Annotated in this window: 61 protein-coding genes, 2 tRNA genes and 1 pseudogene (1 of these 64 only partly in view); 32 read left to right on the top strand and 32 right to left on the bottom strand. The window is 55.7% G+C overall.

Annotated features, from left to right (window positions below; all coding sequences use genetic code 11):
• Nucleotides 1-162: the end of an MFS transporter gene (locus ABJN86_RS13215; RefSeq protein ID WP_348363660.1), read on the top strand. The gene continues 1,128 nt to the left of window position 1, outside the view; 162 of the gene's 1,290 nt are visible here — the last part of the coding sequence; its start codon lies beyond the left edge, outside the window; its stop codon occupies nt 160-162.
• Nucleotides 163-186: 24 nt separating this feature from the next.
• Here ABJN86_RS13215 and ABJN86_RS13210 read toward each other — a convergent pair whose 3' ends face one another.
• Entirely contained in the window at nt 187-438 is a 252-nt protein-coding gene (locus ABJN86_RS13210) for a hypothetical protein (protein WP_348363662.1), read from the bottom strand.
• Nucleotides 439-630: 192 nt separating this feature from the next.
• Nucleotides 631-1,338: a GntR family transcriptional regulator gene (locus tag ABJN86_RS13205; protein ID WP_348363664.1), complete on the bottom strand. Its 708-nt coding sequence runs from the start codon at nt 1,336-1,338 to the stop codon at nt 631-633.
• Between the two features lie 163 nt (nt 1,339-1,501).
• On the opposite strand from ABJN86_RS13205, the gene ABJN86_RS13200 reads away from it, so the two are divergent.
• The 7 genes from ABJN86_RS13200 to ABJN86_RS13170 all read left to right on the top strand — a co-directional run bounded on the left by ABJN86_RS13200 (nt 1,502) and on the right by ABJN86_RS13170 (nt 7,937).
• Entirely contained in the window at nt 1,502-2,521 is a 1,020-nt protein-coding gene (locus tag ABJN86_RS13200; protein WP_348363665.1) for a transporter substrate-binding domain-containing protein, read from the top strand.
• Nucleotides 2,522-2,580: 59 nt separating this feature from the next.
• The gene (locus ABJN86_RS13195) at nt 2,581-3,750 is read left to right on the top strand and encodes an ABC transporter permease subunit (RefSeq protein ID WP_348363666.1); all 1,170 of its coding nucleotides are present in this window, start codon (nt 2,581-2,583) and stop codon (nt 3,748-3,750) included.
• A 3-nt stretch (nt 3,751-3,753) separates the two neighbouring features.
• Nucleotides 3,754-4,824, top strand: coding sequence for an amino acid ABC transporter permease (locus ABJN86_RS13190; RefSeq protein ID WP_348363667.1), 1,071 nt, complete (start codon nt 3,754-3,756; stop codon nt 4,822-4,824).
• Between the two features lie 9 nt (nt 4,825-4,833).
• Nucleotides 4,834-5,577, top strand: a complete 744-nt coding sequence (locus ABJN86_RS13185; protein ID WP_348363668.1) for an amino acid ABC transporter ATP-binding protein — start codon at nt 4,834-4,836, stop codon at nt 5,575-5,577.
• A 2-nt stretch (nt 5,578-5,579) separates the two neighbouring features.
• Nucleotides 5,580-6,503, top strand: a complete 924-nt coding sequence (locus tag ABJN86_RS13180) for an aminotransferase class IV (RefSeq protein WP_348363669.1) — start codon at nt 5,580-5,582, stop codon at nt 6,501-6,503.
• The gene (gene proC / locus ABJN86_RS13175) at nt 6,496-7,332 is read left to right on the top strand and encodes a pyrroline-5-carboxylate reductase (RefSeq protein WP_348363670.1); all 837 of its coding nucleotides are present in this window, start codon (nt 6,496-6,498) and stop codon (nt 7,330-7,332) included. Before ABJN86_RS13180 ends, proC begins: the two co-directional genes overlap by 8 nt.
• A gap of 326 nt (nt 7,333-7,658) precedes the next feature.
• Complete coding sequence (locus ABJN86_RS13170) at nt 7,659-7,937, top strand: helix-turn-helix transcriptional regulator (protein WP_348363672.1); 279 nt, start codon at nt 7,659-7,661, stop codon at nt 7,935-7,937.
• A gap of 74 nt (nt 7,938-8,011) precedes the next feature.
• Here ABJN86_RS13170 and argF read toward each other — a convergent pair whose 3' ends face one another.
• Both argF and ABJN86_RS13160 read right to left on the bottom strand, forming a co-directional pair.
• Nucleotides 8,012-8,917, bottom strand: coding sequence for an ornithine carbamoyltransferase (gene argF / locus ABJN86_RS13165; protein ID WP_348363673.1), 906 nt, complete (start codon nt 8,915-8,917; stop codon nt 8,012-8,014).
• Entirely contained in the window at nt 8,914-10,092 is a 1,179-nt protein-coding gene (locus tag ABJN86_RS13160; RefSeq protein ID WP_348363674.1) for an aspartate aminotransferase family protein, read from the bottom strand. The genes argF and ABJN86_RS13160 overlap by 4 nt, the downstream gene beginning before the upstream one ends.
• A gap of 325 nt (nt 10,093-10,417) precedes the next feature.
• On the opposite strand from ABJN86_RS13160, the gene ABJN86_RS13155 reads away from it, so the two are divergent.
• From ABJN86_RS13155 to ABJN86_RS13140, 4 genes are all read left to right on the top strand, one after another.
• Nucleotides 10,418-10,960, top strand: coding sequence for a superoxide dismutase family protein (locus ABJN86_RS13155; RefSeq protein ID WP_348363675.1), 543 nt, complete (start codon nt 10,418-10,420; stop codon nt 10,958-10,960).
• Nucleotides 10,961-11,143: 183 nt separating this feature from the next.
• Entirely contained in the window at nt 11,144-11,722 is a 579-nt protein-coding gene (locus ABJN86_RS13150) for a GcrA family cell cycle regulator (RefSeq protein ID WP_348363676.1), read from the top strand.
• A 120-nt stretch (nt 11,723-11,842) separates the two neighbouring features.
• Nucleotides 11,843-12,526 carry a hypothetical protein gene (locus ABJN86_RS13145; protein WP_348377727.1) on the top strand — a complete coding sequence of 228 codons (684 nt, stop codon included), beginning with the start codon at nt 11,843-11,845 and terminating at the stop codon, nt 12,524-12,526.
• A gap of 205 nt (nt 12,527-12,731) precedes the next feature.
• Nucleotides 12,732-13,856 (top strand): hypothetical protein, encoded by a 1,125-nt coding sequence (locus ABJN86_RS13140; RefSeq protein WP_348363679.1) that lies wholly within the window; start codon nt 12,732-12,734, stop codon nt 13,854-13,856.
• Here the strand turns inward: ABJN86_RS13140 and ABJN86_RS13135 are convergent.
• Nucleotides 13,853-15,853 carry an AsmA family protein gene (locus ABJN86_RS13135; RefSeq protein WP_348363681.1) on the bottom strand — a complete coding sequence of 667 codons (2,001 nt, stop codon included), beginning with the start codon at nt 15,851-15,853 and terminating at the stop codon, nt 13,853-13,855. The genes ABJN86_RS13140 and ABJN86_RS13135 overlap by 4 nt on opposite strands.
• 231 nt (nt 15,854-16,084) lie before the next feature.
• Between ABJN86_RS13135 and ABJN86_RS13130 the strand changes: the two genes are divergently transcribed.
• Both ABJN86_RS13130 and ABJN86_RS13125 read left to right on the top strand, forming a co-directional pair.
• A complete protein-coding gene (locus tag ABJN86_RS13130; protein WP_348363683.1) occupies nt 16,085-16,390 on the top strand; it encodes a hypothetical protein in 306 nt (101 codons plus the stop codon).
• A gap of 65 nt (nt 16,391-16,455) precedes the next feature.
• Complete coding sequence (locus tag ABJN86_RS13125) at nt 16,456-16,791, top strand: hypothetical protein (protein ID WP_348363685.1); 336 nt, start codon at nt 16,456-16,458, stop codon at nt 16,789-16,791.
• Between the two features lie 35 nt (nt 16,792-16,826).
• On the opposite strand, the gene ABJN86_RS13120 is transcribed toward ABJN86_RS13125, so the two are convergent.
• Both ABJN86_RS13120 and ABJN86_RS13115 read right to left on the bottom strand, forming a co-directional pair.
• Nucleotides 16,827-16,961, bottom strand: a complete 135-nt coding sequence (locus ABJN86_RS13120) for a hypothetical protein (protein ID WP_348363686.1) — start codon at nt 16,959-16,961, stop codon at nt 16,827-16,829.
• 1,176 nt (nt 16,962-18,137) lie between these two features.
• A complete protein-coding gene (locus ABJN86_RS13115) occupies nt 18,138-18,545 on the bottom strand; it encodes a WYL domain-containing protein (RefSeq protein WP_348363691.1) in 408 nt (135 codons plus the stop codon).
• 136 nt (nt 18,546-18,681) lie between these two features.
• On the opposite strand from ABJN86_RS13115, the gene rimO reads away from it, so the two are divergent.
• Nucleotides 18,682-20,067 (top strand): 30S ribosomal protein S12 methylthiotransferase RimO, encoded by a 1,386-nt coding sequence (gene rimO, locus ABJN86_RS13110; RefSeq protein WP_348432272.1) that lies wholly within the window; start codon nt 18,682-18,684, stop codon nt 20,065-20,067.
• A 3-nt stretch (nt 20,068-20,070) separates the two neighbouring features.
• Nucleotides 20,071-20,826 carry an abortive infection family protein gene (locus ABJN86_RS13105; protein WP_348363695.1) on the top strand — a complete coding sequence of 252 codons (756 nt, stop codon included), beginning with the start codon at nt 20,071-20,073 and terminating at the stop codon, nt 20,824-20,826.
• A 426-nt stretch (nt 20,827-21,252) separates the two neighbouring features.
• Here ABJN86_RS13105 and ABJN86_RS13100 read toward each other — a convergent pair whose 3' ends face one another.
• Entirely contained in the window at nt 21,253-21,606 is a 354-nt protein-coding gene (locus ABJN86_RS13100; protein WP_348363696.1) for a YigZ family protein, read from the bottom strand.
• 87 nt (nt 21,607-21,693) lie between these two features.
• Between ABJN86_RS13100 and ABJN86_RS13095 the strand changes: the two genes are divergently transcribed.
• Nucleotides 21,694-21,864, top strand: coding sequence for a hypothetical protein (locus ABJN86_RS13095; protein WP_348363698.1), 171 nt, complete (start codon nt 21,694-21,696; stop codon nt 21,862-21,864).
• Nucleotide 21,865: 1 nt separating this feature from the next.
• Here the strand turns inward: ABJN86_RS13095 and ABJN86_RS13090 are convergent, their stop codons facing one another.
• The gene (locus ABJN86_RS13090) at nt 21,866-22,231 is read right to left on the bottom strand and encodes a diacylglycerol kinase (protein ID WP_348363700.1); all 366 of its coding nucleotides are present in this window, start codon (nt 22,229-22,231) and stop codon (nt 21,866-21,868) included.
• On the bottom strand, nt 22,228-22,944 hold the full coding sequence (locus ABJN86_RS13085; RefSeq protein WP_348363702.1) for a M48 family metallopeptidase: 717 nt from the start codon (nt 22,942-22,944) through the stop codon (nt 22,228-22,230). The genes ABJN86_RS13090 and ABJN86_RS13085 overlap by 4 nt, the downstream gene beginning before the upstream one ends.
• A 130-nt stretch (nt 22,945-23,074) precedes the next feature.
• Between ABJN86_RS13085 and ABJN86_RS13080 the strand changes: the two genes are divergently transcribed.
• A complete protein-coding gene (locus ABJN86_RS13080; RefSeq protein ID WP_348363704.1) occupies nt 23,075-23,311 on the top strand; it encodes a hypothetical protein in 237 nt (78 codons plus the stop codon).
• A complete protein-coding gene (locus ABJN86_RS13075; protein ID WP_348363705.1) occupies nt 23,308-24,414 on the top strand; it encodes a class II histone deacetylase in 1,107 nt (368 codons plus the stop codon). The genes ABJN86_RS13080 and ABJN86_RS13075 overlap by 4 nt, the downstream gene beginning before the upstream one ends.
• Nucleotides 24,415-24,437: 23 nt before the next feature.
• Here ABJN86_RS13075 and ABJN86_RS13070 read toward each other — a convergent pair whose 3' ends face one another.
• Genes ABJN86_RS13070 through ABJN86_RS13060 form a run of 3 tightly spaced genes read right to left on the bottom strand, consistent with a single transcriptional unit; the run spans nt 24,438 to nt 26,494 of the window.
• Nucleotides 24,438-25,328 (bottom strand): DMT family transporter, encoded by an 891-nt coding sequence (locus ABJN86_RS13070; protein ID WP_348363706.1) that lies wholly within the window; start codon nt 25,326-25,328, stop codon nt 24,438-24,440.
• A gap of 46 nt (nt 25,329-25,374) precedes the next feature.
• Nucleotides 25,375-26,280, bottom strand: a complete 906-nt coding sequence (locus tag ABJN86_RS13065; RefSeq protein WP_348363708.1) for a fatty acid desaturase — start codon at nt 26,278-26,280, stop codon at nt 25,375-25,377.
• A complete protein-coding gene (locus ABJN86_RS13060; protein ID WP_348363710.1) occupies nt 26,273-26,494 on the bottom strand; it encodes a DUF2061 domain-containing protein in 222 nt (73 codons plus the stop codon). The genes ABJN86_RS13065 and ABJN86_RS13060 overlap by 8 nt, the downstream gene beginning before the upstream one ends.
• 103 nt (nt 26,495-26,597) lie before the next feature.
• Here ABJN86_RS13060 and ABJN86_RS13055 point away from each other — a divergent pair, with 103 nt between their 5' ends.
• Nucleotides 26,598-27,458, top strand: a complete 861-nt coding sequence (locus ABJN86_RS13055; protein ID WP_348363712.1) for a helix-turn-helix transcriptional regulator — start codon at nt 26,598-26,600, stop codon at nt 27,456-27,458.
• A 33-nt stretch (nt 27,459-27,491) separates the two neighbouring features.
• On the opposite strand, the gene ABJN86_RS13050 is transcribed toward ABJN86_RS13055, so the two are convergent.
• From ABJN86_RS13050 to ABJN86_RS13030, 5 genes are all read right to left on the bottom strand, one after another.
• A complete protein-coding gene (locus tag ABJN86_RS13050; RefSeq protein WP_348363714.1) occupies nt 27,492-28,238 on the bottom strand; it encodes an SDR family oxidoreductase in 747 nt (248 codons plus the stop codon).
• Nucleotides 28,235-29,677 (bottom strand): carnitine 3-dehydrogenase, encoded by a 1,443-nt coding sequence (locus ABJN86_RS13045; protein WP_348363716.1) that lies wholly within the window; start codon nt 29,675-29,677, stop codon nt 28,235-28,237. The genes ABJN86_RS13050 and ABJN86_RS13045 overlap by 4 nt, the downstream gene beginning before the upstream one ends.
• Nucleotides 29,674-30,195 (bottom strand): lipocalin family protein, encoded by a 522-nt coding sequence (locus tag ABJN86_RS13040; protein WP_348363717.1) that lies wholly within the window; start codon nt 30,193-30,195, stop codon nt 29,674-29,676. The genes ABJN86_RS13045 and ABJN86_RS13040 overlap by 4 nt, the downstream gene beginning before the upstream one ends.
• On the bottom strand, nt 30,192-31,103 hold the full coding sequence (locus tag ABJN86_RS13035; protein ID WP_348363718.1) for a 3-keto-5-aminohexanoate cleavage protein: 912 nt from the start codon (nt 31,101-31,103) through the stop codon (nt 30,192-30,194). Before ABJN86_RS13035 ends, ABJN86_RS13040 begins: the two co-directional genes overlap by 4 nt.
• Nucleotides 31,104-31,192: 89 nt before the next feature.
• Entirely contained in the window at nt 31,193-32,233 is a 1,041-nt protein-coding gene (locus ABJN86_RS13030) for an aldo/keto reductase (RefSeq protein ID WP_348363720.1), read from the bottom strand.
• Nucleotides 32,234-32,394: 161 nt separating this feature from the next.
• On the opposite strand from ABJN86_RS13030, the gene ABJN86_RS13025 reads away from it, so the two are divergent.
• Nucleotides 32,395-32,988: a YceI family protein gene (locus tag ABJN86_RS13025; RefSeq protein ID WP_348363722.1), complete on the top strand. Its 594-nt coding sequence runs from the start codon at nt 32,395-32,397 to the stop codon at nt 32,986-32,988.
• On the opposite strand, the gene ABJN86_RS13020 is transcribed toward ABJN86_RS13025, so the two are convergent.
• Nucleotides 32,985-33,503 (bottom strand): hypothetical protein, encoded by a 519-nt coding sequence (locus tag ABJN86_RS13020; RefSeq protein ID WP_348363723.1) that lies wholly within the window; start codon nt 33,501-33,503, stop codon nt 32,985-32,987. The two genes, ABJN86_RS13025 and ABJN86_RS13020, sit on opposite strands and share 4 nt — an antisense overlap.
• Nucleotides 33,504-33,662: 159 nt before the next feature.
• Here ABJN86_RS13020 and ABJN86_RS13015 point away from each other — a divergent pair, with 159 nt between their 5' ends.
• On the top strand, nt 33,663-34,886 hold the full coding sequence (locus ABJN86_RS13015) for an MFS transporter (RefSeq protein ID WP_348363725.1): 1,224 nt from the start codon (nt 33,663-33,665) through the stop codon (nt 34,884-34,886).
• 63 nt (nt 34,887-34,949) lie between these two features.
• Complete coding sequence (metG, locus tag ABJN86_RS13010) at nt 34,950-36,686, top strand: methionine--tRNA ligase (RefSeq protein WP_348363796.1); 1,737 nt, start codon at nt 34,950-34,952, stop codon at nt 36,684-36,686.
• Here the strand turns inward: metG and ABJN86_RS13005 are convergent.
• The gene (locus tag ABJN86_RS13005; protein WP_348363727.1) at nt 36,683-37,111 is read right to left on the bottom strand and encodes a YqaA family protein; all 429 of its coding nucleotides are present in this window, start codon (nt 37,109-37,111) and stop codon (nt 36,683-36,685) included. The two genes, metG and ABJN86_RS13005, sit on opposite strands and share 4 nt — an antisense overlap.
• A complete protein-coding gene (locus tag ABJN86_RS13000; protein ID WP_348363729.1) occupies nt 37,108-38,154 on the bottom strand; it encodes an AbrB family transcriptional regulator in 1,047 nt (348 codons plus the stop codon). The genes ABJN86_RS13005 and ABJN86_RS13000 overlap by 4 nt, the downstream gene beginning before the upstream one ends.
• A 356-nt stretch (nt 38,155-38,510) precedes the next feature.
• Here ABJN86_RS13000 and ABJN86_RS12995 point away from each other — a divergent pair.
• Nucleotides 38,511-38,596, top strand: a tRNA-Leu gene (locus tag ABJN86_RS12995).
• A gap of 78 nt (nt 38,597-38,674) precedes the next feature.
• On the opposite strand, the gene ABJN86_RS12990 is transcribed toward ABJN86_RS12995, so the two are convergent.
• Nucleotides 38,675-38,989, bottom strand: a complete 315-nt coding sequence (locus ABJN86_RS12990; RefSeq protein ID WP_348363730.1) for a DUF6280 family protein — start codon at nt 38,987-38,989, stop codon at nt 38,675-38,677.
• Nucleotides 38,990-39,204: 215 nt separating this feature from the next.
• Here ABJN86_RS12990 and efp point away from each other — a divergent pair, with 215 nt between their 5' ends.
• Nucleotides 39,205-39,768, top strand: a complete 564-nt coding sequence (gene efp / locus ABJN86_RS12985; RefSeq protein ID WP_348363731.1) for an elongation factor P — start codon at nt 39,205-39,207, stop codon at nt 39,766-39,768.
• Here the strand turns inward: efp and ABJN86_RS12980 are convergent.
• Complete coding sequence (locus ABJN86_RS12980) at nt 39,765-40,622, bottom strand: alpha-1,2-fucosyltransferase (RefSeq protein WP_348363732.1); 858 nt, start codon at nt 40,620-40,622, stop codon at nt 39,765-39,767. The genes efp and ABJN86_RS12980 overlap by 4 nt on opposite strands.
• Before the next feature lie 88 nt (nt 40,623-40,710).
• Here ABJN86_RS12980 and ABJN86_RS12975 point away from each other — a divergent pair, with 88 nt between their 5' ends.
• Nucleotides 40,711-41,364 carry an FkbM family methyltransferase gene (locus ABJN86_RS12975; RefSeq protein ID WP_348363733.1) on the top strand — a complete coding sequence of 218 codons (654 nt, stop codon included), beginning with the start codon at nt 40,711-40,713 and terminating at the stop codon, nt 41,362-41,364.
• Here the strand turns inward: ABJN86_RS12975 and ABJN86_RS12970 are convergent.
• The 3 genes from ABJN86_RS12970 to putA are packed head-to-tail and all read right to left on the bottom strand — an operon-like array spanning nt 41,361 to nt 46,358.
• Entirely contained in the window at nt 41,361-42,242 is an 882-nt protein-coding gene (locus ABJN86_RS12970; protein ID WP_348363735.1) for a glycosyltransferase family 10, read from the bottom strand. The two genes, ABJN86_RS12975 and ABJN86_RS12970, sit on opposite strands and share 4 nt — an antisense overlap.
• The gene (locus ABJN86_RS12965; protein ID WP_348363737.1) at nt 42,239-42,979 is read right to left on the bottom strand and encodes a rhomboid family intramembrane serine protease; all 741 of its coding nucleotides are present in this window, start codon (nt 42,977-42,979) and stop codon (nt 42,239-42,241) included. Before ABJN86_RS12965 ends, ABJN86_RS12970 begins: the two co-directional genes overlap by 4 nt.
• Before the next feature lie 31 nt (nt 42,980-43,010).
• The gene (gene putA, locus ABJN86_RS12960; protein ID WP_348363739.1) at nt 43,011-46,358 is read right to left on the bottom strand and encodes a bifunctional proline dehydrogenase/L-glutamate gamma-semialdehyde dehydrogenase PutA; all 3,348 of its coding nucleotides are present in this window, start codon (nt 46,356-46,358) and stop codon (nt 43,011-43,013) included.
• Between the two features lie 121 nt (nt 46,359-46,479).
• Between putA and ABJN86_RS12955 the strand changes: the two genes are divergently transcribed.
• Both ABJN86_RS12955 and ABJN86_RS12950 read left to right on the top strand, forming a co-directional pair.
• Complete coding sequence (locus ABJN86_RS12955) at nt 46,480-46,935, top strand: Lrp/AsnC family transcriptional regulator (protein ID WP_348363741.1); 456 nt, start codon at nt 46,480-46,482, stop codon at nt 46,933-46,935.
• Nucleotides 46,936-47,000: 65 nt separating this feature from the next.
• Nucleotides 47,001-48,467 (top strand): cobyric acid synthase, encoded by a 1,467-nt coding sequence (locus ABJN86_RS12950; RefSeq protein WP_348363743.1) that lies wholly within the window; start codon nt 47,001-47,003, stop codon nt 48,465-48,467.
• A gap of 3 nt (nt 48,468-48,470) precedes the next feature.
• On the opposite strand, the gene ABJN86_RS12945 is transcribed toward ABJN86_RS12950, so the two are convergent.
• The 3 genes from ABJN86_RS12945 to ABJN86_RS12935 all read right to left on the bottom strand — a co-directional run bounded on the left by ABJN86_RS12945 (nt 48,471) and on the right by ABJN86_RS12935 (nt 51,639).
• Nucleotides 48,471-49,472: a hypothetical protein gene (locus ABJN86_RS12945; RefSeq protein ID WP_348363744.1), complete on the bottom strand. Its 1,002-nt coding sequence runs from the start codon at nt 49,470-49,472 to the stop codon at nt 48,471-48,473.
• Between the two features lie 71 nt (nt 49,473-49,543).
• A complete protein-coding gene (locus ABJN86_RS12940) occupies nt 49,544-50,911 on the bottom strand; it encodes a TolC family outer membrane protein (RefSeq protein WP_348363745.1) in 1,368 nt (455 codons plus the stop codon).
• A 74-nt stretch (nt 50,912-50,985) separates the two neighbouring features.
• Nucleotides 50,986-51,639, bottom strand: a complete 654-nt coding sequence (locus tag ABJN86_RS12935) for a protein-L-isoaspartate O-methyltransferase (protein ID WP_348363747.1) — start codon at nt 51,637-51,639, stop codon at nt 50,986-50,988.
• Between the two features lie 248 nt (nt 51,640-51,887).
• On the opposite strand from ABJN86_RS12935, the gene ABJN86_RS12930 reads away from it, so the two are divergent.
• Nucleotides 51,888-51,961, top strand: a tRNA-Cys gene (locus ABJN86_RS12930).
• Between the two features lie 30 nt (nt 51,962-51,991).
• On the opposite strand, the gene ABJN86_RS12925 is transcribed toward ABJN86_RS12930, so the two are convergent.
• Together ABJN86_RS12925 and ABJN86_RS12920 are read right to left on the bottom strand one after the other, a co-directional pair.
• Nucleotides 51,992-52,237: a hypothetical protein gene (locus ABJN86_RS12925; protein WP_348363749.1), complete on the bottom strand. Its 246-nt coding sequence runs from the start codon at nt 52,235-52,237 to the stop codon at nt 51,992-51,994.
• A 2-nt stretch (nt 52,238-52,239) separates the two neighbouring features.
• Nucleotides 52,240-52,422 (bottom strand): hypothetical protein, encoded by a 183-nt coding sequence (locus tag ABJN86_RS12920; protein WP_348363750.1) that lies wholly within the window; start codon nt 52,420-52,422, stop codon nt 52,240-52,242.
• Nucleotides 52,423-52,745: 323 nt separating this feature from the next.
• On the opposite strand from ABJN86_RS12920, the gene ABJN86_RS12915 reads away from it, so the two are divergent.
• Together ABJN86_RS12915 and ABJN86_RS12910 are read left to right on the top strand one after the other, a co-directional pair.
• Complete coding sequence (locus ABJN86_RS12915) at nt 52,746-53,006, top strand: hypothetical protein (RefSeq protein WP_348363799.1); 261 nt, start codon at nt 52,746-52,748, stop codon at nt 53,004-53,006.
• A gap of 10 nt (nt 53,007-53,016) precedes the next feature.
• Nucleotides 53,017-53,685, top strand: coding sequence for a nucleotidyl transferase AbiEii/AbiGii toxin family protein (locus ABJN86_RS12910; RefSeq protein ID WP_348363798.1), 669 nt, complete (start codon nt 53,017-53,019; stop codon nt 53,683-53,685).
• Between the two features lie 108 nt (nt 53,686-53,793).
• Here the strand turns inward: ABJN86_RS12910 and ABJN86_RS12905 are convergent, their stop codons facing one another.
• A complete protein-coding gene (locus ABJN86_RS12905; RefSeq protein WP_348363752.1) occupies nt 53,794-54,270 on the bottom strand; it encodes a hypothetical protein in 477 nt (158 codons plus the stop codon).
• Here ABJN86_RS12905 and ABJN86_RS12900 point away from each other — a divergent pair.
• Nucleotides 54,228-54,372: pseudogene (locus ABJN86_RS12900) on the top strand (IS3 family transposase); the annotation flags it as partial. The gene ABJN86_RS12905 and the pseudogene ABJN86_RS12900 sit on opposite strands and share 43 nt — an antisense overlap.

The raw sequence follows: 54,372 nt of genomic DNA, 5'->3' as shown, positions 1-54,372 counted from the left end.
CTAATACAGCAGTTGGGGGCGGCACTAGGGTTGGTCTTGATCGGAGCCATGGCCGATGTTTACTCCACGCCGGTTGCATGGATTTTTGGCGCGGGTTTTCTATGCATGGCAGCGATCCTAATTGGCGTACTTGCAATGCGGTTGGGGGCGATGCCGGAATAGCTAACATTCCTGCGCGGCGCTGCATTAGACAATACAGGCGGCCGTCGCCCCAGGGTAAAACCTTGGTAAAACCGTCGTAAAATCGTCAGTGTGGAGGTCGGCAAGCTCTACGCCACAGCCTTCCACTACCTGCATCATCAAGTCCCCGAAATTGGCGGGGCAGGTCAGTTGATTGCGAAATAAGCCTGTGTCCGCTTTGCGGACAAACCGGACGTAGCCGACCACGTCGCCAATAGACCGCTTTTCAAATGCTGCAATGGTAACGAAACGCATCATGAGCGGAAAGCAGACTTTCGCTGCGGGTGCACACGGCTAGCGAACAGAATTGATAGCAGCCCTTCTTGATACCGCGCTCAAATATGCTGTGGTCAGTCTGGTGGCATCACGGAGTCCAATTTTTATAGTGCCACCATCGTAGCCAAGGCCCAACCGCGAGAAAACCGTGATGACCTAAGAAACAGATTGGCCTTACATCGGCAGTTCCAGATAGCTGACTCGTATGAATTCTTGCATTCTATCATGAAGGACACGCGTGTGTTCATGTGCAAGTCTGTCTGCGGCCGCCTCATCTCCGGCTTCTATGGCATCGACCATCTGGTGGTGTGCTGGGCTCAACGGAAAAGCGCTCTGTTCACTGCGCACCGATGAATAGTGAAGGTGCAATAAGCGTCGGCCTTCGTCGAGCAGCCGCGCATATGCACGCGCGAGGTACGGATTTCCTCCTGCATCAGCAATTGTCATGTGGAAGACCTTGTTCGCCTCTGATAGCGCCAAAGGTTCTCCCTTTTGGCAAAGAACATCATAGATGTGCGCCGCCTCACGCATCTGTAAAACCTGATCAGACGTACGGTGTATTGCCGCCAGCCGCGTCGTGGCGCGTTGCAAATAATCAATGGCTTCGATGAAACGCGGCAGGGTACCGATATCGATAGGAGCAACGATCGTGGAGCGATTGGACAAGGTATGCACCAAGCCATCCGCCGCCAGTCGAACAATAGCCTCACGCACGGGAGAACGCGACATTTCAAACCTTTTCGAAAGGCTCGTTTCGTCCAATGCGGAGCCTGGAGCGAGCTTCAATTCAAGAATCTCATTGCGTAGATCTTCATAGACACGGCGTGCACCATCCCCCCGTCGCTTGATGGGGGCCACTTCGGCTTTGTCAATTTTGGCCATATTCATCGTCCTCGCATGCCTTTAAATCAAGCAGTTATGATTTTACCGGTCATTTTGCATAAAAATGTTTGACCTGTCGACTTTCTGTCGACTAGCCTCTTCAAAAATCATGTCGACAAAGTGTCGGCAAGGTAAATTGGAACAACCCAACATGGAGATGACAATGAAACAATTGATGTATGGTGCCCTCGCATTGGGACTTGCCGCAGGTGGTGCACAAGCACAGGAACAAAGTCGATTGGACACAACACTCGAACGTGGAAAACTGCTTTGCAGTGGTCACAACGGAAGCTTCTTGGGCTTTGCCGAAGTGAATGACCAAGGCGAGTGGACAGGCATGGACATTGATCTGTGCAAAGGCCTTGCAGCCTCCTTGTTTGGGCAGTCTGAAGGCAACCTTGAAATCGTACCGATCTCTTGGGCGCAACGCTGGCCTGCCCTGCAATCGGGCGACATCGATGTTGTGATCAAACTGTCTGGCTGGACACAAAGCCGCGATACCGAATTGAATTTGTCCTATTCTCAACCGTATTTCGTGGGTGCCTTCCACGTTATGACCCATGCGGATCTGGGCGCTGAAAGCGTTGCTGATCTTGACGGCGGTTCTATCTGTGTCTCCGCAGGCACCTCCACTGAACGTGTGCTGGCCTCGTACCTTGAAAACAATGAGATCGAGGCTGAGGTTGTTGTTTTTGAAAGCGGCGACGAGGTAAAAACCGCGTACTTCAACCAACGTTGCGATGGCCTGATCTTGTTCTCTCCGCCCCTCGCGGCAACCCGCGCGACTTCTGAAAACCCAGAAGATCATGTAATCTTGCCTGACGTTTTGGGGCTTGAGCCAGAAGGCATCATCGTCCCAGAGGGCGACCCTAAGTGGCTCGATGTGATGAACTGGATGCTCAGCTCCCTGTGGTTTGCCGAAATTAATGGAATTACGCAGGCGAACGTAGATGAGGTTCGAGCCGACCCAGGTTCCGCACAAGTCGAAAAATTCTTGGGTGTGACGCCGGGGTACGGTGAACGATTGGGGCTGTCCGATGACTGGGCGTACAACCTGATCAAAGAAGTCGGCAACTATGGTGAGATCTTTGATCGCAACATCGCCGAGCCGTACGCGCTTCCACGTGGGATGAACGAACTCTACACAAATGGCGGCGTCTTCTACCCGCTGACGATTGACTAACTTATCGCCATCTCAGGGGCTGCCCTGTGGCCCCTGAGAACACGCTTCGGAGAACGCTCATGTTTGCTGCATTAAAAGACAAATCGACCCGCGATAGCGCTGCGCAACTCGGCTTTGTTGGAATCTTCATTCTTCTAATCGTCGTCTTCGGCTTTACCGCACGCAGCAACCTTGAAGCGCAGGGAATGACGTCTGGTTTTGGCTTTTTAGAACGGGCGACGGGCTGGGGGATCAGCTTTTCATTGATCGATTTCAGCACTTCGGACACCTACCTCAAGGCGATCTGGGTGGGCATTCTCAATTCTCTATTTCTGGGTGTCATCGCACTCACACTTGCGACTGTTTTGGGTGTCGCGATCGGCGTTATGCGTGTCTCAGGGAACAAGATGGCGCAGTTGATTGCCACCACCTATGTCGAAATTTTCCGTAACCTTCCTTTGCTGCTTCAAGTCTTTTTCTGGTATGCGATCCTCACAACGCTGCCCCGCCCGCGTGACTTCGCGGATGCCACGGGCCCGATTTTCTTTACCGGACGCGGGGTTTATCTGCCCGGTTTGAACGTCACTGGGCTTTCGGTCTTTCTTGTCTTCGCAGCCCTAGTGGTCACTTTTGGGCTGTGGATCTGGTTGAAAAGCGCACGAAAGTTTGCACGTGTCTCCATGTCTCAGAAAAAAACACGTGCGCGAGGGATCTGGATCACGTGGTTGGTCCTGTCCGCTGGCTTGCTTTGGTGGGGCCGCATTCCAGACTCCTCTCTTGTCAGTCAACCTTTCCTCAAGGGACTGAATTTTCGCGAAGGTATTCGTATATCGCCGGAACTGATGGCCTGTATCGTCAGCATTTCTATCTATGGTGGCGCTTATATTGGTGAGATCGTGCGTGCTGGCTTTAACGCCGTTGGCAAAGGTCAGAGCGAAGCCGGTCACGCGCTTGGACTGTCGCAGTTTCAGACGTTTGTTTACATCCGCCTGCCCCTGGCGATCCGCGCTGTTTTGCCAACCCTGATCAATCAGTATGTCTGGCTGTTCAAATCAACAACAATCGGGATCGCCGTTGGATTCGTCGACTTCTTCATGGTGATTTCCACATCGATCAATCAATCAGGCCAGACGCTGGAACTGATTGCGATCTTGATGGGCGGCTTCCTTGTGATCAACTATTCTATGGCCTGGGTGCTTAATCGCGTGAATGACGCGATTAAGCTCAAGGGCAATCAGCTGAGGACTTGATCAATGGCTAAGACCTATCACCCACCATCGGTCATTGAGGCAATCCGTGCGGACTACTTTTCTACGCGTTTGAATTCAGTTGTAACTGTGACCTTTGCCACTTTCGTGGCTTGGGCCATCTGGCAATTGGTAAATTGGGGCCTGATCAACGCCACGTTCAGCGAAGAAAACAAAGATGCCTGCGGGCATGGTGCAGGAGGGGCCTGTTGGGCAGTTATCGATGCACGTTGGCGCTTGGTTCTCTTCGGCCTGTACCCGTTTGAGGAACAGTGGCGCTCAGGGATTGCCTGCGTTGCGATAGTGATCACGGGCATCTTGTCATGTGTGCCGTGGTTTTGGAACGCTCGTCGTTTGTCTGGCCTATGGGTTGGTGGGTTTTTGGTGTTCTACATCCTCATGCGCGGCGGCATTTTAGGTTTGACGCCTGTGTTTGAACAAAACTGGGGTGGCCTGTCGCTGACCATCTTCATCTTTGCGACCACCACCCTTTTAGGCATGCCGCTTGCCATCGTTTTTGCCTTGTTGCGCCGCTCTGAACTGCCATGGATCGCGCGCACCATGGGGGTTGTGATTGATACGATCCGCTCACTTCCGTTGCTATCGATCATGTTCACCTTTGCCATCGTCTTGCCCTTTGTCCTGCCTGGCTGGATGATTGGTGACAAATTGTATCGCGTGATTGTCGGTTACGCATTGTTCTTTGCGTGCTATCAGGCCGAGATCATTCGCGGCGGCATGCAGGCACTCTCCCCGGGACAAGAAGAAGCCGCCAAAGCACTTGGCATGGGGTATTGGCACCGCATTGGCTACATCGTTCTGCCGCAAGCATTTCGAAATGCCCTGCCGCCAACGATCAACCAGTTGGTGATCACGTTCAAAGAAACGTCCCTAGTGGTGATCATCGGCTTTTTCGAAATCCTCGCATCTGGCAATGCCGCCTATGGCAATGCGGACTGGAATTTCGCCCATGTCGAAGTCTACTGCTTTGTCGGTTTCATCTATTTCATCTTCGTTTTCGCCTTATCGCGCTATGGCGCGCATTTGGAACGCCGCATGGCTGTGGCCCAAAGATAGGAACGTCTAATGACTAATTCACACGCTGTTCGCATACAAAACATGGATAAATACTACGGGACCTTCCACGCTCTTAAAGGGATCGATCTATCGGTTGCTCAAGGTGAAAAGGTCGTCGTCTGCGGTCCATCCGGGTCAGGTAAATCGACGCTGATCCGGTGCATCAATCGCTTGGAGGAATATCACGCAGGCTCTATCAATGTCTTTGGCACTGAGCTGGATGACAACCTCGATAACATCGACGAAATCCGCCGCGAAACAGGCATGGTGTTTCAACACTTTAACCTGTTCCCTCATATGACCATCCTTGAAAACTGCACGCTCGCGCCAATGCTGGTGCGCAAACAATCGCGCGCTGAGGCGGAAGAGATTGCAATGGAATACCTGCACAAGGTCAAAATTCCTGAGCAGGCTGATAAGTTCCCTGGTCAACTGTCTGGCGGCCAACAACAACGCGTGGCCATCGCCCGTGCTCTGTGCATGAAGCCAAAAATCATGTTGTTTGACGAACCCACCTCCGCCCTAGACCCAGAAATGATTGCAGAGGTTTTGGACGTGATGGTGAAGCTTGCCGATGAAGGCATGACCATGATCTGCGTGACACACGAGATGGGCTTTGCCCGTCAAGTCGCGGACCGTGTTGTCTTCATGTCTGACGGCGAGGTTGTTGAACAAGCAGACCCTAAAACTTTCTTTAACGCGCCTCAGCAAGAGCGCACCAAGGCCTTCTTGGGCCAGATACTAGGACATTAAGTATGACGAAGACTGATAGCCACTCAACACATGATGCTGAGCAGGACGCACGCAACGACAACATCCTGATCTATGTGAACGGAGATTTGGTTCCCAAGGCTGAAGCTGTGGTTTCTGTGTATGACAGTGGTTTTATGCTTGGCGACGGCATGTGGGAAGGGATGCGCCTGTATAATGGAAAATGGGCCTTCTTTGATGAACACATGGACCGCCTGTTCAATTCCTTGAAGTCAGTGTCGATTGATATCGGCATGGGCCCAGACGACATTCTGGACATTTTGAACAAGACCGCAGAGGCCAATGGCATGACCTCTGATGCGCATTGCCGGTTGATGATCACCCGCGGGCGCAAAGCCAAGCCGTTTCAACATCCCGGCCTAAGCCGTTTTGGCCCAACGATCGTTGCGATTGTTGAACATTCCAAACCAGCGACCAGCTTGCTGGCCAAAGGTATCCGCTTGGCCACCGTTCCGCAGGTGCGCGGTTTGCCCATGAGCCAAGACGCGAAATACAACTCACATTCCAAGCTAAATTGTGTCATTGCGTGCCTGCAGGCCGAGCAAGCCGGCGCAGATGAGGCGCTCATGCTTGATCCGCATGGCTTTGTGAACACCACCAATGCGTGTAACTTTTTCATTGTGCGCCGCGGAGAGGTTTGGACCTCAACCGGAGACTACTGCATGAATGGGGTGACACGGCAAAAAGTGATCGACGTGTGCCGCGCCAACGACATTCCCGTACATGAGAAAAACTACTCGCTCTATGAGGCCTATGGCGCAGATGAGGCGTTTTTAACGGGTACATTTGGCGCACAAACGCCTGTGGCCGAAATCGATGGCAAGTCCATCGGCAATGGCGACCACACCATGACCAAACGTATTCGTGCACTGTACAAAACACTCGTCGAAGAAAATACGCATGGATAATATGAAACAACTCAACACGCGCGGCCTCGTTTTGATCGGGTGTGGCTTCATCGGCCAAGCTCTATTGGAAGGATGGCTCGTGGCTGGGTTATCTCCAGAGGCCGTCACCATTCAGGACCCAACCCCGTCTGATTGGCTGTCCTCGCAAAGCGGCATTCGGTTGAATACGTCTCTTCCGGAAAAGCCGGCCGTGGTCGTGATCGCGACCAAACCGCAAACCTTGGACGCGCTCCTTCCCGATCTTGCACAATTTTCCGGTGGCGACACGGTTGTAGTTTCAATCGCTGCCGGCGCCCCCATCGGCCTGTTCGAACAGCATTTGGGTACGCAGACACCGATCATCCGCGCAATGCCTAACCTACCTGCCTCCGTTGGGCTTGGGGCAACAGCGATGTTTGCAAATACGGCCAGCACGCCTTCAGATGTTGAGCTTGCAAAATCACTTTTCGACGCTGTCGGATTGTCAGTTCAACTTCCGCAAGAAGACTTGCTCCATGTTGTCACAGGTCTTTCTGGATCTGGTCCCGCATATGTCTTTGCAATGGCCGAGGCGATGACCGCAGCAGCAGCAGACTTGGGCCTTCCAATGGATCTCGCCAAAACGCTTGCTCTACAAACGGTGGCAGGCGCTGGAAAGATGCTCGCTGCACCAGGAGCCGATGCCAGCACGCTACGTGACGCAGTCACCTCCAAAGGCGGTACAACCGCCGCTGGTCTTGATCAAATGATTGGCAGTGACGCGTTGACGGACCTCATGAGCAACACCATAAATGCCGCGCAGTGCCGAAGCCAGGAACTCGCTGCAGCGAACACTACAAAATTGCGGTAACACTAGACTGAGATAAAGAGCTCTGCAAAATTGAGTGAACCTGCTTAAACGGACCACTTGCATCGATGTACATTGCTTTAACCGCACGGCTGGCCTTGGTTACGAAACTCGTTTCGCGGCTGCAGCGAAAAGGAAGCAACGACCGCACTAACTAGTCATGCTAAATGTCCGGTTTGGGCCGTGATTTCAGGATCAGTTTTGCCGGTTTCCCGAAAGCCGATTTTAGCTGCGATGCAGAAAAACGGTAAAATGGGCTCCAAGCAGCCATTCTCTCGCTTCTCGCATTGCTCCTAGAATGTCACAACCAAGCTTGATAGGTACGCCTCATGACTGATCTTGTAGAAATCAAAAGTGACCGCCTTAAAGCCATACGCAAAGGGCGCAAAATCGGGCGACCGAAGCTCGCCAAACTGTCCGGCCTTACGGAACGGAAATTAGCGAAGATTGAAGCAGAGGCCCTATCAATTCTGCCTCAAGCAACTATCGCCAAACTCTCCGACGCGCTTCAAGTGCCCGAGTTGACCCTAACGGGCGCTTTCCCACTCACGCAGGGCGATCTAAACCCAATTGAGAAGCCGCAATGCACGAGCGGGTGCTGCGGTTAAAACGGGCGATCTAAGGCCCCGCCTCTGGGTTAGCCCAATGGGCGTCCACATGACTGCGAACGCCCGCCAACAGTCTACCCTTCCAAGCACCACCGCATAACGGCCTTTTGCGCGTGCAAACGGTTCTCCGCCTCGTCAAACACGACCGAATTCGGCCCGTCCATCACCTCGGACGTGGCTTCCTCGTCGCGGTGCGCGGGCAGGCAGTGCATGAATAGTGCGTCCGGCTTGGCGTTATCCATCAAGTCCTTGTTAACCTGATAGCCACGCAATTGATTGTGGCGACGCTCGCGCGCGGATTGTGGGTCATGCATCGACACCCAAGTGTCCGTGACCACCAGATCAGCGCCCTCAACAGCTGCCTGCGGGTTGCGCTCGGTGGTGTAGAGCCCGTTCAAAGCTTCCTCAGGGTCCAAGGGTTGCGGGCCAGAGAACACCAGATCAAACTCGAACTGCTTGGCCGCATGCGCGAAGCTGGCAAACACGTTGTTACCGTCCCCAGCCCAGACAACCTTTTTGCCTTTGATCGGACCGTTGTGCTCCTCAAACGTCAGGATGTCGGCCATGATTTGGCAGGGGTGCGTGCGGTCGGTCAGCCCGTTGATCACTGGCACGGTGGCGTATTCAGCCATCTCCAAAAGCGTGTCTTCCTCAAAGGTGCGCATCATGATCAGATCCACATAACGCGACAACACGCGAGCAGTGTCAGCAATCGTCTCGCCGTGGCCCAACTGCATGTCAGAGCCGGATAAAACCATCGTCTGCCCGCCCATTTGGCGCACACCCACATCAAAGGACACGCGGGTCCGCGTCGACGGCTTCTCGAAGATCAGCGCGACCATGTGGTCCTTCAACGGCAGCTCTGCATCCAACGCGCCCTTGGGCTTTCCGGCACGCGCCAACTTGGTCGACAACGCCGTGTCAACAATCCGGCGCAGGTCGGCAGGGTCGGTTTTATGGATATCTAGAAAGTGGTTCACTCTTTGCCCTCCAAGGCTGTCGCGGCCCGATCCAAACGGTCCACGGCCTCCCTAATTTCTTCGTCGCTAATCGTCATGGCGGGCAGCAACCGGATAACATTATCCCCGCCCGGAACGGTCAAAACTTGCGCGCCGTAACCTGCGTTCACCACGTCCATATTTGGCACCACGCACTTCACGCCAATCATCAGGCCAGCGCCGCGCACCAGCTCGAAAATCGTCGGATGCGACGCCACCAACCCCTCAAGGCTTTGGCGTAGTAGGCCGGACTTGCGCGAGACCTCCGCCAAAAAGTCGTGATCCGCGACAATATCCATCACAGCACAACCCACGGCGCAGGCCAGCGGATTGCCCCCATAGGTGGAGCCATGGGTGCCAGCGGTCATCCCGCTCGCCGCGTCCTCTGTCGCCAAACATGCGCCCAAAGGGAAGCCGTTGCCGATGCCCTTGGCCACCGCCATAATGTCGGGGGTAATGCCCGACCATTCATGAGCGAACAGCTTGCCCGTCCGACCCACGCCACATTGAATTTCGTCCAAAACCAACAACGCGCCCGTGCTGTCACATAGGTCGCGCAAGCCTTTGAGGCAGGCGTCGGGCAGCGGGATGATCCCCCCCTCGCCCTGCACAGGCTCCACAATCACGGCGGCAATGGTGTCGTCCATTGCAGCTTGCAGCGCGTCATGGTCGCCCGCTGGCAGGTTGATGAACCCCTCAAGCAGTGGCCCAAATCCGGTGGTCAGCTTTTCGGCCCCCGCAGCCGAGATCGTCGCCAGCGTCCGCCCGTGGAACGAGCCGGTGAAGGTGATGATGTTCACCCGCTCCGGCTGGCCTTTGTCGTACCAGTACTTGCGCGCCATCTTGATCGCGCATTCCATCGCTTCCGCGCCGGAGTTGGTGAAAAACATCGTGTCGGCAAAGCTGGCGTCGCACAGCTTTTGCGCCAAGGCCTCTTGGTTGGGCATCTGGTACAGGTTCGACGTGTGCCATAGCTGGGAGGCCTGATCTTGCAGCACCTTGACCAAGGCGGGATGCGCGTGGCCAAGCCCCGTCACCGCGATGCCTGCGCCCATGTCTAGGTATCGCGTGCCGTCTCGCTCGATCAACCAGCTCCCTTCGCCAGTCTCAAAGCTCATTTTCGCCCGTGAATAGGTCGGCAGTACGGCAGGTATCATCGCGTTTGGTCCCTTTACGCAGAGGAATTCCAGATATGTTAGGAAGTTCCGTGGCAAGTCAATTTGGAATGAAGAATGAAGGTAGGTGGTGCGCAATGCGCACAGATGATCGGACGCTAGATTAGCGTCGGCGTCGCAATATGGTGATGTTTGCACGTTTGATCATGGCATAGCCTCTAAGGTGCCCACGCAGGTGTGTCTAGCTTTTTCTCTATTCTGAGGCCGTCAGGATGCCTGCGTCAAAATGGCCGAGTATTTTTATCGAATAAAGGAAGCCGAAGCCGTGTTTTCTGTGTGTACGTTCACTCAACATAGGAAATAATCCATGAAACACACAAACCGACTACGCGTCTGTGCCGCCATGATTGGCGCCCTTGGCCTTAGCACTCAAATCTCGTTGGCAGGCGGGCATATTTCTTCGGCGCAGGTCGCGTTGCACAACATTGATGGCACACAGGTCGGAGCCGCTGAAATCACTCAAAGCCCGCATGGGGTTTTGGTCCACCTCAAAGTCACAGATCTGCCCCCGGGCGCGAAGGGCGTGCATTTCCACAGCAAGGCCCATTGCGCGGCGGACACTGGCTTCAAGTCATCTCACGGCCACCACGGCGAGGCCAAAGGTGAACATGGGTTGCTCAATCCCATCGGTCCGGGCAAAGGCGATCTGGGCAATCTATATGTTGGGGAAAGCGGCGTCGGCGAATTGCAATTCTTCAAGCCCGGGGTCTTCTTGGATAAAGGCGATCAGCCGTTGTTGGACGAAGACGGCACCGCAATCGTCATCCACGCCAATGAGGACGATCAAATCACACAGCCCATTGGCGGCGCAGGTGTACGTATCGTTTGCGGCATCGTAAAGGCTGGCTAAGCCGCCAGCGCGTGGCCCCTTCTGGCCGCGCTACCCCAACTTTGCACGGATCCCTACAAACAAGCAGTGATCCCAACTTGTATCCCGACGCATTGGGCTCTAAATTGGGGGCAACTGGAAAAGAACACACCGCCCTTTCCATCAAAGTTGGGGCGGTTTGTCGTTTTGAAAAGGCTACACCGCATGTCATGGACCGATGATCGCGTCGAAGTGTTGAAGAAAATGTGGGGCGAAGGGAAATCCGCCTCGCAGATCGCTAAGGAACTCGGCGGCGTCACCCGTAACGCCGTCATCGGCAAGGTGCACCGCTTGGGACTGTCCAACCGCTCCGCCGGTGCTGGCTCCTCGAAAGCTGCGGCAACGCCAAAGCCCAAGGCCGCGCCCAAGGCCAAGCCTGCCGAAAAACCCAAGGCGGCCCCTGCCGCCGCTGCGACGCCTGAGCCAAAGCCTGCCGCTCCCGCGAACAAGCCAATGGTGCGCCCAAAGCTGATCGTGACCGCTGGCCAGCCACTGCCACCACAGCCGTCCGCCAATGAGATCAGCCCAGAGGCCTTGGCCTCCGTTCGCGAGGTCGAAAAGAAGGCAAAGAAGCTGTCCGTGATGGAGCTGACAGAGCGCACATGCAAATGGCCCGTAGGCGATCCTGCTACAGATGACTTCTGGTTCTGCGGCCTTCCAGCTCAGGCCGGAAAGCCCTATTGCGAGGCCCATGTGGGCGTAGCATTCCAGCCGATGTCCGCACGCCGCGACCGTCGCCGGTAATCAGAACACGGCCTTGCTAAAAGTGAATTTGCGCCATACCTTAACCGGTGTGGCGTTTATTTTTGCGCCCCCGTTATTTAGTCAATTTATAGGTGCGCCGTGGGTAACCAACGCTTTGTTATGACCAAATGGAAGGCCGATTGGGGCATCCAATTCTACATGCTTCAAAACCCCCTTTCCCCATCCTATGTGACCACATCTGAGCCCGAAAAAATTGGTGACATGAACGGCCCCGCCGGAAAGAAAATTCACGGCCATAAGCGATACAGCAGAAGTGGCCGTGGTTATGGGGCCTCCAGCATGAGACCCAGCCTAGGCGTCACTCGCAGATCCGGCCGCGAGGGCTTGGCGGAGGTTGCCTTGCGCGCTTCCTCTTTCGCCTACACCATGTCGATGCACACCGCGCTCTACCGCGAGGTCAAACAAATCAACAATCAGATCGCCAAAGGGATCAAAAAATACGGTGGCGTTTTGATCGTTGGCCGCGTCCACATGATGCAATATCCCAATCCAGACACTGGCATGCGTATGGCCTATATGAAGGATTGCTACTGTTCGGATGGGGGGGAGTCTGTTGACGCTGTATTCAAACGCGAAAGCCGCGAGCAGGCAACGATTGGCCCGCAGCGCGGCAGGGGTGGCCCGCCACGCGCCTTTATGAGCGCCTCGAAGTTCCCGACGCCCCCGTCGATCGGTGCGCCCCCCTACGGTCAGGTAGAAGAACGCTTCTTGATGTGGGCGGAACCCGCCAGCAACAGCAGACGGCAGCTCAAGGACATCCCCGCGGTGATGAGCGCCCGCTAAGCTAAAGGCCGCTATTTCCGCCTAGGTTCACAATCATCCCCGCAAGGCAATTCGCGTCGGCTCTATATTTCGCCGACCTGATACTTGTCGGGTTCTGAGGGGCACGCTAAGCAACTGTCAAAAGGCCTCACATTTGACGGTCTGTCCCCTACCAACGCCGGCTAGGTTACTTTTAAAGCCAGGTTACTTTTATAGGATGTCAATTTTGGCTACTTCAACACCACCCTCATCCAATGTACTTCCGCTGCAAGTCTTCTTGGGCATCTTAGTCGTCATTAGCGCCTGTGATGTGCTGACGCTTTCTATTCCGGCTGCGTTCACGCAAATTGATTTTCAGGGGACCCCCAACAATACGATTGGGTCGTTAATTGTGACGGGGTCTCAAATGGTGAGCCACTTTGGCCATCTCGCCTTGCTATGCCTTCCGCCCGTCGTGATTGCGGCTTTCTTACCCGTAAACGCCGCAAGGCCAGCCGCATTCGCGGTCAGTGCTTTCCTTCTTTTCGTGGCAGGCGCATCCGTCGTGCTCTCGGAGCTGGCAGCGCCAATCCTCACCCACATGCATACTAAGGTCTATCTGTTCTTATCATCAGGCCTCTCTTTGTTGTCGAGCATCGTGCCAATTTGCGCTGCTATTTGGATCTCAACAACATTCGGCACGCGCAACCTGACACGGTTCATCCTCGTCCTATCCGCAATAACTCTCGTCGTTCAGGCGCTTTTGGTTTGGGGCGTGTCGCCCCCCTACGCGGGTCATTACGCCTTTGCGCTGTATACATTTTCCTTCGCGGTGACCTTCAAGAACGCCCCCCATAGGCTGCGTCTTTGGGGCGGTCTGCTGGTGGCGGCTTGGCTTGCGCACGTTGTCCTCTTTTGGGGGCCAGATCTTCTTGCCGCATCTGCGATATCCCATGCGCCCAGCCGGTTTGAAACGTTCTTGAATGTGCTGACCCAAAGCCCACCAGCGCCGCAGTATAGAAACGTCACCATCCCGCTTCTGTTCGCAGCAATGCTCGTGTTCTCTAGCCACAGGGCAAAGCAAGCCACGCTGTGGTTCCCTGCCCTAGTGGGCGCAATCATTTTTACCTATGCAAGCATGACAAGCTTCAACATCTTCGTTTTTTCCCCGAAACAGGCACTCATCCAGATGAGGATGGGGGCTCTAGGCTTAGGCGCGGCCAGCCTGTCAGCGCTTTTGTGGTTGATGTTGCTCGTGGCCCCATTTGCTATGCTCTTCGCCTCCGTGCGGCTCTACCGAAATGTGCCAGTCACAAGGCCCTCCCCCAATATCGCGCATGATACGGACGAAGGGCCATTTGGGGGCGGCTAATTCCCACCCAACAATCCACGCAACGCATCTTTGGCTTTGTTCTCAAGGCCCTCTTTCAACGCGTCTTCGGCGCTTTGGCCCTGTTGTACGCTCACGCCCAGCTCGTCCTTAAGCTTGGCGGCGGCCTTGGCTTTCAGCTCGTCCTCCTTGGCTTTCGCTTTGGCCTTCAACTCATCTTCCTTGGCTTTCGCGGCGGCTTTTAGTTTTTCTTTTTGCGCCTCCAGCTCGGTGTCGATCAGCGCCTTCAGGTCAGGACGGAAGCGCACGTCGCTCCACGGCCCCTCAACGATCACCGGCACGCGAATGCCGCCTTCCAAACGCCCCGCCAAGGCAACTGGAACCAAGCGATACTTGAGGGTCTGCCCCCCCAAATCAACCACGCCGCTGCCCGTCGCCGTCATCAACTCCGCCGCAAAGTTCAGGTCCGAGTTGCTGAGCACCCCGCCATCGATCGTGTAGCTGGCGGTAATGTCGTCAAACACCGTCTTGGAACCGTCGCCCTGATAGGATGCATCGAGGTTTTTGATCATGCCAGCCACGTCCAGCCCCAGCAATTCGCCGCTGCCCACGTCCATGCGCCCGGACCCTGACAGCCCGTTCATGATCTCGTTCATCGTGTTGCCCACGCCCAAGAACTTGATCGACATGGACGCATCACCCACCAAGCGCTCAAACCCCGCAAAGTCGGTCAAAACCTTCTGCATCGACACGCCGCTGGCCTTCATGTCGCCGCCCACGGACAAGCCACCGCGGCCATTGACCACGAATTGCCCGGATACGGCACCGCCAAACACGCCAACTTTCGCCAGGTTCAAAACCAAGCGCGACCGGTCCAGCGTCCCCGCCATATCCGTGGCCGCCAATTGCAACGATCCCAGATCAAGCGAGTTCACCTTCAACGAGAACTCCCCGTTCACGCCCGACAAACCGGACACATCGATCCGCGCGTCCGACCAACCGCCCGCACCTGCGTTCGCCGCCCCGTCCCCTTCCGAGGTGTCCGTGCTCATGGCCGAGAAGTCGATGTCCCCGCCTGCCATGCGCGCCGTCACATAGGGCGTGTTCTTCAACGCCACATCCAAGTCGCCGGTGAAGCGATTGTGGTCCAAATCCAAGGTTGCTCCGCGCAGGAACATTTGGGCGTCGGTCATCGTCAGCTCGCCAGATACATTCACCTTTTGACCCAGCCCGATGGGGATCAACGGCGGGGTTTGGTCAATCATCGCGAACAACGCTGTCTGGTCGTTCACCGCACCGGTTAACGCGCCTTTGGCCTGCACGGGGTCTATCCCAGCGTTGCCCTTGAATGTGACCGTGTTGCCGCCAGCACTTGCGGTCAGATCCACGCCTTGCACGCCGCCATCCAGCATTTGCTGCACGCCGTTGATCGTGCCTGCAACCTTCACGGATTGCCCCTTGTAGATGCCAGACATGTCCACCTGACCGGTGCCGCTCAAATCCGCCAATCGCAGCGTCGCGTCCAAGGCGCTCAGCGCGTAGGATTGGCCCGCTTGGGCGTCCACAAACTCAACCGAGCCATTAGTGATCTGCGCCAAAGGCAAAGACACATCCGTCGCGCCTCCCTCATCGCCGTCGTCCTCGCCGCCAAGCTCAGAGAGGAACTCCCAGTTGGCTTGGCCGTCTTTGGATTTCTCCAGTCGGATCACAGGCGATTGGATATCAAAGGCCTCAACTACAATCTCGCCGCCCATCAACGCCGAGAAGCCCACGCCCATCTCCATCGAGGCGGCCTCCAGCATAGGCCCTTTGCCCGACCACTCCGCGTTGGAGATCGCGACGTCTTCCAGCTTCACGCCCAAGCGCGGGAATATCTGCGGCGAGACCTCCCCCGCAATGCTAAGCGCGCGGCCGGTGTTTTTCTCAAACTGGTCTTCGGCGATACGCGCGATCTTGTCGGTGGGGACCAAGAACAACCCCGCCACTATGATCACGGCAAAGATGATCAAGGTGATCACAATTCGAAAAATCCAACGCATGGGGCCTGCTCCTCTGATGGGCTTTTGCCCAAGTTAGGCCGTACACGAGCGGGCTACAACGTTTTAGCGCAGGCGGACGCATAACATCACTTCAAGCTACCAAATTGAAGGCCCTAGCCATGAACGAAAGTGGGGCAAATAAATTGTCGGCTGTCATCAAAATTGGTGACGCTCGGAATTTGGGCGCGGAGTAAATTAGGTCAATTACTCAAAACAAGGGGTTCTGGATCAATGAGAAAGTTAAGTTGGGGCTTGTTTGCCCTTCTAGCCATCAGTGCCTGCTCTGTTGAGGAAATCCCGATACTTGTGAAGGTTGCCACCTCGCCATTGCCAGACGGCAAAGTAACAATCGACGGCACCGACTACCGCGTTCGACGCGCAATCGCATTGAATGGCAGGTCAGCGGGCGAGGAAGTTTGGGCCATCGTCGTGAAAGGCAAGGCGTATTCTTGCGTAACCGCAACGGAAGCGGGCTGCGAGTTCACGTTGCACAGGGCCAAGAGGGAAGAAAGAAGAGAGCGCGATATGGGGTATTGAGTCTGACCAAGGATTCAGAGCTTTAAACAACAATAAATATATATTTCAAATAGATGAGTGAAAAAATGTACAAGCTTCAACTCGCCGCAATACTATCGACCTTCGCGCTTAGCGGCTGCGAATTTGCAATCCCAGGAAGCGTCTCAAAGACCGGAAAAACCGAGGAATTCGTACTTGCAGAAAAAGTCTACACCGCCGAGGAATTCGCGGAGAAGCTTTTCGGTGTCGAAACCCTGTCGAAGCCGCCACTCCGGTCTGAATTCGACCTCGACACGGCCTACTATCAGGTCAAGGTCCAGGGCAGTCCCGTAAGGTGCAAAACCACAACCACCGAGAGCTGTAAAAAAGCGGTCTTCGATTACGAAACCGCAATGCAACGCCAAAGTGGTATGGGGTATTGAGCGACCCTCGGCGCGTTACTCACAGATGTTCTCTTTTATGAAACAGTTTGACCCGATGCAGCCGTCTTCGCCGCCTCACACAGCGGCGCCTCGAACTCCGACTGCCCAAAGGCCGACGAGACACAGCCAAGCGAGACCGCCACCCCAATTCCCACAGTACCTAATCGCATGGCTTAAGCCCCCGAACATCTCTGTTTCATCCGACACTAAGCCTCATCCAACAACACCGAGAAGCCCGTATCAAAGCGTGGGAATATCTGTGGCGACACATCCCCCCAATGCTAAGCGCGCGGCCGGCATTCTTTTCAAACTGGTCTTCCGCGATGCGGGCGATCTTGTCGGTGGGGATCAAAAACAACCCCGCCACGACGATCACGGCAAGGATGATCAAGGTGATCACAATTCGAAAAACCCAACGCATGGGGCCTGTTCCTCTTATGGGCTTTTGCCCACGGTAGGCCCTCCGCGCGCAGACTACAGCGGTTTAGCGCGGGCGGAAGCTCTGGCGCAGGATCAAATTTTTATTTGGGACAAAACCGCAGCTTCGCCTTATCGCCCCAATGACTGCCACAAACATGGTGCTTCGGCACGGGAACCATTTAAACTCGCTCGCAACAGTTTGCACTGAAGATCGCTATGCCTAAAAGTTATTATTATGAGGTTCAGCCATCTTGAATGAAATCATATTGATCTTTTGCTCAAGCGTCATTTTTAGAGAAGCAAACGTAATCCCTTCCGAAGAAGAAATTTAACTTGTCAAAAAGCTAGTCACGCGTCTAAATTGTGGAAGGAAGACGGAGCAGCAAAAGGCCAAATTGCGCTCTTTTTTTCATGACTAGCTGCCTTGGACGGCACGTAGATGCGGAGGGTGTAGCTTTAGCTTCCTCCGCATCCACAAACACAACATCGAGTATTATCGACGGCTCATCAACTGAATTTTTACCACTTTTATGCACAAAAAATGGTTGACGAAAGTCTTTTGCAAGAGCTTCCGATTCCTTAAAAACGTGGTCTGTGTTAATACACAGAAAGTGGGGTTTTAAAAAATCAATAGAAATTGGTTGTTTATCGTCAAAAACTAGAACCTTGAGCTCCCTATCCACAGGCTTATCCACAACGGAATTTCGAAAGAAGTGTTTTTTGATAAAGGGTTAAAAAGCTTCACAACATTTCTCCAATCATAGAAATTTCTTCCAGTTATTGTGTCTTTCACTCAACCTCGCTCCGTTTCCACCCATACTTATTGTTTCGAAGATTGGCTGATTCTTCATTTCTACAATTTCCATTTCGCTCATTCAGATCAGGACCACACACTCAAAGGATAAAGTACTGTCACGAAAGAAACCCTACTCGCAGATATTCTTCTCAATAAAGCAATTCGACCCAATGCAGCCGTCCCAGCCTTCCAGCTTCACGGCCTGAGACTTCTCGCCGAACGCGCCGTCGATCAGCTCCACCGACTTCGTCTTATCCAGCCTGAAAATCCGCTTGGACGCATAATCCCGCCCCTTGGTGCAGCCGCGGGTTTGGTAGCCGTGCATATACAGCTTGCCGTTGTTGCCAATCGCCACTTGGTGCACATCCACAAGGCGCGGCGCGCATCCTTTGCTGGCGTCCTTGTCGTAGACCATCTCAACCACACGCCCCGTCTTCGCCGCCTCACACAGCGGCGCCTCAAACTTCGACTGCCCAAAGGCCGACGATGCGCAAGCAACCGCGACCACCAACCCAATTTCTACAACGCCCAACCGCATGGCTTAAGCCCCCTCGTATCTGTGTTTCATTCGACCCTAAGGCGGCGGGCGATGTTAGTCCCGCAAAAACGCCACAGTCCACAGCGACAAATGCAGCCACTTCCCCCTGACGCCCGAGCAGCGTATACGCCCCCTCATGGCTCAGAACCCTCCAAACCTCCGCCCCGACCTTGCCCCGAAGCTCAAGCTCTCGGAGGCCCCGCGCGACAACCAGCCCAAGATCGGCATGGTGTCCCTCGGATGCCCCAAAGCCTTGGTCGACAGCGAGCGCATCCTCACAAGGCTGCGGGCCGAGGGCTACGCCATCTCCCCCGACTACTCCGGCGCCGAAGCCGTGATCGTCAACACCTGCGGCTTCCTCGACAGCGCCAAGGCCGAATCCCTGGATGCCATCGGCGAGGCCCTCACGGAAAACGGCAAGGTCATCGTCACCGGTTGCCTCGGCGCGGAGGAAGACTACATCCGCGGCACCCACCCAAGCGTGCTCGCCGTCACGGGGCCGCACCAGTACGAACAAGTCCTCGACGCGGTCCACCAAGCCGTGCCGCCAAGCCCCGATCCCTTCATCGACCTCCTGCCAGCAACCGGCGTCTCCCTCACCCCGCGCCACTACAGCTACCTCAAGATCTCCGAGGGCTGTAACCACAAGTGCAAGTTCTGCATCATCCCCGACATGCGCGGCCGCCTCGCCTCCCGCCCGCAAAAGGCGGTGATCCGCGAGGCCGAGAAGCTGGTGGAGGCCGGCGTCAAGGAGCTCCTCGTCATCTCCCAAGACACCTCCGCTTACGGCACCGACTGGAAAGATCGCCCCTCCAAGGCGCCCATCCTCGATCTGGCCCGCGAGCTTGGCCAGCTTGGTGCGCAAAAGGACCTGTGGGTGCGGCTGCACTACGTCTACCCCTACCCGCATGTGCGCGAGCTGATCTCGCCCATGGCCGATCCCGCCAACGCCCTGCTGCCCTATATGGACATCCCCTTCCAGCACGCGCACCCCGATGTGCTCAAACGCATGGCCCGCCCTGCCGCCGCCGCGCGCACGCTGGACGAGATCACCGCATGGCGCGCGGAATGCCCCGACATCACCCTGCGCTCTACGTTTATCGTCGGCTATCCCGGCGAGACGGAGGCCGAGTTCCAAACCCTGCTGGACTGGCTGGACGAGGCGCAGTTGGACCGTGTCGGCTGCTTTCAATATGAAAACGTCGATGGGGCGCGCAGCAACGCCCTGCCCGATCACGTGGACGCCGAGGTCAAACAAGACCGCTGGAACCGCTTCATGGAGAAAGCCCAAGCCATATCCGAGGCCAAGCTGGCCGCCAAGGTCGGCACCACCATCCAAGTGATCGTGGACGAGGTGGACGCAGAGGCCGCCACTTGCCGCACCACATCAGACGCGCCCGAGATCGACGGGAACCTGTTCATCGACGAGGGGTTTGAGGGCTTGAAGGCTGGCGATATGATCAACGTGCTGGTGGATGAGGCTGGGGAGTATGATTTATGGGGGCGTTTAACGGCGGAGTAGCAAATGTTTGACGATAGTTTTTTAGATCGTGTCCATCGATTGCAAAATGGACTTGTTGCAGAGGCCACAGGTCAAAGCTTTAATGGAGGCGATGCAGAATACAAAAAACTACGCCAAGAAATCGCAGGGTCACCACTTGTAAAAGATCTGTCGCCAGATTTCCTACGGCGGTGCAGCGGATTGGAACAGTTCTGGGGATGGATCAAATATGAAAAAACCACATATGCTGAACGAAGAAATCTAATCTGGCAGGCCTTTGCCCCAATGATAGAAAGATTGGAGTTTGACGAGACAAATCCAATCGCAAAAATCACAACTGAGAAACTAAAAATACACGGGGAAGCGGACGTCCACGCGTTTTGGGACAAGGCAAACAACAGAGTTACAAATGATCCCGAAGGCGCTATCACCATGGCTCGTACGCTTCTTGAAGCAACGTGCAAAGCTATCCTGAATGATCTTAACATTGAGTATTCTAATAAAGATGACATCCCAAAACTCTGGGGAAAGTGTGCAAAGTCTCTGAACCTAAGCCCAAGTCAGCACCACGAAATAGTGTTCAAGACCATTCTTGGTAACTGTACTTCGATCGTCGCCAATATTTCATCACTTAGAAATAAACTTGGTGACGCACATGTCGACCAACCAAAACCGATCAAACCAAAGCCGCGACACGCTTCTCTCGCTGTAAATCTTGCAGGGACAATGGCGACCTTTGTGACGGAGACTTGGCAAGCTCAAAAGTCTCAGAACAGTTAACCAAGCTCTTTACACTGCCAATTCAGAACAATTGACTAAGTGAAAAACGCCTCCCGCCCGGCATCGCCGGGCAGCGCCCGGACCTCCCCCATGGGGAGGGCGCTTCGCACCCGCCCCGAGGTCCAAGCACTCCCCTAAATGCTCCACCCAGACCAGCACCCGTTCGGGGCTTCGCCTGTATTACGCCGACACTGTCTTCGACAGTTTCCAAGACGGCTTCAACCCTCCCCTAAACGGCCCTCACCAATCCTTAACGCTTCCCGCCGCACGCCCCATTAACCAGCCCAAATACCCACACCTTGCCCGACACGTTGCAGACGCATTGCATACCCGTCGCAGACACTCATTTCCCCAGTAAACACAGGCGTTAACCACGCCCAGCGCCCCCTTCAGGTCGCAGGCCCAAAACGCCCCCCGTTCGGCGCGTTAATCTCTCGCCTCGAAATACATCCGCACGCAGTCCTGCACCCGCCGGAACCGGTCCCCGCCCAGCTTCACCCCACCAAACCAGCGGGTGACCACGATAACCTCGCCCACCAGCTCCTCGCGCTCCAACATGCGCAGGATCACCATCCCCGCTCCGCTCTCGCCGTCGTCGTTCTTTACAGGTGTGCCGTCAGGCAGGATCACCGCCCATGTGTTATGCGTGGCCTTGGCGTATTTCTTGTTTCGGCACAGCGACTTAACAAACCCCGCTGCCTCCTGACGCGTGGTCACAGGTGCGCCAGATACCGCATATTTTGAGCCGCGATCGGTCAGGATATTTTCAAGCTGGATCATCCGCGCACCCTAGGTCAGAAGTTTTTTCGACGGAACCCCGTCGGGCAGTCGTTGAAAGGGAAATCGATAAGATACAGGACCCGCCCAATGACCAGCCTCAAGACGATCTCACTCGCGTCAGCCATCCTCATCACCGCGGCCACAGCCGTTCTGGCTCTTAGCCAACGCATTGAAGATCAACACTTAAATGTCTCGATCTGTGCTATCGGGCTGGACGCCGAAAACCCAAATTCACTCTATCCTGCCTGCCCAAAGTAGCTCAGTTTCCCGCAAGCAAAACCACCCAAGCCACCCCCGCAGAAAACGCCGTCAAAGCCACCCCAGCGCTGGCGGCGTCCTTGGCGTATTTGCCCAGCGGTTCATGCTCCAAACCGGATCGGTCAACAGCCGCCTCGACGCCTGTATTTAAAGCCTCTGCGGCCAATATCAGCAGGCCCAAGGCAAGGATCAAAGCACGTCCCTCGGCGCTCAATGGCACTGCAAAAGCAAGCCCTGCTGAACAAACGTTCAGAAAAATCCAAAACCGAAAACTCGGCTCACCTTTCCACGTGGCAACCACACCTTGCCACGACCAAAGACAGCGGTTTACAAACCGCTGCCATTCGCGTCTTGCAAACTCGTTCAAAGCTGAGAATTAACGCGGCGCACGGTCTCAATACGGCTCGCGTTGGGCGGATGCGTCCCCAGGAATTGATCGCCCGGATCAGGGATTCGATTAAAGAACTGCGCCCCCAGCACCGGATTATATCCTGACCGCTTGGCAATAACTGTGCCCAAGGCATCGGCTTCCAGCTCGTTATCCTTCGAATACGCCCTCGCGCCAACCGTGCCGCCCAACTGCTGACCAGCGTTCACATCCAAACCAACAGAGGCAGCGATGATGCCGCCGATAATGGCTCCACCAACCGCTGTTTGTCGCTGTTCCGACAAGTGGCGGGAGATATGGTGCGCCGCTTCATGCCCCATGACAAAGGCAATCTCGTCTTGGTTCCGCGCATCCGCGATCAAGGCGATGGTAAATCCAATGATCGGGCGCCCCGATCTATCCAATGTCTGAAATGCGTTTGGCGGCTGATTGGTTCGCTCATCCACAACGATCTTGAAGTCGCAATTCTGATCAGGAGTTCGCTGACGGCATTCACGTTCCGCAATAGGCTCCACGCGGCGAACCACGGCACGGAAATTGGCTACGGCATTGCGTGAAGATAGCTGTGGTGGCTCATTTTTCTTAGCCTTTACAGTTGGTTTTGGAGCTGGCTCAGAGGCCGGCGTGTTCGCCGTCTCAACCGTGCATGCTCCCAAGGCCGTGGCGGCTAACAAAGATAGCAATAAGCGCATCAATAAACCTCTTACATTTTTTATGAATGTAGCCGGACTGGCTCGGCGCGCCAAGCCCACAGATGAGCATTTGCAATTTCACGGCCTCCCACCCTACGGTGAGCGTAATGAAAACACCGCAGGAGACCCAATGTTCACAATCGAGCACGAGTTCGACGCCACCCTAGTCACTCTAATTGATGAAGGGGATCGTCACCTCCAAGGCGACGTCTCCATCAACGCGTTTGAGGATTGCATCACAGTTGAGCAGCTCGACCCACACACTGATCGCGTGAACAAGTTAACAATATCCATGCAGCAAATTCGCGACCTCGCGGCGGCATTGGACCTACCGGAGGGCAGCTATCGGCTGTCAGGCAAGCCATGAATAAGACCGGATTTTTCTGGGATGAGAAGTGCTTTTGGCACGCGGGCGGCGACTTCGCCTTCACCCTACCCCTTGGCGGACTGGTGCAGCCTCTAGCGGCTGGCGGGTTACCCGAAAACCCCGAAACCAAACGCCGATTGAAGAACCTTCTCGACGTCACTGGCTTGACCAAGGAGTTACACAACGCCTCGGCCCAACCCGTCAGCTGGGAGGATCTGTTGCGCGTTCATCCTGAAGCTTTTTTACAGAAGTTCAAAAATGCGTCAGATGCGGGTGGCGGGTCGCTGGGATTGCGCACCCCCTTTGCGCAAGGCGGATTTGAGATTGCCACCCAATCGGCTGGCCTCGCCAAGGAGGCGCTGTTTTCGGTTCTGCAAGGGGAGATGATCAACTCCTACGCTTTGTCACGCCCACCTGGCCACCATTGCTTGCCAGACTTCCCCAACGGGTTCTGCTTACTGGCCAATATCGGCATAGCGGTTGAGGCGGCGTTGGCGCACCATTTAACCGACCGTGTGGCCATCATCGATTGGGATGTGCACCACGGGAACGGCACGGAAGCCGTCTTCTATGACCGTGATGACGTGCTGACCATATCCCTGCACCAAGAACGCAACTACCCGATGGATACAGGTGACGCGGAAGATCGTGGCGTTGGCGCAGGCGAAGGCTTCAACATGAATATCCCGCTGCCCCCCGGTGGTGGTCACGCTCTCTACATTGAGGCAATGGAGCGTTTGGTTCTGCCCGCCCTGTCTGACTTCCAACCAGACGTCATTATCGTGGCCTGCGGATACGACGCCGCCGCAATTGATCCACTATCGCGCATGTTGGCCACCGCCGAGACGTTTCGCGCCATGACCGAAATGGTGATGGACGCAGCGGCCGATCTTTGCGGCGACCGATTGGTTCTGGTCCATGAAGGTGGCTATTCAGAGGTTTATGTCCCCTTTTGCGGCCACAGCGTTTTGCAGCAAATGTCCGGCAGCTCAATCACCGCGCCCGACCCTATGGCCGACACGTTGAACCTTCGTCAACCATCCGAGCGTTTGATGCGAATGCACAGTGAATTCATCACCGAATTGGAAGACCTTTTCCGGTGAATTACACATAGGCCAACGCAACCCTAGAGGACGGAAACGAGCACCAAAATACTGAGCACGATCAACGCGATACCCGCCAGCTCCTTGCGGGTACTCCGTTCTTTGAAGATGAAGTAGGAGGCGATGAAGGTGAAAACCAGCTCCACCTGCCCAACGGCCTTCACATAGGCCGCGGTTTGCAGGGCAAAAGCCACGAACCACCCGAAAGACCCAAGCATCGACGTCACACCGACAAGTGACGACACCCGCCATGTTGCGACCACACGGCTGATCTCGCCTTTGTCGCGCCACGCCAACCAAATGGCCATGATCAGCGTCTGATATGCCGTCACCATCGCCAAAGTCACCCCCGCGCGCACAAACACGTCAGGGTTGTCAATTTGCAAAGCGGCACCGCGATAACCAACCGCAGACACGCCGAACAATAGTCCCGATCCCAAGCCGAAGCCTGCCGCCTTATTCAAAAAACGCGCGCCACCTTTGGGCGGCTCCGAGAGCAACAGCACACCAGCAAAGCCGATCACAATAGCGATAACGCCCAATCGCGATATCCCCTCGCCCAACACCAGCAGCCCGATCAGGGCAGTCAGCATCACTTCGGTTTTCTTGAACACGATCCCGACCGCAAAATTCCGCTCCGCAAACAATGCGACCACGCAGGCCGTGGCGAGTATCTGAGCAACCCCACCGGTCATGGCGTAGGCCCAAAAAGTGCCGCTGAGAGATGGAAAGGTGGTCTGCGTCGCAGTCAGATACGCCCAGATACCAATTGCCACCAGCGGGCTGGAAAACAAGAAACGAGAGAAGGTAGCACCCCCTGTCGACAACTTCGTCGACTTCAGGTGCTTTTGCAGCATGAACCGCAGGTTTTGCATGAAGGCAGCAAACACTGAGACATAAATCCAAAGGGCCAAAGGTCTCTCCGTTTTCCACCTGCCGCGTGTCTACACCCCTGCGGGCTTAGCCGTCCAGCGTCTCCTTGGAACGGTGCCAAAGAGGATGCGCTACGGGGTCTTTAGGCATAAGAAAATGGCGCGCAAAGATCGTGTTGTAGGAACTGTACAAATACCCCTCATTGCACGCTAAATACCTGTCCCGTTGATTGCGAAAAGTCGCTGGAAGATCATACCAAGGAACGTCTGGGTGCATGTGATGTACAGCGTGCAAGTTGTTGTTCAGGAACAGTAATGACAAAGGCCCGCGATCCTCGATGATCACTGTGCGTGCTCGGGATTGGTCATGGGCCCGATGCTCCAGAAACGTTCTGACCTTAAGAACTGACAACGCAAGATAGACCGACATCAGATAGGCCCAAAGCGGCATCGCCGATTGCAACACGACCCAAATCAAAACGGCGGAAGTCGCAAGATGCACACCCCAGCTCGCAGCAATATCACGGTCGATCTGTTTGGCATCGGTCTTCATGAAAGACCATTGCCCCAAGACAGGACCCAAAAGCATCCGCCCCGCCAAGGTATTGTTAAAAAGACAAACCCTCTTTGCCCAATTGGGCAATGCCAGCCAGTTGTCCTCGGTCCGAAAATTGCTCTCGGGATCATCATAGGGGTCGGTCAAATTCGCATCACGGTGATGCGCCAAATGGGTGTCGCGAAAACGGCCATAGGGGATTGCCAAGTTTAAAGAGGCGCAGACCAGCGTCTCGTTCAACCATTGCCACCGCGTCGGGTGCCCGTGAAGGACTTCGTGCTGCAATGATGATTGCTGAGCAATTGCCAAAGCCGACAAAATGATGCCTACCACCAACGACCAACCCGACACCCAAAACAATGCGCCCCCCCAGATGACGTAGGTTGTCACCAGCAAGATCATCGTAGGCCATTCAATGTTGGCTTGCGGTCTACGCATCCTCGCGGCCCTCTCGCAGGGTTCCCCATGTGATCCGCGCCCAAACCCGTTCATAAATTACATAACTCACAAGTCCGATCGTAGAATTCGCAAGCGCCATGCCGCTTCCTAATGACAGCGATCCCGTCGAAGCGTAGCCCACGCCAATCATCGACACGAACCCTACAAGGGTCCAAATCACGGCCTTCACTATGCTGCGTTGCTTGCTTTCCATGGACCAATCCTGAGGTGCGTATCTGATTTAAACCTCTTATCGGGCAAGCCTGCCATTTGGCGTATGGTTCACATTTTTCTGCAATCGTGACATATAACTACATATGTTGATAAATATGGACAAACGAGATCGTGCGGAGCTGTTTCGAACACGGATCGCGACCGCAATGGACGCTAAAGGGGCCAGCCAAAGCGCCCTAGCACGGGAGATTGGCGTCGATCGCTCAACGGTCTCACAACTCTTGAAAGCGGAGACCGCGCGCCTGCCCAACGCCCAAGTGGTGGCGGAATGCGCGCGGGTGCTCGGCGTGTCCGCCGATTGGCTTCTAGGCCTGACCGAACGCCCTGAATTGGCCACAGATCTATTGGCCTCCGCGCTCACATTTACCAAAGCCCCCCGTGCCTTGGTGGATGAGCAGATCTTCAGTTGGCACCAAGAAGCGCAAGGCTATAAAATCCGCCACGTCCCCGCTGGGCTGCCTGACATGCTCAAGACCCACGAGATGCTGGAATGGGAATATACCCCCCATTTGGGGCGTACCACTGCACAGGCCATTGGGGCATCCGAGGACAAGTTGACGTGGATGCGGGCCTCTGGGTCTGACTATGAAATCGCAGTCCCTTTGCATGAACTGCACGCCATGGCGGAAGGCTGCGGATACTACGCAGGATTGCCGCCCGAGGTCCGTCGTGGACAGATCGAGCGGTTGCTGAAGCTTCATGATCAACTTTACCCGACCTTGCGACTGCATGCCTTCGATGCGCGGAAATTATACTCTGCGCCGGTGACCATTTTCGGGCCAATGCTTGCGGTGATTTATCTAGGTCGCAACTACCTAGCATTCCGCGACAAGGAACGCGTACAGGCCATCACAGAGCATTTCGACGGGTTGGTAAGAGAGGCCGAAATGTCGTCACGCGACATACCAAAACTGCTACACAACCTCATGGGAACAATGGATTAGATAGATTATGGCGCTACTCATTTCAGGCCCGAATTAAACTTTGGGATCAGGGTTTTCCGTATGCCCGTCAACGGCGATCACCTGCCCAGACACCAACCGCGCCGCGTCTGATCCAAGGAATACTGCCATATTCGCGATATCCTCCGCCTCAACAAAGCGGCGCATGGAGGTGCCTGACGCATAGCCATCATAAACCTGATCGCGGGTCATGCCTTTGGCCTCCGCCTCGCGTGACAACACGCCTTCCATGCGCGGCCCCTCTACAGCACCTGGACAGATTGCATTGGCACGAATGCCGTGCGGCCCCAGCTCCATCGCCAGTGTTTTCATCAACCCGATGATCCCCCATTTCGCCGCCGAGTACGGGGCGCGGTTGGGGTAGCCGTAGATACCTGCGGTGGAGGACGTCAGGATAATGGACCCACCGCATTGGCGTTTCATCATCGGCGCCGCATATTTCGCCGCAAGAAACGCCCCCTCCAGATTAACCGAAACGCAGCGCTGCCAATCGGCTAATTCCACATCCTCAATCGCAGCAGTGGGCCCCGCGATGCCCGCATTGGCGCACAGCACATCCAGCCCGCCCCACTCTGCCTCGACGGCATTGAACAGCTCGGCCATTCCTACCTCATCGCTGGCATCCACCGCCGTGGCGTTCCACTCAGCGGGCACCGTGGAGACATCTAAATCCGTGACCCAGACCTGCGCGCCTATAGCCGCGAAGGCCTGCCCCATCGCGAGCCCGATGCCGGACCCCCCCGCTGTTATCAAAGCCCTCATCTTTTGCCGACCGCAGCGCCCGCCCCTTCAGGAGCCGCAAGCGCCGCATGGGCCGCCGTGATCTCACCAAGCTTTGCCGCTATCTCGGCCGAGGGCTCAGACGCGCGGCGGGTCTCTAGGGAGACATGGATCAACATATGCTCGCCCGTGGCCAGCAATCTGTCGCCATCATACATGCGGTGGAACAGGTGCATCTTCTTGCCCTGTCCCTGCATAACTTGGGTATCCACATGAATACGCGTGCCCGCATGGACCTCGTCGATGTGGCGAATATGGGTTTCCGCCGTGAAGTAGCTACCGCCAGACGCGATGTACTCCGCGTCGCATCCGATCATCTCCATGAAGCGATCCGTCGCATCGCCGAAGGCCTGCAGATACCGCGCCTCGTTCATGTGGCCGTTGTAATCCGTCCAATCGAGGGGCACCGCGCGTTGCACGGTCAGGATTGGGGCCGAAATATCACCGAGCGCCGGCTTGGCAGGCTCCGCACGGTTCAACACCGCGCCTGCGCCAAAATCTTGCGCCTTGAGTGCGCGCATCATCGACACGAGATTGTTGTCACGAATACGTTCTAGCTCGCGAATGCTATGCATCCCCGATTGCGCGTCGGATTGGCTGGCGATTTGCTCGACCAGCTCATCGGTCAGCTCTGGCACATCCATCAGCTTGGTCCACGGCCACGACAGACAAGGGCCAAACTGCTCAATAAAGTGCCTCATGCCAGCCTCGCCACCCGCAATGCGGTAGGTCTCAAACATGCCCATCTGCGCCCAACGCAAGCCAAAGCCCATGCGGATGGCCTCGTCAATTTCCTCGGTGGTCGCAACACCGTCTTTGACCAACCACAGGGCTTCGCGCCACACGGCCTCTAGGAAGCGGTCCGCAATATGAGCGTCGATTTCTTTGCGCACATGAAGGGGGAAGCAGCCGATGGAAGTCAGGATGTCCTTGGTTTTCTGGATCATGCCCGCGTCATTGGCAGGGCTTGGCACCACCTCGATCAGCGGCAACAGGTAGACGGGATTGAACGGATGGGTCACCAAGATCTGCATGGGGCGCGCGGCACCCTCTTGCAACTGCGACGGCTTGAAACCCGAGGTGGACGACCCAATCACTGCATCCTCGCGACATGCAGCTTGTACGCTGGCGAAGACCTTGTGCTTGATTTCCAAACGCTCTGGCACGCTTTCTTGGATCCAATCGGCGGGGCCAACCGTATCCGCCAAATCTGCGTGGAAGCTTAGCGTACCTTCATCAGGCATCGCCCCATCGGATAGGCCCGGCAAGGAGCGGCGGGCGTTGGCCAAGACCTCGTTAATCTTGCGTTCAGCCTCTGGGTCAGGGTCGAACACCCGCACGTCCCAGCCCATAAGCAAGAACCGCGCGGCCCAACCGCCGCCAATGACGCCACCACCGAGGATTGCTGCTGTTTTAGTCATCGCGACACCTTCCTGACCTTTGCCAGATCATACCCATTGAACTCCAATATTTCCCGCGCGGCCTTCAGGCGGTCCGAGCGCAGGGTCTTCGTACGGTTAAGGATCATGCCAAAGCGCCCTGATGGTGTCCCCAAAACCGCTGTGCGGTGGTCCTCGTCAACCCAGATTACCCAGATCGGGTCTGTACCCTCTTGGGTTAAGCGGCCAAACTGGCCGATCGCCAGCAATGGCCACTCAGCACCCTCTGCATCTGCCGCCAAGGGGGAAATCGCGGCTTGGGGGATGTAGCGGTATCCACCCGCCTCTGCGCGGAACGTCACGCGACTGATGGCCACTTCGCGTGGGGTCTGCTCGAAGCTTTCAATGACAACCCAATCGCCGGCAAAACGTTTGGCATCAAACCGAATGGACGAGGTGATGGCAACATTCGTGTCGCGAAACCCGTCCGGCACAAAGGCAGGTTGCGGCTCACAAGCCGCGAGAGCCACGAGCCCCAAAGCCGCAAACCAACGCCTCACCCGCGTGGAGCCTGCTTCACAAGCCCCAGCTTTTCACGCACCGCGTCTGGGCCGATGATCTTCGCGCCCAAGCGTTCGGTGATCTCAATCGCACGGCCAACAAGGGCCTCGTTAGTCGCCAAGACGCCGCGGTCCAGCATCAGGTTGTCTTCCAGCCCGACGCGCACATTGCCGCCTGCCAGAATGCTAGCCGCCGCGATTGGCATCTGATTGCGACCCAAACCGAAGGCCGAGAACGTCCAATCCTCAGGAATATTGTTCACCATCGCCATGAAGGTGTTCAGGTCATCCGGCGCGCCCCATGGGACGCCCATACAAAGCTGCACCAAGGCTGGACCCTCGAGCACGCCGTCTTTGACCAACTGCTTGGCGTACCAAAGATGGCCAGTATCAAAGGCCTCAATCTCTGGCTTTACGCCCAATTTGGTCATCATCGTGCCCATAGCCGTCAACATGCCCGGCGTGTTGGTCATGACGTAATCGGCCTCGGCGAAGTTCATCGTGCCGCAATCCAGCGTGCAAATTTCAGGCAGGCATTCCGCGACATGGGCCACGCGCTCCTCGGCGCTGACCATATCGGTGCCGGCCACTGTCGGCAAAGGAGCTGTCGTCGGGCCGAAAACCATGTCCCCGCCCATGCCTGCGGTGAGGTTCAACACCACGTCAATCTCGGCATCGCGCACGCGATCAGTCAGTTCACGGTAAAGTTTCAAATCGCGTGACGGCACGCCAGTTTCAGGGTCACGAACATGGCAATGCACCACTGCCGCACCGGCCTTGGCGGCGGCAATCGCGCTATCGGCGATCTCTTTAGGAGAGCGCGGGACATGTGGACTTTTATCTTGCGTCGAGCCTGATCCGGTGACGGCACAGGTGATAAAGACTTCGCGGTTCATTTCTAATGGCATATCAACGCTCCCTTTTGACGTAAGGGCGCAGCTTTCGACCCGCCGCGCAAGATGGTTTTCGACTTCTAAGCGTTTATTGGCGACAAGCTTTAGTAGGGCATCGGGACGGTTTTATGGGCGGCAGTGATATCGTCCAGCACCTCTTGGCCCAGCACCAAATCCTTGCCTGCGATAATATGGTTCAGTTGCTCCATTGTGGTGGCCCCAACAATCGGAATAACGCGGAACGGGCGCTGGCAGCACCAAGCCAGCGACATATGGACGGGGTCCAAGCCATGTTTCGCCGCAATATCAAGGTAGACCTGCGCTGCTTCGCGCACACGAGGCGACTCGCGCCCACCAACGGTTTTGTTGATCGACTTACGCGAGCCTTCCGGCACCGCGCCCCCTTGGTATTTTCCGGTCAGGAAACCAACGGCCAAAGGCGAGAAGGCCAGCAAGGAGACCTCCTCATTGTGAGACAGCTCTGCCAGATCGGTGTCGAACAAACGGCACAGCAAAGAATATTCATTCTGGATGGTTTCCATGCGCGGCGCGCCCAAACGCTCCGCGATTTGTAGCCACATCATAGTGCCCCAAGCGCTCTCGTTACTGGTACCGATGTGGCGAAGCTTGCCCTCCTTCACCATGTCGTGCAGCGTGCTTAGAATTTCCTCCATATGCGCCACGGTCGCCGCGCGATCTTGGTCGGTAGGATCATACGCCCAGTTTTTTCGGAACATGTAGCTGCCACGGTTGGGCCAATGCAGCTGGTAGAGGTCAATCATATCCGTCTTCATCCGCTTGAGAGAGCCTTCAACCCCCTCACGGATCGTCTTGGCGGTGATTTCCTCACCGTCGCGAATGTAGTTACCTTTGCCCGCCACCTTTGTGGCCAAGATCACCTCGTCACGTCGGCCGGTTTTGGCAAACCAATTGCCGATAATTTCCTCGGTTTTGCCTGCGTTTTCCTTGTTCATCGGGTTCACCGGATAGGCCTCCGCCGTGTCGATGAAGTTGATGCCAGCGTCCAAGGCGGCCTCAATTTGCGCGTGCCCTTCGTCTTGCGACGTCTGCGTGCCCCATGTCATTGAGCCCAAGCAATATTGGGAAACCATCAGGTCGGTGCGGCCAAGGCGAACTGTTTTCATCAAATAACCCTCTGTCGTGGTTTGCAGCAATGTAAAGAGGCAGCCTACTTACCTACGGCAGCGTGGCAACCTCAAAAACGCCGCACAGAACTGTGAAGTTGAATTGCATGCCGCTCGTAGAAAAAATGTGTAGGGTCAACCCAGTTAGATTAGGTTCCTAAATGCCCCACTTAAACCGCCGCGAAATTTTCGCATCTCTTGCTTTGATGCCCCTAGCTCGTGCGGCTTGGGCGAAGCCGGTGAGATACGACTTACAAGCTGACCGATCCACCGTCGGGTTTGTCTACCAATTGAGCGGGCAAGACGCCAAGGGCAGCATGCCCGTGACACGTGCTTCGGTTGAGATCGACTTTGACGCACTGGTGAATTCCACCATTGACGTCGAAGTTAACGTACGGCGGGCGAAGGCGGGACTTATATTTGCAACCGAGGCCCTGAAATCCGCATCCGTTCTGGATGCCAAAACCCACCCCACCATCCGCTTTCGGTCCACCGAAATTCGCCTAAACGGTCGGGGCAGCCTGTCCGATGGAGCCGAAATAGACGGGCTTTTGACGATCAAAGGCACAACCAAACCAGTCACATTAAACGCAGCCCTCTTTAGACAAAACGGCACCCAAGCTGGCGACCTCAGCCAGTTGAGCTTTCGAGCGAATGGGCGCGTTAGCCGCGCGACCTTCGGGGCCACGGGCTACAAGGATTTAGTTGCGGATACGATTGATCTAGACATCATCGCCCGTGTGAAACGGCGCTAAAGGGAGTTTGGGTCGATCAGCGTCAGAACGCTTTGATTCAACTCGCGAAACGGGCGGATGTAGCAGGTCACGACGGCCCAACCGCGCTCCATATCCGTTAGAAATGACGTGAAGGAATGTGGCGACGCCGTCGGCATATTGCGCACCTTTTGCGCCATAGCTTGGTGACTTTCATCATCGTTCCATCCACGGTTTGACGTCCCGCCAATCCGGCCCAGCGCCAAGAAATCCGCCCCTGCCCCTTTGGAGCGCGGCAATATATGATCCACATCCTGCCCGTCAGACGTGCGCGGCATCACCGCGTCAAAGGCGGCGCGGTAGCTGGTATAGGCAGGGTTCACATAAACCGTAGCCCACTTTTTGCGAGACAAAACAAACGCATTGGACAGCCCGCGCCCGCCGATTTTGTAAATAGAGACCTCGGGCTGCTTCATATCTGCGGCATCGATGGCAGGCGCAGGCCACAACACGCCCTGTTGGCGCATCATCGCGCCGTATTGTTTTGCGGTGATCATGTCCAACCTCGCCCGAAATAAAATAACTAATTCCCTTAGTATTTAGCAAACTCATCCCACATTCCAGAAATTTTCCGTCCCAACGACACCTTCTGACGCAAACGCGATAGCGTACCGCATGACTTCAGGGGAACATGAGGGATCGCAAAGGATAGCCCCATGCGCCTGTTGATTTCCTTCGCGGCCCTGTTTCTATCGGTCGTTTTGTTGCAATTGTCCTCCGGCGGGGTTGGCCCGCTGGACGCATTGTCTGGCCTGACGCTCAATTTCACCAAAGGCGAAGTAGGCTTGCTTGGCTCGGCCCATTTCATAGGTTTTTTTATTGGCTGCTGGTGGGCGCCGCGCGCTATGGGGTCGGTTGGCCATTCCCGTGCTTTTGCCGCGTTCACCGCCACAGGGGCCATCGGGCTACTGGCGCATATGTTGATCGTAAACCCCTATGCATGGGCGGTAATGCGCATCGCCTCTGGGTTGTGCATAGCGGGGTGCTACACGGTGATCGAGGCATGGTTGCACTCCAAAGTTACCAACGAGACCCGCGGCCGTGCCATGGGCACCTACCGCTCGGTGGATATGGGCGCGTCGTTGATTGCCCAGTTGATGATCGGCGTATTGGAGCCTGCGTCCTACGTCTCTTACAACCTACTAGCGCTGCTATGTTGCGCCTCCATTCTACCGTTGACGCTGACCACCGCCCGCCCGCCAGAGACCCCAACCGCACCACGGCTGCGCCCTATGCTGGCGTTCGCCCGCTCGCCACTTGCGGCCGTTGGGGTGGTCGTTGCAGGGCTCAACAGTGCGGCGTTCCGGATGGTTGGGCCTGTTTATGGTCAAGACGTAGGGTTGCGAGCAGACCAGATCGGTATTTTCCTTGCCGCCTTCGTGGCGGGTGGGGCCTTGGCGCAAATCCCGTCGGGTTGGCTCGCCGATAAATACGACCGACGCTGGGTTTTAATCTGGCTCTCTGTGGCCTCTGTCGCGACCAGCCTTTTCACCGTCATGTCTGCAACCGGAGGCACCACTTTGGTGTTGTTGGGCGCTGCGGCCTTTGGTTTTACCACCTTCCCAATCTTCTCTGTGGCGTCCGCGCACGCACATGACTTCGCCACCTCGGACGAGCGGGTGGAGTTATCCGCTGCGTTGATGTTCTTCTACGCGGTGGGCGCCATAGCCTCGCCGCTTGGCGCATCAAAGCTGATGGAGGCCTACGGTCCAGAGGCCCTGTTTGTCCTGATGGCACTCGCGCATGTGGCCCTCGTCGTTTTCGGGTTGAGCCGCCTAAAAGTTCGCGCAACACCGGAAAAACGCACAGCATATGTTTACGCGCCGCGCACCTCATTCACCATCGGCAGGCTGCTTAGACGCCACCGCGACCGCAAATAGGGCCGTCTTTTGCGCATTCCGGCACTGGCAGGAGGCGCAGGCTTGGGCTAAACCAGCGCAACACTGGCCAAGGACGACCACATGACCCGTATCCTCATCACCTCCGCTATTCCGTATATCAACGGGATTAAGCACCTCGGGAACCTCGTAGGCTCGCAGCTCCCTGCGGATCTATACGCGCGCTACAACCGTGCGCGTGGGGCAGAAGTCATGTTTATTTGCGCCACTGATGAGCACGGCACGCCTGCCGAATTGGCCGCCTCGAAAGCTGGCAAGCCTGTGGATGAGTTCTGCGCCGAAATGCACGGCGTTCAGGCTGACATCGCCAATCGGTTTGGCCTGTCGTTTGACCACTTTGGCAGATCCTCCAGCGCGCAGAACCAAAAGCTGACGCAGCATTTTGCAGGGCGTTTGAAATCCGAAGGTTTCATTGAGGAAGTCTCCGAGAAGCAGGTCTACTCCAACGCTGATGGCCGCTTCCTGCCGGACCGCTACATCGAGGGCACCTGCCCCAACTGCGGCTACGACAGTGCACGCGGCGACCAATGCGAAAACTGCACCAAGCAGCTGGACCCCACGGATTTGATCGACCCACGCTCCGCCATCTCAGGGTCTACCGATTTGGAAGTGCGTGAAACCAAGCACCTATATCTGCGCCAGTCCAAGTTGAAGGATAAGCTCGACGCTTGGATTACCTCTAAAGGTGACTGGCCGATTTTGACGACCTCCATCGCAAAGAAGTGGCTGCATGACGGCGATGGTCTGCGCGACCGTGGGATCACCCGCGATCTGAACTGGGGCGTCCCCGTCAAAGACGGCGACAACGACTGGCCGGGCATGGAAGGCAAGGTCTTCTACGTGTGGTTCGACGCGCCAATTGAATACATCGCCGCAACCAAGGAATGGGCCGACGCGCGCGGGCTGGATGACGACGCATGGGAAAGCTGGTGGCGCACCGATAAGGGTGCTGACGACGTTAAATACGTCCAGTTCATGGGCAAGGATAACGTGCCGTTCCACACGCTCAGCTTCCCCGCCACGATCATGGGTTCGGGCGAGCCTTGGAAGCTGGTCGACTACATCAAGTCGTTCAACTACCTGAACTATGACGGCGGCCAGTTCTCGACATCCAAAGGGCGCGGCGTCTTCATGGACCAAGCGCTGGACATCCTGCCCGCCGACTACTGGCGTTGGTGGTTGTTGAGCCACGCGCCGGAGACGTCTGACAGCGAATTCACGTGGGAAAACTTCCAGTCCTCGGTGAACAAAGACTTGGCGGATGTGCTTGGCAACTTCGTCTCGCGCGTCACCAAATTCTGTAACTCCAAGTTCAGCCCAGCGGTGCCAGATGGCGGCACTTACGGCGAACGTGAGACCGCGCTGATCTCTGACCTCACCACCAAAATTCGCGCCTATGAGGGGCATATGGCCGCCATGGACGTGCGCAAATCAGCGGCCGAGCTGCGCGCAATCTGGACCGCCGGCAACGAGTACCTGCAAGAGGTGGCCCCGTGGTCGACCTTCAAGACAGACCCAGAGCAAGCCGCAGCCCAAATCCGTTTGGCGTTGAACCTGATCCGCGTCTACGCAGTGCTATCCGCACCATTCATCCCAACGGCTTCGGCCCAAATGCTAGCGGGTATGAACACGTTGAACATGGACTGGCCGGACGACGTGGAAGCCGCCCTTGGCAAGCTGCCAGTGGGCCATGAATTCACCGTGCCAGAGGTTCTATTTGCCAAGATCACCGACGATCAACGCGAGGAATGGGCCGAAAAGTTCTCGGGCACGCGCGACTAGATCCAAGCAAGCGCTACCATGGCCAGCACAAGGTAGCGCCCGAACTTGGCAATCGTGACCAGCAGCAAAAACGGCCCGATAGGCTCGCGCATGACACCCGCCACAACCGTGAGCGGGTCCCCTATGAGCGGCAGCCAGCTTCCCAGCAATGACCACCGCCCATAGCGGCGATACCATCCTTGCGCGCGGGACAATTGCGCCTGTGAGACGGGGAACCAGCGTCGATCTTGGAACCGCAGCAAGTGACGCCCCAAGGCCCAATTGATCACCGCGCCCAGCACATTCCCGATGGTCGCAACCGCAAGGAGTGCAGCAAGGGGGTGCTTTCCTGCCAGCATCAAGCCCACAAGAACGGCCTCGGACTGCAGGGGCAAAATCGTCGCAGCAATCAAGGCGGAGGCGAACAGCCCAAAGTAGCCTATCACTCCTTGCCCCTTGCCCGCGTCGCCATGATCGGGATCAGGATGCTGAGAACTAACAAGCGTCCCACGTGACAGGCCGCCACAAAACCGGGGTTGGCCCCCAATACGGCGCCGATAACTATCATCGTCTCTAACCCGCCCGGCGCGAAGGCCACCAAGACATGTGCAAGGGGCATATCCAAGAACATCGCCACAGGAACGGAGAATGCTACCGCAAGCAGGGTAGTTAGAACCGTGATCATCACCCCGCCACCGGCAAAACTGATCAATTGCTTGCCGCTGGTATCGGAGAACCGCGACCCGATGAGCGTGCCCATCAGGATAAGGCAAGCCATGGTAATTTTAGGCTCCAACACCCCTGGAGCGAGGTCAGACAGATGCGCCACGGACGACACGAGCATCGCGCCGATCAAAAGCGGTGCGGGGACGCGAAGGCGCTCCAACACCCAACCGGTCGCAAGTGACAACACGACCAACACGGCCACATAGCCAACGCCCAAAACCTCGCCCATGGGGGTCATGGCTTGCGACATATCCAAGCCCATCATCGCCGCCAGCGCAGGCACTGTCAGCGTCAACAGCAAGACGCGCACGGATTGGGCCACTGTTACACGGGTAAGGTTGACGCCGTAGGTCTCGCCTAAAGCAATCACAAAACTCAAATGCCCCGGCGCGGAAGCCAGAACAGCGCTTAGGCGGTCGTAGCCAAGCAGGCGACTTAGCATTAGGCGGCTTAACACCATGGCCAATACCAGCATCACCGCTAAAGCCAGAAAGGCCAGCGGCCAGCGCAACATGGCCGCGGCAGCCTCTGCGTTCACGCCTGATCCGATGCCTATCCCGATAAACAAAAATGCAATGTCACGTAGGAAGGGTGTAATTCCAAGACGCAGGCCAAATACTGACAAAATCGACACCAGAATTGCAGGGCCAGTCAGCATATAAAGGGGAAGGTGAAGCAGATACCCCAAGGCCGCCCCCGCAACCCCGATCCCTAAAGACCAGACGGAGTTCCACAAGGCAGGCAAAGTTGGAGGCGTGAGCATGGTCCGTAAGTACCACTGCGACATACAGAAGTAGAGAGGTTGGCGTGCGAAAACTTTCAACTCTTGCACAAAATACTATCTGCCGGCATTTGATCTGGCTCCGTGGTTATCCAAGCGAAGCCACGGAACGCCGTTTCCTGAAGATAAAGAAATCAGCGCAGAAAGCGTCCTTTGATCTTTAAGCTCCCGAAACGCCCCGCTATGGTCGCGCTACCTTGCGTGGTGGAGTGGTCGACACATGAGATTTATTATCCTTGAGTCTGTTTGATAGACGACATACCAAACAAGACGCTGCGTAGATAAGACTGTTTCTGGCCCGAAAGGCTCAGAGATGAATTTAGAAGAAAACGCCAGATGCGGGCGTGGTGGAATGGTAGACACACCAGACTTAAAATCTGTTGGGCGTATGCCCGTGGGGGTTCGAGTCCCCCCGCCCGCACCATTTTTATTTTTTATGTGAATTCCACATAAAAAACGCGCCCCGATGGGACGCGTTCAAAACTCTTACAAGATACCAACCTTATGCAGCTTCGGCTTGGTTCCGACGTTCGCTTTCCTCGCGAGACAGAGCGACAGAGGTGCGCACACCATTGCCGACGAATTCCATCAGGCCAGAAACAACACGCTCGTTAGGGTCGATGCCAGCGCAGCTAAGCACTTCGCGACCATCGCGAGAGCGTGCCCAGCGAGCGATTTGCTCGGGGCCATTCCCATATTTTTTGTCATCCGCAATCGCATCATCGAGTGCAGCCAGTACAACAGCCGCAAACAATTTGCGCGCGCGTTGACCTTGTTCAAAGTTGAAAGCGTTGCCATCAACGAAATCAGCAGCCATTTCGTTTCCTTTGTTTTTGCTCTTGTATCTTTGGGCGTAGAGGGGTTGTGACAGATACTGTCCGATTCGTCATTGCATTTATGGAATACCAGTTATGCGCTCAACGCATATCCAAGGATAACCCTTAACTGTATCTAGTCTTCTTGCCTCCCTATTCCTCCCAAGATATAGGTTCGATCCGAACCCAATCAACCTTTTGCCAAGGAAGTGACACAATGCCTAAGATTAACGGAAACGAAATCCGCGGTGGCAATGTATTGGAACACAATGGTGGCCTATGGGTCGCCGTAAAGGTGGACCATGTAAAGCCCGGCAAAGGCGGCGCTTTTGCCCAAGTCGAGATGAAAAACCTGCGGAATGGCTCGAAATTGAACGAACGCTTCCGCAGCGCCGACAAAGTAGAGAAAATTCGTCTGGAGCAAAAAGACCAACAGTTCTTATACGAGACTGACGGCATGCTGACCTTCATGGACACAGAAACCTACGAACAAATCGAACTTCCTGCCGACCTGCTGGGCGACCGCCGCCCCTACCTGCAAGACGGTATGATCGCTGTCGTGGAATTTCACGAGGCCGAGGCGCTTAACGCATCCCTGCCCCAAAAGGTAACCTGCAAAGTTGTGGAAACCGAGCCTGTCATCAAAGGCCAAACCGCATCCAAAAGCTTCAAGCCGGCTGTTCTGGACAACGGTGAGCGCATCATGGTGCCGCCATTTGTGGGTGTGGATGAAGACATCATCGTTGACACCGAGTCCATGGAATACTCAGAGCGGGCTTAAACCGCGATCCAGCGCTCCGGCAGAATATCCGGATTCGCCATCTTAGGATCAATAAACCACTTCGCAGGCCCGACCACACGCGCGTCCGGCCTGCGATCCAGCCAACCGCCCCACCACGAAAATGTGGAATTGGCGATCACATGATCCTGACAACATGACATGAGCCGCAAGTCCTCGTAGTGCTTGTCGGGGCCGTTGTGTCCAACAGCCGTCACATCATAGGGAAGCGACAAGTTTTGACGCACCCAATCTGGATCGTCCGAGAACACGAACACCTTCAATTCACGGCCACCCTCTGACAGCCGCTCAAGCGCGCGCAAGTAATACGCCTCGTCGCAGGTCGCATAAGTGGCGCTCCCCTTAGTGGTCCCTAGGTAATCCCCGCGCCGCATGTGCAGCGACACACTATGGCCTGCGCTCGCGATGCGGTCGGCAAACTCGGCGTTCTGCGCATCGGGAGCGGTGACAATGCGAAGCTCATCACCCAATTGCTCCAACACATCTGCAAAGTAACGCTCTGATTGGAAGTACCCGTGCAGGTAACTGTTGTCGGGCGCATTGGCGATAGCCGCTTGGTATGCCAACCCACGCTCCCGAACGAACTTTGGATCCCGCCCGAAAGCCCGCCACAGTGCATAACTGATACGCCGGTCCTTGGCGGGAGGAAGCTCGGACGCCTCCCCAATGCGGGCCTTGATGTTGAAGTGATCCAAGGCAAATGCCCAATGCGAACCGGGAGGAGCTAGGCGCGCATCAAGCACAAGCTCGCGGCCCAAACGGGTCGAAACAGCCCGTGCGGCGGCGTATTGAAACAACTGATTACCTAAACCACCAAAAATTCTGCTGTAGATCATTCAGTTCCCCAATGGGCCAAGGCTTGCCCCGCACCGCAACGTTTGTCATATCTGTCGGCATAACTACCCTAATTGCAGGCTAACCTGAATGCGTATTTCACTCAAAATCTGGCTACGCCTTCGGCGCGAACCTTGGCGCAGAGCAGCCTACACCGCCTACCGTCAATGGAAGCGCGACAAGATGGAGGCAAAGCGGTACAATTTCGATCAATTGGGCCCGGACAGCATCGTATTCGATGTGGGTGGTTTTGAGGGAAACTGGGCACAGGATATTTTTGATCGCTATGGCTCTACCGTGCATGTGTTTGAGCCCCATCCCACATTCGCGGCCGCGCTACAGGACCGATTTAAAAACCAGCCTAAAATCATCGTTCACGACTTCGCCCTTGGAAGCGAAAACGGCACGTTGCACCTATCTGATGACGGCGACGCCTCTTCCGCAGTTAACGATGTGGCAGGGGCCGTGTCAGGCCAAGTTAAATCAGTGTCCGCCTTCATGGCAAATTTTGAATCTTCAAGCATCGACCTGATTAAAATCAACATCGAAGGCGGCGAATATGATCTCCTTCCCGCACTTGCCACGTCGGATGATCTGAAGCGATTTGGGATCGTTCAAGTTCAGTTCCATCAGTTCAAAGAAAGCGACGGCGCGCTGCGCGACTCTGTTCGCGAGAACCTGGCGTCCAGCCATCGCGAGGCTTGGTGCTACCCCTTCGTTTGGGAAGAATGGCACCGCTCTTAGGAGTAACCCAATCGCTTGTCTTGCTGCACAGTGCGCGCCGCGCGGCCAAGATAGTCGGCATAATGTTTTGCGCGCTCGGCATTCTCTTGGATCGCAGTTTCTCGTGCGGCAAAACCTTCGATACTGACCCGCTGTAATGCGTCACATATCTCCGCTTGAGATTTGCAAATGATCATACCATCGGGGTTAAAATACTCCGCGATATTCGGGCAGCCCCAATAAATCGGAACCGTCCGGCAAAGGGCTGCGTCCACGATCTTTTCGGTAAAGTAATCGCCTTCCCGAATGTTCTCAATCACGACGGAATAGCGATATGGGGCCAACCCATCTTGCTTCAGCTCAAACGGTTTGTATCCCCGCCCCATCACGTCGACATCCAGCCCTTCGTCACGAACATGGTCCACGATTTCATGACGCAACCTGTGTCCCTCCAAGTCCCGCTTGGCGGAGGCAATTAGAGACGTCATATGAGACTTCTCAGTTCCGATCGATGCGATGTCATCGATGAAGGTAAACCCAAACACGAAATGCAACGCATTTGGGGCCTTAGCCAAGAGCCGTTGGTTCTTGGTCAATATGCGGTGGAACCGCCAGTGCAACCTACCCGCGCTATTCAGATGGTGCGCATGGACTGCGTCTGGCTCCACGATCATCACTGACACCTTCGCCCGAACTCCAAACCAAGGCAGGTAAAACATTGGCTTACGGGGGAATGTTATAAGATGATCGTCTGGCCGCAAGTTCGCCACTGTGCCTTGCGCAAGTCGCTCAGGACGGCCCAATGGCCAAATTAAGTCGTCTAAAGATACTTTGGCTATCCCAAAGGTCGGCCAGCGGCCGTAGGGAACCACAGCAAAGGCCGTATCAGCTTCGTTCATTTCCGTCTCTTCACCACAGGTAGGGTCGAGCCGTATATCGCATCTGGATGCGGCGGATGGCCCTCGGTTTTCCGCCAGTATGCGGCGCCCCCGCGCTTAAGCCACAAGGGCAAGCACAGCAATAGCCCAACTACAAAGCCACCCGCGTGGGCCCAATAGGCGACCCCTGCCCCATCAGCGCCAAGGCTTGCCACCCCGTTGAAGAGTTGCAGAGCAAACCAAACCCCCAGCATGACCCAAGCCGGCAGGGAAAAAACCTTGAAGAAGATAATGAAAATCAACACGATATCGACCTTCGCACGAGGAAAGAGCAACAGGTAGCCCCCCATGATCCCAGCAATTGCGCCAGATGCGCCGACAACCGGAATTGCGCTATCGGGGGCCGCGAGCAGTTGACCAAAGTCAGCGGCAACTCCTGCTGCCAAATAGAACAGGGCAAAACCGAAATGGCCCATTTGGTCTTCCAAATTGTCGCCAAATATCCACAAAAACAGCATGTTGCCTGCAAGGTGCATCAAGCCCCCATGCAAGAACATTGAAGTGAACAACGTATAGGTCTCAACTCCCGCGCTGATCTCAACCGGTTGCATCCCCCATGTTTGAAAGAACACACCGATCGCAGCGGCATCGTTGAACAATGGCCAGTAGCTGGCAAATATCCCGATGTTCAGCGCGATAAGCGCGTAGGTCACATAGGGGGTGCGTTCGGAGGGGTTGTGATCACGAAATGGAAACATGCGCCAACGCTGACGGATTGGGCGTGGAGGGTCAAGCGCCCACCTCCGCCAACAATGCCGCGTTGCCTCCCGACGCGGTGGTATCGATGCAAACATGTCGCTCTGCCAGCGTATCGCATGGACGCGGGGTCTCCGTTAACAGCTGCAAGATAGCCCCTGAACGCGTCGCGAGCGTTTGACGTATGGCACGCGCCGTATCCTCGTCGCCCCACCAGATCACACCGGAGATATCCGTCGCGGTCTCCACCTCCTCAATTGATCCTTCCCGCGCGTCACCACCCGCTTGCCTCACGGCTTCTATCTGGGCAGCATGGTCAGGCCCCAAGCATAGGAACGGAGGGCGTGCCTTGGTTGTCAGACGGTTGGTCTCCCCAGTTGGGCCAGGCATGTCGCACACCTCAGGCATGTCACCCGCACCGTTGCTTTGGGTGAACTTGCCTACATACAACGGCCCCCCCGCTTTGGGCCCCGTACCTGACAGCCCTTCGCCGCCAAACGGTTGCGACCCAACAACCGCGCCGATTTGGTTACGGTTCACATAGACGTTGCCCGCGTGAACACGGTCCACAACTGACTGGACGCGGTCATCAATCCGGGTGTGCAGCCCAAAAGTCAGCCCGTAGCCTGTTGCATTGATCTGGTCGATCACCTTGCCCAACTCATGCGACCTGAAGGTTGCGACATGCAGCACGGGGCCGAAAACCTCTTCCTTCATCTGCTCGATACCATCCACGCGCAGCAAGGTTGGAGCAATGAAATTACCAGACGCGGGCACATCAATGGTATGCAGCAAGCGGCCTTCTACGCGGGCCACTTCGACGTATTGGGCTATCTTGTCACCTGCGGTTTCATCGATGATTGGCCCCACATCCGTGGCCACATCCCAAGGGTCGCCCATACGAAGCGCATTCATCGCGCCCTTCAGCATCTCAATCAGCCCATCCGCCACGTCCTCTTGCACATACAAGCAGCGCAACGCCGAGCATCGCTGCCCCGCCGACTGAAACGCCGAGGCCACGACGTCGCGCGTCACCTGTTCTGGCAAGGCCGTGCTGTCAACGATCATAGCATTCAGCCCGCCCGTCTCTGCAATCAAGGGCGCGTAGGCATTGCCGTTTGTGGCCAAGTTTTGATGAATACGCATCGCCGTCGCGGTGGAGCCGGTGAAACACACCCCGTCCACATTGGGCTGCGCAGTCAATGCCGCACCAACGTCGCCCCCACCGGGCAACAACTGCAAAGCGGTCAGGGGAACACCAGCCTCATGCAACAAGGACGTGGCGAAATGCGCAATCAGTGGCGTCTGCTCGGCAGGTTTTGCCAGAACCGCATTGCCCGCAGCAAGTGCTGCAGCGATTTGACCGGTGAAAATGGCCAGTGGGAAGTTCCAAGGTGAGATGCACACAAAACGTCCCCGCGCCGCGCCTGTTAGCTTGAAGGCCTCGCCCGCATAGAAGCGCAAAAAGTCGACCGCCTCGCGCAGCTCGCCGACGCAATCAGGCATCGTTTTACCCGCCTCACGTGCCAGCAATGCAAAGACTTGCCCCGTATGAGCTTCAAACAGGTCAGCTGCCTTGAGCAATACTGTCGCACGCGTTGCGGCGTCCGCCTGCCAAGGCTGGGCCGCATGCACGGCATTCACCGCATCTTCACCATTGGCCAACTGTACGCGTCCTACTTTGTCGTCAGGATTAGACGGCGACTTAATTTCGACCCGCTCCGCCCCTTTAAGGGTGACCGCGCACAGTGGCCCTGCATCAGAATGAAGATCATAGAACTCTGTGCGCGACACATTGATTGCGGCCATGTCGGTCGGGTCAGTCCAGTCCCATCCCTTAGAGTTCTCGCGCTGCGGAAAGATGTCCGAGGGCAATGTAACGGCAGGAAAGCTCAGGCCTTCCAACTCTGAAAACGGGTCTGAGGCGACCTCCTCGGCGGGGACATTTTCATCCACGATTTGGTTCACAAAAGAGCTGTTGGCCCCGTTTTCCAGCAAACGACGCACCAAATAGGCAAGCAGGTCGCGATGCGCCCCAACAGGGGCATAGATACGACAGCGCGTCTGCTCGCCCTGCAACACGATGTCATGAAGGCGCTCGCCCATGCCGTGAAGACGTTGAAATTCAAACGCATCGCGGTCAGACGCCATATCAAGGATTGCAGCGACCGTATGCGCATTATGCGTGGCAAATTGCGGGTAAATTCGATCCGTCAGGCCCAGCAATTTGCGGGCGTTGGCGATATAGGACACATCCGTGGCCTGTTTGTGGGTGAACACTGGGTAGCCGTCCAAGCCCATGACTTGCGCCCGCTTGATTTCCGTATCCCAATACGCCCCCTTCACAAGGCGCACCATGATGCGACGATCCAGCGATGAGGCGAGTGCGTAAAGCCAGTCAATGACGAAGCCCGCACGCGGCCCATACGCCTGAACCACAACGCCAAACCCGTCCCAGCCTGCAAGTTCGGCATCATCCAAAGTTGCTTCGATCACGTCCAGTGAGATGTCCAAGCGGTCGGCTTCTTCCGCGTCGATGTTCAGTCCCACACCGCCATTGGCAGCTAGACGGCACAGGTCTCGCAAACGAGGCAGCAATATTTCCATGACCCCGTCTCTTTGCGGCGCCTCGTACCGAGCATAGAGCGCGGAGAGTTTGACCGAGATACCGGGGTTGGAGCGAATGTCATCCTGTGTTGCGGCCTTTGCGATGGCCGTTATCGCGTCCGCATAGGCGTGGTAGTAGCTGAGCGCATCTGCATCGGTGCGCGCCGCCTCGCCCAGCATGTCGTAGGAATAGGTGTAGCCCTCGGCCTCCTCCGTTTGCGCGCGAGACATGGCATTTTCAATGGTCTCACCCAGAACGAACTGACGCCCCATCTCTTTCATCGCGCGGGAAACGGCGGTGCGAATAACCGGCTCTCCAAGACGTTTCACCATGCCGCGGATTTGGCCTGCAATGCCTGTGGCCTCTTCCTCAAGCACCTTGCCGGTCAACATCAACGCCCAAGTCGACGCATTCACCAATGAGGACGCGGAGTGCCCTAAGTGACGACCCCAATCTGACGGCGCGATTTTGTCCTCAATCAGCGCATCCATCGTCTCCGCATCGGGCACCCGCAACAGGGCCTCGGCTAGACACATCAGCGCGACCCCTTCGTCGGTCGACAGCCCATACTCGGCCAGAAACACTTCCATCAAACCAGGTTTTGCGGACTCGCGAATTTGCGTAACCAATTGCGCCGCCGAGGCCGCGATGCGCCCCCTATCAACATCCGAAAGGCCCGCGGTCGCGATCAACCTATTGAGGAACTCACGCTCATCAGGCAGTATGTGGGCGCGCATGTCTTGGCGCAGGTCATTCAACGTTGCATTGGTCATATCAACGGCCTCTATCTGGTCAGGAATATAGACAAGCTTAAACTCCCCGTTGCAAAATTTTCTCCGGTAGATCACATATAAGACTCAATACTTCCCGCAAATTTGAAAAATGGCAGGTCAAATGACTGACGACCTTGACACATATGACACCGCGATACTGAAAGCCGTATCCGCCAATGGGCGCATCACCGTGACCGACCTTGCGGAAATAATCAACCTTTCCAAGTCGCCCACGCAGACCCGCCTGCGCCGTCTGGAAAAGGACGGATACATTCGCGGCTACACCGCCCAACTGAATCCCGTGAAGTTAGGCCTGGCGCATATTGCCTTCGTTGAAGTGAAGCTAGACGACACGCGTGAACTGGCCTTGCGGGCCTTCAATGAGGCCGTGCTCGCGACCCCTGAAATCGAGCAATGCCATATGATTGCAGGAAAATTCGACTACCTCATGAAAGTACGCACAACTGACATGCGCAGTTACCGCCGTATTTTGGGAGAGCAGGTCAGCGCCCTGCCCCATGTGGCCCACACTTCCACACATGTGGTCATGGAAGCCGTCAAAGAGGACGCTTTGTAGCACCGCCCCCTTTACTTCCTTGCCCTTTCGCGGCACCTCGGTTGCGTTAGCGAAGTGGAGCGACAATGACCAAAGCGATCATGATACAAGGAGCCGGTTCCAACGTCGGTAAGTCCATGCTCGTCGCGGGCCTTTGCCGCGTGTTTGCCCGTCGCGGCATAGCCGTTCGTCCCTTTAAGCCGCAAAACATGTCCAACAATGCCGCCGTCACATCCGATGATGGGGAGATCGGCCGCGCGCAAGCCTTGCAAGCCCTAGCCTGCAACGTCGCCCCGCACACCGACATGAACCCCGTGCTGTTGAAGCCGGAAAGCGATGTCGGCGCGCAAGTCATCGTCCACGGCAAGCGCTATGCCACCTTGAAGGCCCGCGACTACACCAAAGCCAAGCCCGAGCTTTTGTCCAAGACGCTGGAGAGTTTTCACCGCCTTTGCGAAGCCGTCGACCTGATCGTAATTGAGGGCGCGGGCAGCCCCGCCGAGATTAACCTACGCAAGGGCGACATCGCCAACATGGGCTTTGCGGAGGCCGCCAATGTGCCTGTGGTCCTAGTGGGTGACATTGATCGCGGCGGCGTGATTGCGCAAATCGTGGGAACACATAGCGTGCTGCCAGATGAAGACCGCGACCGGATCAAAGCCTTTATGATCAACAAGTTCAGAGGCGACGTCACCCTGTTCGATGATGGCATGGTTGAAATCACAAAGCGCACGGATTGGGCACCGCTGGGCGTATTGCCTTGGTTTAACGACGCGTGGCAACTGCCCGCCGAGGATGTGATGGACATCTCCTCCACCTCCCGCAAGGGCGATGTTGTGAAGATCGCCATGCCAAAGCTGTCGCGCATAGCCAACTTCGACGACCTTGATCCGCTGGCGATGGAGCCAGGGGTTTCCGTCGAGATCATAGAGCCGGGCCGCCCGCTGCCCGCCGACGCCGATCTGGTTTTGATCCCCGGTTCGAAATCCACTATTGGCGATTTAGCCTTTTTGCGTGCGCAGGGTTGGGACATCGACCTGATGGCGCATGTTCGGCGTGGCGGGCACGTGCTGGGGATTTGTGGCGGCTATCAAATGCTGGGTCGGATCGTGTCTGACCCCGACGGCATCGAAGGTTCTCCGACCTCGGTTGAGGGCTTGGGGCTACTGGACATTCAAACCATCATGGCACCGCAAAAACGGCTGGCGGAGGTTGAGGGCATCCATCTGGCGACAGCTGCGCCCTTGGCAGGCTACGAGATACACATCGGCGTTACAGACGGTCCTGACACCGCGCGACCATGGCTGCAAATAGACGGTGCGCCTGCGGGTGCCACATCAGCTGATGGAAAGGTCGAGGGATGCTACGTCCATGGATTATTCACATCTGACGCTTTCCGTCGCGCCTACCTGCAAAAGCTTGGAGGCACATCGCATGTGCAAGATTATAGTGCATCCGTAGAGACCGCTTTGGAAGCACTGGCGGATCATCTAGAGGAACATCTGGATATTGAGACGCTGTACCAACTCGCGGCGACAGTGGACGCTAGCTAAGCCTTACTCAAATTCCCGCGTCAGAAGCGCACGATGAATTTCACGGCGTACAAGTTTGCGAACGTTGCGCGTTATGCGCTCCCCCAAATCGCCAGACAGCTCTTGACGAACGATCTCCGCGACCAAATCGCGTAACGCGTCTTCGTCGATGAAATTGCTGTCATCAAGATTTGACAGATCGAAATCATCTTCAGCTGGCTCTTGTTCCTCATCCATTACAGTGGCCGCCGCAACGGAGGCGAACTCCGCTTCTTCAGTCATCGGCTCAGCTGTTTCATTGGGCTGAATTTGATCCTGTTCGGCATCAACTATAACATCGTCCACTTCGGCTTCGGCTTCGGCTTCGGCTTCGGCTTCGGCTTCGGCTTCGGACACCGCCTCTATTTCATCGTGCTCGACAATCTCTTCAGCGACGCCCAATTCTGTATCGTTTTGAGGCTCATCCACCCATTCTTCCGCTGCATCAGCTTTCGCGGCGTCTTCAGAACCTTCGTCGGATGCAACCGTGACTTCCCATTCATCAGCGGGGGCCGCTTCTTCCGCCTCATCGCTCTGCCCGTCATCCGGTGTCTCGGCTTCCGGCTTGGAATGACCATGGCGAATGAAGTCAATCACTGGGGCGCTTTCTACCGGCACCTCGTCTTCGTAATACTCATCGTCGTCCAAGGCAGCCCAGTCAGCTTCATCGGCTTGTGCTGAACTGTCTTCATCATCAGATGACTCGTCCAAAATGGTGCTGCGTAGGTTCGACATGTCGGTGTGGCGAAACTCTGGGACCGAATCCTCTGCGCCCGAATCCTCTGCGCCCGAATTCACCCGAAGAGCGGAGGTCAAAACCAGCGCATCAGCGACCTTCGGCTCGCCTTTAGGGGTGTCCTCATCCTTGGGCTCCGGAGCCTCAGGTGCATTGCTGGCTTGACGATCCTCAGAATTCGTATCCGATACGAGTCTACGAATGGAGGACAGAACATCTTCCACATCTACATTGGTTACCGGATCAGACATACGCTCAGCCCCTACACTTTTCAGGCAAGATACCCGTCGCATGGCAGCCTGACAACCGATCGTTAGATTAGTTAGTTCTTTTGGTACCGTTGCAAGATGCGGTCCAACTTCTTACCAGCCTTCGAAGTGGGGACTGGTGCACCTGAGGCAGCTTTATAGTAGTCGGATGGATCGTAGCGCTCGACATTGAGCTTCAAATTGTCCGCGGTCAGCAGGCCCATCGACGCCAAGACGCTATAAGCTGCTGAATACACCTGTGTTTGAGCGACCACAAAGTTCGTGCGCGCATCGGATAAGTCTTGCTCCGCATCCAACGCATCTAGCGTTGTACGCGCGCCAAGCTTGGCCTCTTCTCGCACGCCATCAAAGGCCGTTTGTGCGGCGCTAATTTGACGCTCGGTCGATGCGACCTGTGCGCGAGCCACGGCCAGTTGCGCCCAACTATTGCCGACACCTTGCTCTACAGAAAGCACTTGTTGATTCAATTGGGCCTTAGACGCGTGAACCTGTGCAAGCGCCTGCCTTACCAACGCAGAGAGCTGCCCGCCCTGATAAATTGGCACATTCAAAGACAACCCAATGCTGGCGCTATCGGAGGTGCCGCCGAAATCTGAGTGTGAGACACCGCTGGTTGCAGACAAACTTGGTCGCGTTCGCGCTTTGGTTGACGCGTAACTAAGTTCGTTTGCTTTGATCTCATGTTGGATCTGTTCGATTTCGGGGCTCATCTGCCGCGCAGTTGTCTTAGCTGCCACCAAGTTAGCGGGTAATCTTGGCAGGTCAGAGATACTCTCCAGCTTCGACGGTGTGCGACCAACCGCAATTTTGTATAATTCACGTGTAATTTCCAATTGCCCCTGGGCGTCGGCCAACTCGCCACGCCCAAAGGCCAGTCTCGCTTCCGCTTGGGCGACATCTGTGCGGGTCACCTCACCCACCTCAAACCGGTCCCGGGCAGCCCGTAGCTCTTGCGTGATCAACCTCAGGTTACTTTGGCGCACTTCAAGGACACGTTGGTCGCGCAAAACTTGCACATATGCGTTCACTGCCTGCAAAAGCACGGCTTGTTCTTGTTGAACCAATTGACTGCGCACGGCCAGAACCGCTTCCTTGGCAGACTCAACGCTCAATTTTGAACGCCCAGCATCCCAAAGCAACACTTCTGCGGTCAGACCAACCGTTGCAGTCAGCGTATCCCCAACCGAAGACGTATGATTTTGAGTTAAGGAAGCACTGCCATTCACTTGAGGACGCAGCGCAGAAAGCGCGATTGCGACCCCTTCGTCTTGCGCGCGAAGCAACGCTCGACTTTGTTCTAACAAATTGGAATTATTGTAGGCCGCCGTCAAAGCGCTCGTGAGTGTTTCTGCCGAGGCTAGAAGCGGTGAAAAACTCAGTGTCAGGCCTAAGATTGCGCTATTCAGGAAACGCCGCGACATATCAGTCCACCTATTTGTGAAAAATCTCGTAAAACCTCAAGAGCAGGGCGACAAACACCCTACTTAACAGCAACTTAAAGCTCAAAAGCCGTTTCAGCTACGAAGCCAGGCAGCAAAGGGGCACCAGCGTTGAATGCAAGACTCCAACTGACCTTCCCGCCAATTTTGCGCCCCAACCGAGCTTCACCCAGAGCATTCTGCGTGAAAATCGCCAGAATGCGACCACCTTCTTTGAGTTGATTTATAATCTCATCGGGAATGACCGTCACGCCGCCTTCAATGCATATCACGTCGTAGGGACCCGACTTTGCGGCACCTTGAGCAAGCGCCCCGGTCACCACAACGGCGTTGTCCACGTTTTGCTCGGCTAAGGCCAGTTCAGCATCGCGTGCCAAATCTTCGTCTTCCTCAACGGCGACTACGGCATCAGCCATATGCGCGAAAATTGCGGACGAATATCCAAGGCCACACCCGATATCCAGCACCACATCCGAGCGTTGAATATCAAGCGCGTCCAGCATCTTAGCAAAGGTGCGTGGTTCAAGGACCACTCGCCCCCCACCAAGATCTACGTTCTCACCGACGTAGGCCACGTTGCGCATACTCTGCGGCACGAACGCTTCGCGCTGCACGGCAAGCATGGCTTCAATGATAGGGAACTTGGTCACATCCGACGGGCGCACTTGCGTGTCGACCATCATTGTACGGTTTGCAGCATTATCAAGCATACTAAACTCATTAGTCTAGTTTCAGTTGAAACAGGTTTGACACAGATTATGGGACACAGCAACGCTGAAGTAAGGCAACTCGCAAATCCCTGCCAAAAATCGCATTGACCAGCGGTGTTCAGCCAACGACGTTCAACCTGAAGATGCGCACAAGGCTTGCTCTTACACCGGCAACGATTGCAATAATGGGCTCTCCTAAGCCCTTGCGTGACCAATTCGCTTGGTCTAGAGAACCCGCACACCGTTGAGGCGAGTTGGCGGAGTGGTTACGCAGCGGATTGCAAATCCGTGAACACCGGTTCGATTCCGGTACTCGCCTCCAATAAAATCAATGGGTTATGATTTTTTTTGCTCATTGGATATCACCTCTGGTATCAGTTTCACTTTTTGTTGTCGCTTTGTTCGATTGCTTGCTTCGTTTCATTGCGGCTTCGCTTGCACGCATCTTTTGACGGGCCATTCCTGCATATTTGATAATCATCGCTTTCGAGCTATGGCCGCTATAGCTAGCAATTTGATCGTCCGTACAACCTGCTGCAGCTAATTCCATCACACCGCGGTATCGCAGGGCGTGCTGATCATGAGCTTCAACGCCCAATCTTACGCGCTCCGCATACATAAGGCGACCATTTCGACGTCGGGGAACATGCTATGTTTGATGTTGATCGACGTGATGTTGCCGCTGTTATCGGTGTTGACGAAGAGAACGCCGCAGCGATCCCAGAAGTTCTTGCCGTCTTTTTCGCCGGATTTGACGTTCAGTTTCAGTGTTTGAGTAGCCATTTGTTGATCCTCACTTTGAGTGTTTCGATGAACATGACCAAAGCTGGCACAAAGGGGCTGTCAGCGAGAAACTTGCCTCGCGAGGAATGCGCTGGCGCAGGGGAATTTTCTTGTTGAAGCGGGGTTTGTCCCGCGTCTGGCACGGCTGCCCGCTTATGTTCAGCAACCAGAAACACGGCGTTGGGGATCTGAATTTGCCAAGCGGAACCTGACCTGAGTACCGTTCAAGCCAAAATGCTTCAAAGACGCACCAAGCGCGCATCCTTATTGCAAAATTAGGGAAAAACAGCTAATTATGAGGAACAGAAAAGGAGAAAGCAGAAATGTCCGTCGTGGCTTCCAAGATTTTGGGAACTGTGAACGCACCCTATGGTGCGAACCTTTCTGCACATCAACTCGCCGCCTGCATTTCCAGCCTCGAGACAATGAAAGAGGCTTTCGGGCCAGTTTTTTCTTTCTTTACAGAGGTTAAGCCAAGCCTTCAATCTGATTTCATTCAAGAAATGGGCATTGAAGACGGTGCGAAAACTGTCGCGACCTACCTGCAAACACAATGCGCGAACCCCATTTCATTCGCCGCATAAGCGCACTCATATGAACACTCCCTCTCCGAGTCGTTGGAGCGACCTTTTTGACATTGCCGTATCGATTATCGAGCAAGCAAACAAAGACACGACCATCATTGATCGATGGACTTTGGGCGGGGGCACCGCCCTTATGTTGCAGATCGATCATCGCGAAAGCCATGACATCGACTTGTTTGTGGGCGACCCGCAACTGATGCCATTTTTGAACCCAGAGACGCAGGATTTCACACTGTCGTTGCATCCAAGCAGCTATACTTCAGACGGCACCCAGTCGCTCAAGATCGTTTTTGACGAGGTTGGCGAGATTGATGTCATTTGCAGCGGATGGCTCACCGACGATTTTGCGACCACTCACGAAGTCAACGGGCAACAGATTTTGCTCGAAACCCCCAGCGAAATCATCGCCAAAAAGGTATTCCACAGAGGGTGGAACCTACAGCCGCGTGATATGTTCGATATTGCAGCCGTGCGCCAAGTTTACGGCGATGAGTATGTAATCAATGCCCTTTCAGATTTCCCTGAGCAAGCTGTTCTGGCCCAAGATGTTGCAGAACAGTTGAGTCCTGACTTAGCCCAAGGGATCCTTTCAGGGTTAACGGTTCGCGAGGACTTCTCTGACGTAGTCAGAACCGCCCAGAGGTCAACAATTGAGATCCTCTCAAAAATTCCCAGGTAGCGCCCAGATTGAGAAGACATCTCTTGTACAAAGACGAAGTTGAACATTTTACGCCATAGCGTAAATTGGATATTTTGCGCTGTAGCGTAAGCTTTCTTTGAAAACGGATCACACCTCCAACCCCGTTGAACGTACTTGCTCTGGCGTTACGGCCTTGTTCGCCAGCAAATCAGCTACCTGACGGCGGGTGATGTGTTTGCACAGGGGATGACATCCGAGGATCCATTCGACCAAACTGGCACGGCCTTTTTCTTCGGCCTTTCGCGCCTTCTCGCTGTCAGCCTGAACTTGGGCAAGCCCCTTCTCCCATCGGCGCATTTTGAACCAGTTATCCGCAAAACAGACCTTGCTGCGCGTGTAGCTTTCGGTTTCGACAGCATAAGCTTTGACGGCCAGCAACATATCCTCGACTTCAACGCCCGCCTGCACCGCCGCTGCAATTTGCTTCAGACAGGTTCGTCGATCTCGAAGCCGATCCTCGGGATAGGCCGACAGGATCTTTCCAAATTCTAATTCTTCAACCTCCGCCGCCGCCTCGCGCGCGCTTACGCCAGAACGGCATATCCGTTGTGTGAACACGTACACACAAGGTGACGACAAACAGCGATCACAAGTTCAATATCGCGCCAAACCTGCTGGATCGCAACTTTGCGGCCGATGCGCCCAACCAGAAGTGGGCTGGTGACA

It is taken from the genome of Litoreibacter sp. (assembly GCF_039974535.1).
Lineage (GTDB): Bacteria > Pseudomonadota > Alphaproteobacteria > Rhodobacterales > Rhodobacteraceae > Litoreibacter.
Note: the sequence above shows the minus strand (reverse complement) of the source record. Positions and strands in the feature narration are given on the sequence as shown.

Bases quoted from the DNA above. Each gene is read 5' to 3' on its own strand.
- ABJN86_RS13210 (WP_348363662.1), bottom strand. From the start codon at position 438: ATGATGCGTTTCGTTACCATTGCAGCATTTGAAAAGCGGTCTATTGGC.
- ABJN86_RS13205 (WP_348363664.1), bottom strand. From the start codon at position 1,338: ATGGCCAAAATTGACAAAGCCGAAGTGGCCCCCATCAAGCGACGGGGG.
- ABJN86_RS13200 (WP_348363665.1), top strand. From the start codon at position 1,502: ATGAAACAATTGATGTATGGTGCCCTCGCATTGGGACTTGCCGCAGGT.
- ABJN86_RS13195 (WP_348363666.1), top strand. From the start codon at position 2,581: ATGTTTGCTGCATTAAAAGACAAATCGACCCGCGATAGCGCTGCGCAA.
- ABJN86_RS13190 (WP_348363667.1), top strand. From the start codon at position 3,754: ATGGCTAAGACCTATCACCCACCATCGGTCATTGAGGCAATCCGTGCG.
- ABJN86_RS13185 (WP_348363668.1), top strand. From the start codon at position 4,834: ATGACTAATTCACACGCTGTTCGCATACAAAACATGGATAAATACTAC.
- ABJN86_RS13180 (WP_348363669.1), top strand. From the start codon at position 5,580: ATGACGAAGACTGATAGCCACTCAACACATGATGCTGAGCAGGACGCA.
- proC (WP_348363670.1), top strand. From the start codon at position 6,496: ATGGATAATATGAAACAACTCAACACGCGCGGCCTCGTTTTGATCGGG.
- ABJN86_RS13170 (WP_348363672.1), top strand. From the start codon at position 7,659: ATGACTGATCTTGTAGAAATCAAAAGTGACCGCCTTAAAGCCATACGC.
- ABJN86_RS13160 (WP_348363674.1), bottom strand. From the start codon at position 10,092: ATGATACCTGCCGTACTGCCGACCTATTCACGGGCGAAAATGAGCTTT.
- ABJN86_RS13155 (WP_348363675.1), top strand. From the start codon at position 10,418: ATGAAACACACAAACCGACTACGCGTCTGTGCCGCCATGATTGGCGCC.
- ABJN86_RS13150 (WP_348363676.1), top strand. From the start codon at position 11,144: ATGTCATGGACCGATGATCGCGTCGAAGTGTTGAAGAAAATGTGGGGC.
- ABJN86_RS13145 (WP_348377727.1), top strand. From the start codon at position 11,843: ATGACCAAATGGAAGGCCGATTGGGGCATCCAATTCTACATGCTTCAA.
- ABJN86_RS13135 (WP_348363681.1), bottom strand. From the start codon at position 15,853: ATGCGTTGGATTTTTCGAATTGTGATCACCTTGATCATCTTTGCCGTG.
- ABJN86_RS13130 (WP_348363683.1), top strand. From the start codon at position 16,085: ATGAGAAAGTTAAGTTGGGGCTTGTTTGCCCTTCTAGCCATCAGTGCC.
- ABJN86_RS13125 (WP_348363685.1), top strand. From the start codon at position 16,456: ATGTACAAGCTTCAACTCGCCGCAATACTATCGACCTTCGCGCTTAGC.
- ABJN86_RS13120 (WP_348363686.1), bottom strand. From the start codon at position 16,961: ATGCGATTAGGTACTGTGGGAATTGGGGTGGCGGTCTCGCTTGGCTGT.
- ABJN86_RS13115 (WP_348363691.1), bottom strand. From the start codon at position 18,545: ATGCGGTTGGGCGTTGTAGAAATTGGGTTGGTGGTCGCGGTTGCTTGC.
- rimO (WP_348432272.1), top strand. From the start codon at position 18,682: ATGGCTCAGAACCCTCCAAACCTCCGCCCCGACCTTGCCCCGAAGCTC.
- ABJN86_RS13105 (WP_348363695.1), top strand. From the start codon at position 20,071: ATGTTTGACGATAGTTTTTTAGATCGTGTCCATCGATTGCAAAATGGA.
- ABJN86_RS13100 (WP_348363696.1), bottom strand. From the start codon at position 21,606: ATGATCCAGCTTGAAAATATCCTGACCGATCGCGGCTCAAAATATGCG.
- ABJN86_RS13095 (WP_348363698.1), top strand. From the start codon at position 21,694: ATGACCAGCCTCAAGACGATCTCACTCGCGTCAGCCATCCTCATCACC.
- ABJN86_RS13085 (WP_348363702.1), bottom strand. From the start codon at position 22,944: ATGCGCTTATTGCTATCTTTGTTAGCCGCCACGGCCTTGGGAGCATGC.
- ABJN86_RS13080 (WP_348363704.1), top strand. From the start codon at position 23,075: ATGTTCACAATCGAGCACGAGTTCGACGCCACCCTAGTCACTCTAATT.
- ABJN86_RS13075 (WP_348363705.1), top strand. From the start codon at position 23,308: ATGAATAAGACCGGATTTTTCTGGGATGAGAAGTGCTTTTGGCACGCG.
- ABJN86_RS13065 (WP_348363708.1), bottom strand. From the start codon at position 26,280: ATGCGTAGACCGCAAGCCAACATTGAATGGCCTACGATGATCTTGCTG.
- ABJN86_RS13060 (WP_348363710.1), bottom strand. From the start codon at position 26,494: ATGGAAAGCAAGCAACGCAGCATAGTGAAGGCCGTGATTTGGACCCTT.
- ABJN86_RS13055 (WP_348363712.1), top strand. From the start codon at position 26,598: ATGTTGATAAATATGGACAAACGAGATCGTGCGGAGCTGTTTCGAACA.
- ABJN86_RS13050 (WP_348363714.1), bottom strand. From the start codon at position 28,238: ATGAGGGCTTTGATAACAGCGGGGGGGTCCGGCATCGGGCTCGCGATG.
- ABJN86_RS13045 (WP_348363716.1), bottom strand. From the start codon at position 29,677: ATGACTAAAACAGCAGCAATCCTCGGTGGTGGCGTCATTGGCGGCGGT.
- ABJN86_RS13035 (WP_348363718.1), bottom strand. From the start codon at position 31,103: ATGCCATTAGAAATGAACCGCGAAGTCTTTATCACCTGTGCCGTCACC.
- ABJN86_RS13030 (WP_348363720.1), bottom strand. From the start codon at position 32,233: ATGAAAACAGTTCGCCTTGGCCGCACCGACCTGATGGTTTCCCAATAT.
- ABJN86_RS13025 (WP_348363722.1), top strand. From the start codon at position 32,395: ATGCCCCACTTAAACCGCCGCGAAATTTTCGCATCTCTTGCTTTGATG.
- ABJN86_RS13020 (WP_348363723.1), bottom strand. From the start codon at position 33,503: ATGATCACCGCAAAACAATACGGCGCGATGATGCGCCAACAGGGCGTG.
- ABJN86_RS13015 (WP_348363725.1), top strand. From the start codon at position 33,663: ATGCGCCTGTTGATTTCCTTCGCGGCCCTGTTTCTATCGGTCGTTTTG.
- ABJN86_RS13000 (WP_348363729.1), bottom strand. From the start codon at position 38,154: ATGCTCACGCCTCCAACTTTGCCTGCCTTGTGGAACTCCGTCTGGTCT.
- ABJN86_RS12990 (WP_348363730.1), bottom strand. From the start codon at position 38,989: ATGGCTGCTGATTTCGTTGATGGCAACGCTTTCAACTTTGAACAAGGT.
- efp (WP_348363731.1), top strand. From the start codon at position 39,205: ATGCCTAAGATTAACGGAAACGAAATCCGCGGTGGCAATGTATTGGAA.
- ABJN86_RS12980 (WP_348363732.1), bottom strand. From the start codon at position 40,622: ATGATCTACAGCAGAATTTTTGGTGGTTTAGGTAATCAGTTGTTTCAA.
- ABJN86_RS12975 (WP_348363733.1), top strand. From the start codon at position 40,711: ATGCGTATTTCACTCAAAATCTGGCTACGCCTTCGGCGCGAACCTTGG.
- ABJN86_RS12970 (WP_348363735.1), bottom strand. From the start codon at position 42,242: ATGAACGAAGCTGATACGGCCTTTGCTGTGGTTCCCTACGGCCGCTGG.
- ABJN86_RS12965 (WP_348363737.1), bottom strand. From the start codon at position 42,979: ATGTTTCCATTTCGTGATCACAACCCCTCCGAACGCACCCCCTATGTG.
- putA (WP_348363739.1), bottom strand. From the start codon at position 46,358: ATGACCAATGCAACGTTGAATGACCTGCGCCAAGACATGCGCGCCCAC.
- ABJN86_RS12955 (WP_348363741.1), top strand. From the start codon at position 46,480: ATGACTGACGACCTTGACACATATGACACCGCGATACTGAAAGCCGTA.
- ABJN86_RS12950 (WP_348363743.1), top strand. From the start codon at position 47,001: ATGACCAAAGCGATCATGATACAAGGAGCCGGTTCCAACGTCGGTAAG.
- ABJN86_RS12945 (WP_348363744.1), bottom strand. From the start codon at position 49,472: ATGTCTGATCCGGTAACCAATGTAGATGTGGAAGATGTTCTGTCCTCC.
- ABJN86_RS12940 (WP_348363745.1), bottom strand. From the start codon at position 50,911: ATGTCGCGGCGTTTCCTGAATAGCGCAATCTTAGGCCTGACACTGAGT.
- ABJN86_RS12935 (WP_348363747.1), bottom strand. From the start codon at position 51,639: ATGCTTGATAATGCTGCAAACCGTACAATGATGGTCGACACGCAAGTG.
- ABJN86_RS12920 (WP_348363750.1), bottom strand. From the start codon at position 52,422: ATGGCTACTCAAACACTGAAACTGAACGTCAAATCCGGCGAAAAAGAC.
- ABJN86_RS12915 (WP_348363799.1), top strand. From the start codon at position 52,746: ATGTCCGTCGTGGCTTCCAAGATTTTGGGAACTGTGAACGCACCCTAT.
- ABJN86_RS12910 (WP_348363798.1), top strand. From the start codon at position 53,017: ATGAACACTCCCTCTCCGAGTCGTTGGAGCGACCTTTTTGACATTGCC.